Origin of the sequence: Vibrio sp. Vb2131 (assembly GCF_033338535.1) — a bacterium.
Lineage (GTDB): Bacteria > Pseudomonadota > Gammaproteobacteria > Enterobacterales > Vibrionaceae > Vibrio > Vibrio alginolyticus.
In genome coordinates, this window is the sequence record NZ_JAWOSW010000006.1 from 159843 (window position 1) to 215023 (window position 55181).

The window sequence follows — 55181 nt, forward strand, 5'->3', positions numbered from 1 at the left end:
TGGTCGCGTCAACGCTGGGAAGTGACTTTGTATCCTCAAGCTTCTGGTGATTTTGTGATTCCACCTGTCGCAGTGGGCGTTCAGGTGTCGGCGCCGGACGGCGAGAAGGTGTCAGGCACACTTTACACGCAGCCGATTAAGTTCAAAACCGTATTGCCATCGGGCCTGCTGAGTGGTGAGACACCTTGGTTTTCTGCAACAGATGTAGAGGTAAAGCAAGAGTGGGATACCTCCACTGAGTCACTCAAAGTTGGGGATGCAATCACGCGTAAAATCACCATTTCGGCTCAAGATTCACTATCTGTATTGCTACCAGACTTGTTGAAAGGAGAATCAACAACCCGTTATCAAGCGTATCCTCAACCCCACCGTTTGACAGATACGCAAACACGTGGTGATTACCAGTCAACACGCACAGAAGAGAGCGTGTACGTGATTCAACAAGGTGGTGAATTAACCCTGCCGGATTATGAGTTCCGTTGGTGGAACAGTAAGACTCAGCAAGTGGAAACGGTGATGTTAGAGGGCAAAACTTTTGCCGCGAAGCACACGTTGAAGTCCTTCATCAGAACGTACTTTGAATGGATTGTTTCCACGCTTGTGTTGCTGGGTTTTGTGATTATTTCATTGGTAGCCATTAAACGTTACTACCGCAACAGACCGACACCAGCATGGCTGACGTTCCACCGTTTGTTAAAGGCTAAACGTTGGTCTGAAGCAAGGACCATATTGTACAAACAATTGCGTTTAAATACGGCCGAGCTAGAAATGACCAAAGCCGATACGAGTGAATCGTGGCAAAAAAGTGCGTCGCGAATGCAAAATGGTGAAAATAGCGCTCATTTACTGAAGTCGATGTGGCGCAAAGTCCAGACCAAACAAAAACGCTTTAAATTCCGTATTCCGCGAGCGTTACCAGAACTGGACAAAGTCATTGGAAGAGATGACAATGAATAAAACGGGGCGCTAATATAGCGCCTCGTTTTTATTAGAGAATAGAGTTCAAATGAGCCAAGAGTTTATGCGCCGCGCATTGGAAGTGTCCAAAAATGCGCTTCCTGAATGTCAACCCAACCCGCCGGTTGGCTGCGTGTTAGTGAAAGACAATCAAATCGTTTCTGAAGGTCATACTCAAGCGATTGGTGGCAATCACGCGGAAGTGGAAGCGCTGAATGCGTATCAAGGCTCGTTAGAATCGGTGACGGCATACGTTACGCTGGAACCGTGTTCGTTTGTTGGTCGCACGCCAGCTTGCGCGGTGACATTAGTCAAATCCGGCATAAGCAAAGTCGTCGTAGCCATATTGGACCCCGACCCGCGCAACAGTGGTCGAGGTATCGAGATTCTAAAACAAGCAGGTATAGAGGTAGAAACGGGTTTGTGCGGCGAGGAAGTCAGCGAGTTTCTTACCCCTTACCTAGGCAAAGCCTAAGTCAAGCTTTACGTTGCACTATGGTGCCAGTTTATGTGGTGAATGAAGTGCGTCAAAATTGAGTTAAAACTCATTAAAACAAGCGATACCGCCCATTTATTGCACTTGGCTACGTGAAGGATCATGCTGTTAGATTAAAATAGAGAAAGTGACTTTTGAAAAATTTAATAGCATGAAACCGACCGACCTTAATCTTATTCCCATTTTCACTGCCATCTATGAAGAGCGTAACTTGTCTCGGGCGGCGGCGCGTTTAAACATCACCCAGCCTGCGGTGAGTAAAGCGCTAGCAAGGCTACGTGATATCTACGATGATCCATTGTTTCATCGTTGCGTTAAAGGTGTCGAGCCTACCTCGTTTGCGATGGATATTTATCCTGCTCTTCTAGCTTCAGTACAAAATTTCACTTCGACATTATCGGCCTCTAGTGAGTTTGACCCTAAAGTGTCGAATAGAGTGTTTTCTATTGCCTGTGTGTCCGTTGCGAGCTTTGAGTTGCTACCTCAAGTCATGAAACAAATCCGTGTGTCGGCGCCAAATGTTGCATTAGAAGTACATCCGCTTTTTACGGAAGATTTTGAAAGTGATCTGCGGTTACAACGATACGATTTGATCATTGATATCACACCAAGAGCAAGAACGGTGCTAAAACTGGAAACTGTACTTACGGAGCGTTTGGTGGTGGTATGTAGCGAAACGCATCCACGCCTGAATGACGAGATTACGGCTGAACAATTTTTTGAAGAAGAACACGTAGTGGTTTCGCAGTGGCAGAGTCGTAAGAGCTTGTTAAACGCCGATGACATTGTCGACTTGGATAAGAGAAAGATTAAGTATCGAGCCTCAGGCGTACTAGAAATGCTCCCAATTATTTGTGGTAGTGAATACATTGGTTTAATGCCAGAGTCGATGATCAACTTGTTCAATAACACCTATCATGTTAAATCTTTATCAATGCCATTTGATGAACAAATGTATGAGCTTTGCACAATCTGGCATCCTAGTCGCACAAACGACAGCGCCCATCAATGGTTGCGTTCACAGATTAAGCAAGCAGGAAAAGTCATCAACCAATAGGAAGTGCAATGAAAAAGACAATACGTGCCATCCTTAACGGAAAAAAAGCTGGGAATCCAGAGTTAAGAGATGCAATCATGAAAATGAGAGAAAAAGGCATCGACGTACAGGTGCGTGTGACGTGGGAATCTCAAGACATGCCGCGGCTAGTGAAAGAAGCGGTTGATGAAGGCATTGAACGTATTGTTGTCGCTGGAGGCGATGGAACCGTCAATGAGGCGGCTTCTGCGGTTATTCAAATTGACGAAGAAAAACGCCCTGAGTTAGCCATTATTCCCCTTGGTACCGCCAATGACTTTGCTACCGCTATTCAAGTACCTAATTCCATTAAGGCGTCTTTATCTCTTGCTGTTGAGGGGCAGTCCGCTTTGGTCGATTGCGTCAAAGCGAACGATCGCTGCTTTATTAACGTGGCAACAGCAGGGTTTGGCGCAGAAGTTACAGCAGAAACGCCTGTTGAACTCAAAAACTTTCTTGGCGGTGGAGCTTACACGCTAACTGGTGTTGTAAAAGCACTTGGCTTTAAACCATATGACGGAACAATAACGATTGAAGGTGGTGCGTATCAGGGAGAAATGTTGCTCGGTGCGTTTTGTAATGGGCGCCTTGCTGGAGGTGGGCAAGAGTTAGCTCCAAAAGCGATGATTAATGATGGGCTGATGGATCTAACATTGGTGCGCCCATTTTTACCTCATGAGCTGCCTAAAGTAATCGACGAGATCAATAACCCGAGTGAGAAAGGAGAGTTTGTGAAGTACACTAAAGCAAGCTGGTTGGAGATAGACTTCCCGAATCCATTACCTCTTAATTTAGATGGAGAACCTTATCATTCGAGAACCATTAGATTTGATGTTCAGCCTAAGAGTATACGATTAGTCGTACCGCAAGATTGTCCTTGCTTGACTAGCTAAACGAGCGTTCTCCATGATTATTGCTTAACACAGCCACTAAAATGTGGCTGTGTTGCTTGTGTTGAGGTATCGTCAACTTCTTAACGTTTTTGAATGGTCTCAACGTCTATCTGCGTAGTTGTCCAATCTGAGTCAACCTCTCCTCGAATCATTACGGTATCTTTTGGTGTCACTTCTTGACCCATCCAATCTTCGTTGTCGATCTCTACTTCGATTTCACCAGTGTTGTCTTTGAACAAGTAAGTCTCGTTACCAAATGATTGAACAATATGCCCGGTTAGCACTACAGCGCTGTCGTCGGTTGCGTTGCGCGCCTCTTTCACCGTATTGATTGCACTGACTTCTGGACCATTAAACGCGGCGAAAGCCGAGCTTGAAAGTAGAGCAAGCATGGATGTTAACAATACTCTTTTCATTATCATCTCCTTATATTAGAAGTAATAAGTTGTGCCTACGTTAAAGGATGCAGTGTTTGCGTAGCTGTCTAGTTGGTATTTTGCGTTTACACCTATGGTGAGCTGCGGGAAAATTCTGTATTCCGCACCCACTGAGAACATTGCGCCTAGCTCGTTGTTTTTCTCCGCGCTATGGAAAAGCGTGTTGGTCATTTCCACATCGTCGTTCGTGACAAGTTCGTATTCTTGATGTTTAGAAACCTTGGCATCGTATTGCGTGTAAGTTAAACCCGCTTTGAATTTTGTTGTCCATTTATCATTTAATGCATAGTTAAACACAGGAGCCAACGACACTTGCTTGGCTTTGATTGACGCATCCCAATCCATTTCATGATGGTAATCTTTGCCATCGATTGACTTGATACCTAGGTTTTTTGAACGACTATCATCAAGGTCAAACTGGCTGTAACCCAGTTCCAATGCCCAGTTGTCATTAAATGCGTAACCGACAAAGCCTGAGAAAATACCGTCTTCAAGCTCAGGGTTGAGTGTTACGTTGTCAGTTGAAAAGTGAGGTTCCAAATCATGGTCAGTGGTGCCTAGTCCATATTCCAGACCTACATAAGGAGCCGCAGATACCGAAACTGAGCAGGTAACAAGTAACGCAAGAAGTGTTTTGTTCATTTTATTTTGCCTCTTCAAATCAACTTAGTGAGTAGAAGCGCATTTTGTGTGAAGAAGCGTGAAGCGATCGTGAAGAAACGAAAAAATGTTTAGAAAAAAGAGCAAGGGGCGATAACCGAGGGGCGGTTTGAGTGAACAAACACCAAGCTCTTTATATAGAGTAAGTTAAGTTGCTGCGACGTAACACACCGCAAACGGGACATTAAGGCGAGTAAACTCTTTAATCCAACGCCATTGGTTGTCTTGGAGTTTATCGCCCGGCCCTTTTACTTCAATCCATTCGAACTCGTTTCCTTTAAAAGCAATCAGATCAGGCATCCCATTGCGGTAAAGCTTTAGGTCACTCAATTGTATTTTAAATAGCGCCATCAACATGTTAGTTGGGATAGTGTTGAGTGCTGTTTCGAGTAGCTCTTTACTTATTAAGTTCCAATGTACAAATGGATTACTGATGCCAAACTTCTCATCGTATTTTGTCAATAACATCTGGGTGTTGCCCGCTTCTAGTTCGGCAAAAGCGGTGTCTATCAAAGCTTGGCGCTTGGTAACAAAATCCGAGTGATATAAATCTAAAGGACGGTGTTGATAAGCGTTAATGAATGCCCCTTCAATAGGAGCAAAAATCGCATCCCAAAAAGTGAGACCAAGTAATGCATTAAGCAGTGCATTTTCGGCGTAAAATACAGTCCAGCCTAAGGACTCAAAATACGCTTTGCTGGCGAGTTCGACTCTCTGTTGAGATAAATCCAGTTCAAGGCGGTATTCCGTACAGGTTGGCTTCGTCACTCTTGGCACTTTCTCGCCTTGTTTTCGTTTTAACCGTTGCTCAAGTTTTTGTGCAACTTCGAGCTCAGACACATCGATCGGTGAGTTAAGCATATCTGTGACAATGTCACAAAATAAATCATCATGGTTTAATTTGTCATAGATACGTGCGCGTCGTTCTCGGCTCGGTGTGAGTTGAGTTTGGCCAAATAGAGATAGGGCGGTCTCTAGATCATTAAGCCGTTCGTAATCACGTGCTATGTCATTCAACATGTGCTCGCGTTTACGATCTACGTAACGGTGTTTAACGGGCTGAGGCATTGCCTCAATTAATAAGTCGAGATTGGCTTTGTCTTTTCGGTCAAATTGCCAGTACAGGTTGGCCAACTGGCTCAGTTCAATTAAGCGGTCTATTTGCTCACGTGAATCAAAGAAACGGCGCACTTTACTCAATTGATATTGCTCGAACTGATGCAAACCTAAGTCATCAAGCACAAACTGACTTAAGTCTTGATGGGTGTTGGCAAAAAACAGAGTGAGCAACACGTCGATCATATGAGCTGAATTGAGTTTGACGATCGTAAACTCAAGCTTCTCTATACGATCAAATTCCGCATTACTCAAACGTTCGACAAGGGCGTCTTTCTTGAGTGATTTCGGCAGTTCGGGATAAAGCGTGGAGATTTCTGGCTTGGTCAGTAAATTGGCCGCTAACTCTTGATGAGAAAGGGGTGGGGAAAGGGCTACAAACTCATGTTGACTCAATTCTGCCAGTGCTTCATTGATAGAAGGTATTTCTGGATAACTCAGCTTATCACTTCGAAACCAACATCCCTTTCGGCTGTATAAACGTACCAAAAGGCACTGGGCGTGTTTGCTCAAAGAATCAAACGAGCAAAGCCATGCGTGTTCTTCCTTGGTCAGTAAATTGCTGTACCAAGTTACTGCGTGATGAGTCAGCTTAAAGAAGTTCTCTAGATAGTAGTCTGGTGCAAGTTCGATAGGGCTTTCCATAAACGACCGATAACAAAAAAGGCTTAACCCATAGGTTAAGCCTTTTTGCTATCAAATCAATTCGCAATTATGCGTTTTTTAGCTGTGCTACTTTCGCTTCAGACAATGGCTTAGTGATGAACGCAAGTACGATACATACTGCCATCATTGCTGAAGAAATTGTGTAAGCCAAGGTGTAGCCGTCGCCATTTGTCATCGAGAAACCAACAACCGCTGCGCCGATTGCACCACCGATACCCCATGCTGTGTAAAGCACGCCGTAGTTAGTGCCGTAGTTTTTCAGACCGTAGAACTCAGCCGTTAGAGTAGGGAATACCGCTAGAAGTGTACCGTAACCTACCGCTGCGATTGCTGTACCGATGATCAGTGTAAACTCAGAGTCGAACGTCGCGAACAGCACCATGTTTACGCCTTGTAGAACGAACGCGAGTAGAAGCGTACGAACACCGCCGATTTTATCTGCAAGCATACCCGCGGCAACACGACCGCCAGAGTTAAATACAGCAAGAATAGACGCTAGGTAAACCGCGTTTGGCAAGTTTGCTTGAACGCTTGCGATTGTCGTGATGTTACCGATGATCATTAGACCAACAGAAGCTGCAAACGCGTACATGATCCATAGAGAGTAGAACTGTGGCGTTTTCAACATTGCTTTCCAAGTTAAGTCATCTGACTTTTTCACCGCTTTAGGTGCTTGGCCTTCTTTTACTTTAGGCTCCGCAGGTGTGTAGTCTGCTGGTGGGTTGTTGATGGTTGCTGCAAGAGGAACCGCAATCGCTAGGATACCAACACCAAGAACCATAAAGCTAGTTTGAATGCCCATGCTGTCTATTAGCGCAGAAGTTACTGGCGCAAGGTAAATAGCCGCTAGACCAAAACCTGCCGCAATAATGCCGTTAACCATACCTTTCTTCGAAGCGTGGAACCACTTCATCGCAGAAGGTGATAGGCATGCGTAACCAAAACCGATACCTGCACCTGTGATCACACCGAAGGTAATGTTCAGCATGAGTGGAGTGTCAACAAAGCCAGACGCGATCATGCCCAGACCTGTAAGAACAGTACCTAGGATAAGGATCATTCGAGGGCCCATGCGGTCTTGGAGAATACCTGCAATAAGAAGACAGATAGAGAAAGTGATGGTTGCAGTTGCGTAAGGTGCAGAAGCTTCTGCAGCACTCCAGCCTGATTCAGTTACCAGTGCCTTGTTGAATACACTCCAAGCATACAGGATGCCAAGACAAAGGTTGATACAGAACCCTGCTAACAGGATGCGCATAGCTTTATCAATCTTGCTCATTTTTATTCTCAGTTTTTCCTCTTATTGGCAATGCCGCAAAGAAGGTTGGTTTAAAGATGTTTTTCTCAAAATTAGTTTGCGTTTTTCAACGTTTAACGCAATGAGCGCGGATTATAACCAATAAATATGTGATTGGAATCTCTTTTTACGGTTACTGATAAAATAATTTGCAACATTAAAAGTGGATGTGAATTCATGGTTTTGTATGTAGTAAGAACGTTGTAAAAAAGTGATATTTTTTGTTCGCTAATAACGAATGATGAGTCAAGACAGAGAGGTTTTACGCTGTTGAGTGCACAGTTCACATTTCAAATAAAAAATTTCAAAATGTTTCCATGTTAACCATCTGTAACAAAAATGGCGAATTTATCATCTGACGGTCGTAAGTATCAGATGCAAAGGGTTTCTTAATTTTTAATTGTTAACCTTTTGTAATAATTGAAGCTGATTAGCTTTTGTGTTCATTAAGTGAGCAAAAAAGTAACTTGTAATTGCTGATTTTAGGCGCAAAATATAGTGAAAAATGAGTTTTCATTTATGAAGGGATGCTTTTTAGATTTGTTGTGAGGTGACTTATGAAACTGTTCCTATTACTCATGGCTTCGGTATCCGCTGGTATCGCATCAGCAGACCACATCCATTCATTTATGTTGGGCTTATCCATTGCTTCTTTAGCGGTAGGGAGCTGTTATTTCTTCGCATTTCGCAGCTCGCGCTTTCCACAGCTTGCTTTATTCCTACTCATTTGCGGTATGCTTTCTAAGTTGACGATAACCGTAGTCGGTGTGATGTGGGGAATGTCCGCGGAATTAATCACGTCTCCAATCGTATTCGCACTTTCATATTTATTCTTTTCGCTTGCCGTTACCTACTTATGGTTTAGCTACAGAGAGAGCATCACTAAGATTCCTGACCGATTTAAGTCAGCGTAAATCATCACATTAGAATAAAAAAACGCCAGCACATTTGCTGGCGTTTTTAATTAAACGTAATTTTGTTCGGATATTGCTTTTAGTTTGATCGTGGCAATACCGTTAGGCACTCATTGGAACAAGCACCATAGTCCCAATAATCACCGTGATAAGGCCTGCTAGAACTGGAACGGATGTGCGTTTTACAACCTCAAACGGGCTGATGTTTGCCATACCTGATGTCGCAACGATTACGCCAGATACTGGTGAGATAGTACGGCCTAGGTTTGATGCTTGAAGCATCGGGATAATTAGGAAAGCAGGGTTTAATCCCATTTTCGCAGCCAAAGATGGTGCTAACTCCACGAACGCATAGAAAGGCGCGTTACCCGAACCCGTTGCAATTGCTGCTGCAACTGTCAATGCAGTTAGAATAAGCATTAAAGCAACGCCGCCTGCACCAGCATTATCTGCTAGATGAAGTAGGTTATCGATAGCTCCGATAGACATCAGACCTTGTGCAAAAACCCCTGCGGCAACCAAAAGCATCACAACGCCTTTGAACGCGTCAGCCATGCCTGCGTAACAAGAATCTAAATCTTCTAGTGATTTCTTACCATCGAACTTATTTACAACATAATGGATCAGAGCTCCAAGGAAAACCGAACCAACCACAATAGTGTAGATGTCTAGACTAAGTCCTGGAATGGTACGACCGTTGAATAGGAAAACGCCGATGATAGGTAGAAATGGAAGAGCTGCATAAAACGCTGGTGCGTCAGCTTTGATCTCTGATACATCAATTTTTTCCATTGGTGTATTTTCTTTCTTATCTAAGTATTTGTTCCAGAAGAACGCTGCCGCTGCCATGACGATGATTGCGCAAATAGAAACAGGCAACACAGTTTGTACCGCAAACACATCAAGCTCTAAACCAGACTTTTCTGCTGCGATAACAACATCACCAGAAGTAGGAGAAAGGATGATTGCCGCTGGAGAGGCACACACTGCAACGGCTGCTGGACGAGAAATGCCCATCGCGACCATCATTGGGAATAGTGTCGCCATTAATAGTACGCCAAGGCCTGTTGCAGAACTTACCGCAAGAGACATTAAACACGCCACAATGTAAGCCGCTACTAAAAGGACGTAAGGAGACTTGATGACAGAAAGCGGTTTAGAGAACTGTTTCACTACCACGTTGTTCGCGCCGATATGAGTCATGTATGACGCAAAACCACAAAGCAGCATGATTTGCATACCAAGACCGCCACCGCGGTATTGAAGCATGTATTTCACGTATTCAAGCGCATCTGTCACCATGTTACCAGTTGAGGTGATTTTTGACGGCAGCACGTCGTGCCCCAAAACGCCAGTCATAAGAAGTAAAGCAATACCAGCTGTCAGTAACACGCCCGCAGCTTTATAGCCTTTGACAATAAAGTAACCCACCGCAATGGTAACCACTAAGCCAATTAAGAGCTCTAACATAGGGATCTCCGAATGTTATGTAAAAAAGAAAGAAACTGTTTCAGTTTATGACAAGGAATTTACAGAATTCTTAGCTGTGGCACGAGACAAATATGGGGCTTGCATGATCTGAGACAAATAATAATTTAATAAATAATTTCGTTAGATTGTATTGTTGGAATTTGGTTTTCTAAGTGTTATGTGCTGGTTTGAAGCTATTTATAGGAAGGAAAATATGACTAGGAAAGTGAATGAATAATGAGTGAATTGATTCACAATAGGAAAAAGACTTTACTCAATAAGCAATTATTGGAAAACACTCTTCACAACAAAAAAGCTTCGCCGAAGCGAAGCTAAGTAATCGTAAGAATGAGGATAAACTATGCGTATCGACGAACCATAAGGTTCCAACTACGCTGCTGCCGTTCGAACTCTGCTTTAATTTGCTGATACTTCATTTTTGTTACAGAACATTCGTATTTTTTTACCACACTGGCAGTTTTGGCACCGAGTACTTCTTTGCGCATCTCGTAGTATTCCTGCATGTGATGAACTAAAGTATCAAACTCTTGCTGTAGCTGATCGAGGATCGTTTGCGTGTTCGGTTTCGATTCTAGCTTTTCTCTTGCTTTCTTCAAAAGTTGACTCGCACGGGCTTTTTCAATTCTAAATGTAGGCGTTGTGCGCAACTTAGATGTGAGTCCTAGCCAAGAACATGACTTTATCAACCACTTCGTTGGGTCGTAATGCCACCAATACACGCCATTGCGATAGTCATTCTCGAAAATATGATGGAAATTATGGTAACCCTCTCCAAATGTGAAAAAGGCGAGTACACCATTATCGCGAGCAGTGTTTTTGTCTGTGAAAGTTTGCTTACCCCAAATATGTGCGAGGGAGTTAATGAAAAAAGTTGTATGGTGACTCATAAAGAGTCGAGCTGCACCAACGACCAATAACATCCCCCAGATATCACCGTAGATCAGTCCGAGCATGACTGGGAAACCAATATTAGTCAGTAGGGCAAGTGGAACATAATACTTATGCTGCCACATGACGATTTTATCGCGCTTTAGGTCACGGCAGTTTGTATATTCGTTTTCCTTTGATTTATTGTAATCACGTAACATCCACCCAATGTGAGAATACCAAAAACCCCGCTTGGCTGAGTACGGATCTTTATCGTTATTGTCGACATGTTTGTGATGCACACGATGATCAGAAGACCAATGTAATGCACTATTTTGCAAAGAAAATGCTCCTCCAATCGCAAAAATGGCGCGCAAAATAGGATGAGCTTCGTATGTTTTGTGGCTCCAGAGACGATGATAGCCTGCTGTAATAGAAAGGTTAGTAAAACTAAATGCAATCACTCCCCAAATTAGATGTTCCCAACCCAGTCCAAAATGATATGCATACCAAGGCATTACAATAAAAGTTAGAACAAAACTGGCAGAAAATATTAATGTATTCAACCAGATAACAGGTGGTTTGTTTTGAGTCACAGGTGTATCCCTAACTTTGAGCTAACAACTGTTCGCCAGAATATCAGCGTACACATGTAAGTCAAATTAAAGTTAGACAAATGTGACTATTCCTTTGGGTGTAGATTAAGGAACTTGATGGGATATTTTGCTTTTAATTGAATAATGAGTAGTATTAAAAAATGAGCTCTGGCTTAAGGTGTATAAAATCTGCCAAGAAACAAGTGTTATAAAGGTGGAATATACCGAGACTCTATAAAGAAGCAAAAATGTAAGAAAATAGGAATACGTAATGGATTTACGATTAGCGGAATATAAGGACTACGAGCGCATTGCGCATCTTCATGCGGATAGCTGGAAGCGTCATTACCGTGGCATTCTTAGTGATAACTATCTTGAGAAAGAAGCGATTGACGACAAACTACTGATTTGGCAAACCCGTTTGACCAACCCACCATTCAATCAGCACATTGTCTTGGCGGAGGAGGGAGGTTTGCTACTTGGCTTTGTTTGTGTGTTCGGCAACCATGATTTCGAGCGTGGAACCTTTATTGACGCATTGCATGTTGATGACAGTTACCGTGGTCGTGGGATTGGTAAGCAGCTATTACTTGCTGTCGCAGAATGGCAACAGCAGTACTTTAAAGACACAGGTCTTTATTTAGAAGTTGTGTCGCAAAACATTTCTGCGATTGAATTCTATCGCCACATTGGTGGTCAAGAGGATCAAGAGCGAACTTGGCGCGCACCTGATGGCAAAGAGGTGTTAGAAAAAGTATTCCGTTGGAAGAACGCCCAGTCATTAGTTAGTGGGATTGAGGAAAACGTGATTTACTCCTAACCTAGCGTTCTAAAACATTAGATAAGAGCAGTCTCAACACTGCTCTTTTTTGTTTATGCACCCTAACGTTATGTTTTATTGAAAGCTTTCTAGAAGTTAACCCCCATGGCTTTTAGTTCGAGCTCACATTGCTGAGCATTTTCAAACTGAATAGCAGCCATGCCAACTGCTCGGGCACCTTCAACATTGTAAGGCATGTCATCAAGAAATACTGTCTCTTCGGGGTTAAGCTGATACTTTGAAAGTAGAGTTTGGTAGATCTCCGCTTGTGGTTTTAGTAATTGAACTTCAGAAGAGATGATTGCTCCATCAAACAGTGGCCAAAACTCATAGGTAGTACGAAGATGTTCCACAATTTCGTTGATGTTGTCTGTGAGCGCATATACGCCATATCCGGCTCTTTTTACTCGTTTTAACAGCTCTATACTGCCGTAAAGTAATATTTGAGTGTGTTTTACATAATAAAAGAAGCGGTCCATTTCTTCCGTCGTTACTTGGTGTTCACGTTGATAACGCTGTTTTGCTTCCCTTTCGGAGATCGTCCCTTTATTTAAATCTTTCCAGATTTGTGATGAAAATAGCATCTGAGCCATTTTCTCTGATTCTACGGAACCACCAAATGTTAAGCGAACGATTTCTACTGGAGACCAGCGTACCAACACATTACCTACATCAAAAATGACATTTTTTATCTGGACAGAATTCATAACACACCCCAAGCCAATTGTTCTTCACCACGCTATATGCGGTGAGTGCTGTTTTTGAATCGTTGGAAAGTCGTGCCAAAGGCGCGACTTAAGTTTCTTACACAAAATGAGATTAACATCCAATTGGATACAGAGCGATTATCGCAAAATTGCACTAAACTATATGCAACTTTGTTTATTTGGTTGTAAATCAAGTGTAGCTGTCTTAAAAGATTGAAACTAAAGATAAGTATTGCGAGCTGTTTACGTCATTTCGCGCTGCTTATAAATGATGATTAATATATAATTAGTTAATAATAAAACGATAAAAGTGAATCAAAATCACACTATTGTGCGTCAGGCGGAGTAAGCAAAACAGATTATATGGACTCGATACGTAAGGTTTATCAATATGCAGAACCAAACCTAACTCTCGTTGGCTGGATGGGGTTTCTTGGCTTTCCGCTGTACTACTTTGTCTGGGAGTTTGCCTTTCCACAGGCTTATGAAAATTTACCTCTTAGATTGTTTTGCTCGTTATTGTTTTTCGGCATCATTTTTAGAAACCGCTTATCATCGACTTGGAGAGATTATGTTCCTATTTACTACCAAGTGACGATAACGCTGTGCTTACCGTTTTTCTTTTTTTATATGTTACTGATGAATGACTGGTCCAATGTATGGGTTATGTCGTTTATGTCTGCAATTTTCTTACACATTTTACTGGTTCATGTTACTAGAGTCATGTTTGCTCAAACCTTTGCTGGGATAGGTTTAGCAACATTCTTCGCTTGGGTTGCAAAAGGGTTCCATCTTGACTTGACCATGGATTGGACTCATGTGCCAATCTTTCTGTTTATTTATGTCTTCGGTAATTTGTTCTATTTTCGTAACCAAGTTGAACATGAAGCGAAAGTCTCGCTGGCAAAATCATTCGGGGCAGGGATCGCACATGAAATGCGTAACCCGTTGAGTGGGCTTTGCACTTCAATAGATGTTATCCAGTCGATCTTGCCCAACATGAAAGAGGCAGGAAAAGAGCAGTACGTCATGAGTGTAGAGGATGTCACCTTATTACGTGAAGTGAGTCAGGATGCAATGAACATTATCCAATCGGGTAATGAAACCATCGATTTATTGCTAACTTCGATTGATGAAAATCGAGTTTCTCGTTCTAGCTTCAAAAAATATTCAGTTCACTCGGTCGTTGAACAGGCAATTGAAAGCTTCAGTTATAAACGTGCCACTGATCGATTTGCCATATCGCTGGATGCGAGAAGTGAGTTTGAGTTTCTAGGTAGTGATACATTACTTAAATACGTTATGTATAACCTCTTCAAGAATGCCTTCCATCACCGTAAATCTGAAGATTTTCACATACATGTATCCATGATAAGTTCAGAACGCTTTAATCAAATTGTTGTAACCGATAATGGTGCTGGCATTGCTCCTGATGTTCTACGCAATATCTTTCAAGACTTTTACACCACTGGCAAATCAGGAAGTTATGGTTTGGGTCTACCGTTTTGTAAAAAAGTCATGCGTTCATTTGGGGGGAACATTGAGTGTCAATCTCAGTTAGGGGAGTGGTCTCAATTTACGTTAACTTTCCCACTAACGACATCTGATACCGTTACTGAAATCAAAAACGATCTGACTAAACTCAAAACCATTCTAACGGTGACTAGCCAAGATATCTTGGTGTCTAAAGTAACAGATATTAGCCGTTTTATGGGCTTTGACTCGACGATTTTAGATGCCAACCAAGTACTCAAAAAGAAAGAGTACGAGTTCGAATTCGATCTGATTTTTATCGATCTTGAGAGCTTAGATCCAAGAGCAAACCAATTGGATAGATTAGAATCTCTCTTGTCTTTCACTGAAGCACGCATAGTTTATCTTTTTGAGCATCATCCGACTCAGAGAGCACGTAAGGCTGCATATGAACCTATTTGGATCGAAACGCAAGCCTGGTTACTGAATACTAAACCAACTATTGAGCGTCTCTTATATGATTCAAGCTATGTATCGACACCAACGGCCTCGGTGACGTTAGATAATTCAAATAAGCGCACAATTATGGTCGTGGATGATAATGAATCTTTGCGTAAATTCACGGCAATGTTACTTGAAAAGCAAGGCTTTGAAGTGATTCAGAAAGAAGACGGGCAGCAGGCTCTGGATACACTAGAGCAAGAAGATGTTGATCTCATTCTGATGGATATCGAAATGCCAATTATGGATGGTGTAGAAGCGTCTAGGCGAATTCGAAGCTCGGATAAAAACTATGCGTCGGTACCTATTATTGCGCATACAGGGGATAGTTCACCTGTCACGTTGGACAAAATTGGGTCTTCGGGTATGTCTGACTTCATCGTAAAACCGGCGGATAAAAATCGTTTGTTCGATAAAATCGCAAACTGGATCTAATCATTCGCGACTTGTTTTCTTGAGGCGAGTTGCTCACAACGAATAACACGAATAAAGAGCTCAGCAAAACTGTTGAGCTCTTTAGTTTTATCTACACACTAACTTACACAAACTCTAAGTCAGGGTGTGCAAATGCTTGTTGGCAGACAGTGAGTACATGATCAACTTCAGCAGCTGTCATGTCTGCATTGACTGAAAAACGGATGATGTTTTTGTTCCTTCCAGTTGCAGGGCGGCAAAACACTGCGCCGTAAACATTTCGCTCTTCGAGAAAGTCGCGGACTCGCTCAGTGTTTCTCTCGTTACCACATTCTAATGCGATAATTTGTGATTCACTGCGAATAGTAAATCCAATGCGTTTTAAACCAACGGCTAAAGACTTGGCTCTTTCAAACAGAATATCTCGCTTATCATCTGATTTTCTTATGACGTCCAGTGTTTTCTCTAGCCGAATGATCTCTTGCGGTAATACGGTAGAACTAAATATTGCAGGGTACGCCACAAATGGAAGCGTCTTTGCCAGTTTTTCTGGGCCTAAAATCGCGCCAGCACGATAAGCAAATGTCTTGGCAAGACTAACGGTAATAAAATCTACCTTATGAGTTAAGCCAAGACCCTGCAGTATCCCCGCACCTTGTGGACCGTGTGTACCTAAAGAGTGTGATTCATCTACAACCAGGCCGCAGTCAAACTCCTGTGCTATTTCGTAGATATCACGTAGAGGAGCGATGGTCCCGATAGTGCTGTAAACCGAATCCACAACAATGATCCCTGAACCGTGACGTGAAATCTGTTTTCTTAGGTGACTGGTGTTGTTATGCATGAACGGATGAATTTGTGCTCCGGCAATACGTGCGCCTTCCCACAAAGACATATGTGCAAAGAAATCAATGTACACAGGTATGTTCGGTGCACAAATAGTCTGCAATAAACCGACATTCGCAGCCCAACCAGATTGAGAAAGTAGACAACTAGGCATACCAACGAAACTGGCTAGTTGCGTTTCAAATACAGGTTTCGATTCATCGTCTTGTAAGAAAATCGCGGACATCACGACGTTGTCATCGTGCTGGGAAATCGCATCACGATGCGCGTTTTGAATCTCCTTATTATGAGACAGTGCAAGGTAATCATTGCTTTGCAGGACAACGGCATTACACGGTGGGCGTTTACCAAGAACAAGGTGTTTTTTGTTCTCATTCGGTTCGATTAGATCTTGAATATAAAAATCTAGGCGTTCCTCGATAAAGGAGGGAAGTGGTTTGCTTTGTATAGTTTCACTCATAATAAATCTCTTCTTCATATGGAAAAACGCCAGCGCTGACACTTATTCATATTGCGGATTTTGGGGAGAGTGTCACTAACCAGGTTGCATAAGTTTGCAGACCCTTGCAAACTCGACATTTGAGGGTTGGATGGTGGCTGTAACTCTATAGGGGCCCGGGGTCTAAACTAGTTTGTGCTTAAAGTTTATACGGCGATTTTGCGGTGTTTTTTCGTGCTTCATATCTGGGATTTTGGATGAGGAATATAAAGTTTGAAAAGTGAAAAAAATGGGCGCATTAGATAACAAAAAAGGCGCGAAAATCGCGCCTTGAAACATGAGTAGATAAGAGACAAGCTTATCGCTTATTACGTAAATAGCGCTTACGACGCTCTTCTTTACGCTTCGCTTTTTCTTCTTCTTTACGGGCGGTCTCAATCTCGACTTCAATCAGCTCTTGAGTGATCATTTCTGGGCGTTCTAATGTAATTTGGCCCAAAGTGCCTTGACGAAGTTCGTGCAATAAGATCTCTGATACTTTGTGCAAGTCAACACGTCCACCTGCACGTAGTGCACCGCGGCGACGACCAATTTCTTCCATGATCTCGATATCTGATTCTGGAAGCTCTTCAATTTGATAACGCTCTTTAAGCTTGTCTGCATAATGAGCTGCTAGGTATTCAATGGTATAGAATGCGACTTCGTCATATTCCATCGCTGTATCTTTTACCGCGCCGGTAGCCGCAAGGCGGAAGCCACTGTGTGGATTTTCCACTTTTGGCCATAAAATTCCTGGAGTATCAGATAATACGATGCCATTTTGCAGGTTGATACGTTGTTGACGACGTGTAACCGCGGGTTGGTTACCTGTTACAGCGATTGTTCGACCTGCGAGGGTGTTAATGATCGTCGACTTTCCAACGTTTGGGATGCCCATGATCATGGTGCGAATGTTTTTACCAATTTCTTCTCGGTGTGGGGCAAGTTTGCGGCAAAGCTCCATGATTCGATGCACTTCTTGTGGTTCAGAAGTCGTGATCGCCATTGCTTTTACATGTTGCTCTTGCTCCAAGTGCTCAATCCACAGTTGAGTTAATTCTGGATCGGCCAAATCACGTTTGTTCAAAACTTTAACGACAGGTTTGTCACCACGGATTTGAGAAATCAAAGGGTTTTCACTACTGAAAGGAATACGAGCATCCAGTACTTCGATGATCACATCCACTTGAGGGATTGCTTCTTCGATCTCTTTACGTGCTTTGTGCATGTGGCCAGGAAACCACTGGATTGAGTTATTAACCATTTGAATTTAATACCTTAATTTTTCTAATGCTCCAGCGGTTGTAAAAGTAGCAATGTGAGTCTTGAGTAATACAATACTAGAATGCATTTTCTAAAACTGTGTTTACTTCAAGCTGCTCGAAACCGCGGAGTTGAGCTTTCTTTCATGTTAATACGTCAGTTTATCATGGAATGATGATGAATCATTCAAGATGAAAGTAAAAAGCTATGGCGTGCAAACCTAAAAGCACATATCTCTTATATATACCGACTCGCAGTGAATATCCGTCTGGGTGAGAGACCGAACGCAAACGCTGTGTAGTCAAAGGTGGATTGTGTTGTCAGATTGTTCTGACGGATTTTGGTTTTTTGATTTTATATCAAAGCTTTATTTTTATTTCGCTATTGAGCGAAGTTTGACTTTTATCTGACAAAAACTAGTCTGAGCTTCCATTCAGAGGAAGCAGTCATGCTCAGTATTCTTAGAAGTATTACGGTATCGTCCGTCGCCTTAATTTTTTTAGCGAGTTCTTTTTGCTCAACTGCCAAACAGAGTCCTAAACCGAAGGTCATCGTTGGTGTTATTGCGCAAGACGAAGCTAAAGACTCGTTTGACGGTAGCGTTGGTCCTTCGTACGGAATTAGTCTTGAGTATTTGTCTAACATTACTAAAGCTTTGGATTATGAGTTAGAACTTCGGACTTACAAGCATATTCCGTCTTTACTTGCGGATGTCGAAAGCAAGAAGATTGATGGTGCGGTTGGATTTAGTAAAACAGCAGCAAGAGAAAAGCGTTTCTTGTTTTCGATGCCTTTCTTTTCGAGCACTATCGCTGTTTGGTATCGGAATGCCACTTACCGAGATAGTGATGCGCGTGATCTTAAATGGGTGTGTGTTGAGGGCAGTGTGTATTGTGACAACCTCACTGAACGTGGTATCGATAAGATACATTATGTTAAAACACGTTTAGAGGCGTTTAATGAAGTTAAGCGAGGTAAAGCGAACGCGCTGATTTACACTTATGTTGGTATTACCCAATATTTGGATTTGAATGACATTGTAAAAGGGGTTGTCGATATTCCCAGTTGGTTGAAAGACGAAGAGGTGAGTTTTATCGCTTCGTTGGACAAACAGAGTCTGATCGATGACATCAACAAAATCCTTCACTGGGAGCAAAATGGAAAAAACATTCGCTCCGTCGCCTCGAAAAATCCTTACCATATCAGTGATAAGTTATTGGTAGATTACCGACGTAATCATCAAAACAAACTAGTGATAACTTACAGCAGCAGTGACGAAGCTTATCCGTTTCTCTACCGAGATTCGCAAACGGGCGAGTTAGACGGTTTCTTTCCAGATTTTGTCGACTTATTGCAGTCTCGTACTGGCTTGAGCTTTAAGTATGTGAAGCCGACGTCGAGCCTTTCTAATGGATTAACGGCATTTGATGCCGATATAGTCCCCGTTTCTTATGTGGGTGAGCTACCTAAGTCAGATTGGTTGTTCACTAAACCATTCATGCACAGTAATTACGTGGCTATCCAAGCGGAGCAGAGCAAGCGCGATAAATCTGCACTGAAAGAAGCGGGTATTCTGCTCACTTTGAAAAAGCAAGGGTTAGTTCATTTGGGCACTTTGCAGCAAGGCCAAGTTGATCATTATAATGATTTGAAGAAGCTGCTTACCGATTTGAAATCGGGCGTTTTGGATGTGGCTTATATTCCTGACGACATCGTTCACAACATGATTGCACAAGATCAAGTCGATGGCTTGGTGATCAATGCGGAGGACGTTTTGACGTTCTCTAATGCATTTGCGGTTGCAAACCACAATACACAACTGCAACACATGTTGAACAGCATCATCGAAACCATTGATTCTAACGAGATCGAAAAACTGCTGCGTTCTCACCGAAGCTTCAAACTGACTTATGGCTATGACGCGGAGCAGATCGCTACATTTGTTGTTGCTGGTTCATTCATATTCTGTCTCATGTTGATTGCGGCGTATTTCATCTTATCTCACATGCGACTTAAAGTGAGGTTAGCCGAATTTAATGCTGACAATGAGGAAGCGGAAAAGCAATGGCTGATGGACATCATCAAAGAGATCAATAGCTTGGTTTTTATCCATAGTGAAAATAACCATATGGAGATGAGCAATTGTGCGAACTACAACAGTAAACAGTGCCAACAATGTAAGTTGAAAAGTGATTCTGCGCACGTTCCTCTGGTGAATAATTTTGATGAACTGACCACTGTTATTGCTGGAAAGCGTATTTCAGAAGAGGTTGCCTCGTCGGGCTGTGAACTTGATATTAAACATGTATATCGAGAACGCAAAGTCATCGCTTCTCCTAGCGGTAAGAACAAGTTTGTACTGACTGTGATTCAAGATATTACCCAGCAAAAAGAACGTGAACAGGCGTTAATCGATGCGCAAAAAGAAGCGCAAACCGCGGTACGTGCGCGCGAAAACTTTTTGGCAACCATGAGTCACGAATTAAGAACGCCATTGTCGGCAGCACACGGCATCCTCGATTTGCTAAATCACCAAGTGACGGCAGATTCAAATCGCGAGTTAATTGCCCAAGCCATACGCTCGCTCAATCATTTGAATACGTTAGTAGACGAAGTACTGGATTATTCAAAGTTAGAGGCAGGGCACTTAACCGTCGCCCCAGTTAAGACCGACTTGCTTAAAACCTTGTGCGATGTGTTTCGAAGCTTTGAACCACGAGCGCTCGCGAAAGGTTTGGATTACAAAGTGACAATCAAACCATTTTCGAATGCTTTCATTGAAATCGACGCGCTGCGATTGGTGCAAATTACCACCAATCTACTTTCCAATGCGGTGAAATTCACTGCCGAAGGAGAGGTTGGAATCAGTGTCATTCTTCATGAAAAGCAGCTTATTTTGAAAGTGGCGGATTCAGGTATCGGCATGACGGATGACCAACTCGAAGGCATTCTCAATCCTTTTGTTCAAGCGGATGACACTATTACGCGTAAATATGGCGGTACTGGATTGGGGCTGAGCATTGTTGACCGATTGATCGACTGCATGGGCGGCGTGCTCTGCATCGATTCACAATTTGGCTTGGGCACGACGATTACCGTCAAACTGCCAATTGAGCATTGCGACTCTGAGCCAGACGTTTGTTTGAACTGGACGTATAGCGAGAGCTTACCACTTAATATTCGCCAGTGGTGTGACGCGTGGAAAATGCGTCCAGCGACGTTAAAAACAATGGTGGCGAACCTTCACCCTATACACGACAGCGATGCCAGTTTTAATGGCCTAATGCTGCGTGACGAACAAAGAGTACTTGGCAGTCTTACGCTAAGAGAGCTTAAGTATCCAGATATATTGTTCAATTTGCTCTGCCAAACGCAGCAAGACACCAAGCTTAGTGACGTAAATCAAGAAGTGGTTTCTTGGGTTCTCGGCACGGTACTGGTCGCAGAAGATAATCCCATTAACCAAAGCGTGATAGCAATGCAGCTTCATGAACTTGGAATCGAACCTGTCATTGTGAACAACGGCCGCGAAGCATGGGAATACATCAACCAAGATGAAAACGTTGTGTTGCTGCTGACCGATTTTCATATGCCAGAAATGGATGGCTATGAGCTTGTTAGGCACGTGAAAAACTCCGAATTTAAAGCTATTCCAATCATCGGTGTGACAGCAGAAGATGCTCGTCTTGCCATTGAACGTACACAGGATATCGGCATTGATGATGTGCTCTACAAACCCTATGACCTTAATCAATTAAAAACCGTTTTGATTCCATTTATTGGCGAAAAAGAGAGGGGGAGGCTGCCCGGCTGGATTAAACGGTTCAAAGCACAGGACGCAAAAGAGATTGCGCGCGTGTTTAGTCAATCAATGTCTACAGATATAAAAAACTTAAACGCCGCATCGACTGAGCGAGACAAAAAACGGGTCATTCATGGCATCAAAGGAGCGGTTGGGGCGATAGGGGTAAGCATGCTGGCTGAGCTTTGTATTGAGGCAGAACGAGTTACTGCTGCGGAGTTTGACAGGCGAACAGCGGAGCTAATTTTACGAATCGAGCAGGAGATCGAAAACATAAACTATTGGGTAGAGACAAATGAATACACAATTTAATGTGATGGTGATTGATGACCATCCGCTACAAACCACAATACTTTCGCAAATATTGGATCGCTATTGCGCGCAAGTCATCCCCTTTAACTGTGTGGATGCTGCTATTCAGAGTGTGCAGGAACAACATTTTGACGTAATTTTTTGTGATATCCAAATGCCCGGAAAAGACGGCATCGATATGATGGAAATGCTCGATAAAGTCCAGTACCAGGGGCAAGTTGTACTGGTCAGTGCAATGGAATTGACCATTATTTCTGCGGTAAGAGCCATGTGCGAGGGATTTAGCTTTGAAGTATTAGGGAAGCTACCCAAGCCATACGATGAAAATGAAGTCGTTGATTTGTTACGTAAAATAAAAGATGAAAAAGCGAAACAAGTCAGCTTTGCTCAACCTATTGAAGTGGAAGATCAAGAATTCCTGTTTGCTCTGGCTGAAGGGCGAGTGAAAAATTATTACCAGCCTTTAGTCGACGTGCAAAGTGGGGAAGTGCTTGGGTATGAAGCGCTCGCGCGTTGGAATCATCCTATTTATGGTGTGTTACCCCCTCATTATTTTTTGCCAATTGTAGAGCGTTGCCGCCTTTCTGGAGAGTTGTTTCAAGCTGTATTGAGTAATGTTATCTATGACATGAAACACCGCGGATTGACGCAAAACGTATCCATCAATGTAGACCATGAAAATTTAGAAGATACGGCGTTCTCTCACTACTTTTTACAGCAATGTTCAGAGAGCGAGATTGACCCATCACAAATCACCATTGAAATTACAGAGCGAGATACATTTCAGACTAGCGCGTCCCTGTACAAGAATTTACTCAAGTTGAGGATGAACGGTGTCACTGTCTCAATAGATGATTTTGGCACGGGGTCATCGACGTTTGAAAAACTGGCTCAACTGCCATTCAACGAGTTAAAAATCGATCGTTCGTTTGTACAAGGTGTCGAATGCGACATCAAAAAACGCAACATCGTTGTTGCTATTTGCGCGTTAGCGAAAAGTTTGAATATACGACTGGTCGCGGAAGGTATTGAAGACGAAGTCACATTGCAAGCGATACGTGAGTATGGCATTGATCTTTGCCAAGGCTTCTACATTGATAAACCCATGCCACTAGAAGCCATAACCATACTAAATGAAAGATATGAATAAATTGAATTACTTGATCTTTGACGATCATCCTCTCGTTTGTGTTGCAATCAAGTCGTTGTTGGAAGAGTTAGGTAAAACAAATGGGGTATTGACTGCAACATCAGCGAAGATGGCATTACAAATATTGAAAAAGGAAGAAATTCAACTGTTGATCTTAGATGTGAACTTGGCAGATTGCGATGGGTTTGATTTCTACAAACGTATCAAATCCCATGGTTATGAAGGCAAAGTCATTTTCTTCTCCGCTGAAACTAGCCAAATGTACAGCCAAATGGCTTTTCGTTCTGGCGCTGATGGCTATGTGTGTAAATCGGAAAATCACGACATTCTTAAAGACGCGATAGAAGCGGTAGAGAGGGGGTATACCTTCTTCAAATTTAAGCAAGTTGTTAACAGCGTTCGAGAAATGCCACAACTTTCAAGCAGAGAAAGTGCAGTAATGAAGTATTTACTACAAGGAAAGTCCAATAGAGAAATCGCTTCAGTGCTATCAATAAGTGATAAAACAGTCAGCACATACAAACGCCGTCTATTGGATAAATTTAACGTAAAGAACATTGTTGAGCTAACAAGAGTGGCGGGGGCGTAAGACCGCATCATGACACTTAAAAGTATCGCGTTGTCTCTTTTCATCGCAACATTACTATTCGTCACTTCTGTCACAATGATTGGTGCGGTGTTAATTTCTTATGAAGTAAAGCAGTTCAACACTTACGCGAATAATTTAGCTAAGATAAAACAAAAAGTAATTCTCATGGGGCTATTGACGGAAGCGCAGCTCGAGCAATACAAAGGCATGAGCGTGAGTGAAGTAGAAGCGCAAACAGAGCTAAGCTTTCAAGATGCGATTTACTCCCTGTCACCTTATGAAAAACTTAATTACGTTGAAGCTGTTGCACGGAAATCGCTTCATCAGGCTGAAGCGTATTTATCAAATGCGTTCAATCGACAAAATGCCGTTATGTATTTTCGTTCTTATACTGGAAACAAACTCATCTTAGAGAGACCGATTGAAGCGTTAGAGGGAGTGAAAGCCACATTTGATGTTGATTGGTGTAAAAGTAATTATTCTTGTGTGTTAGCCGCGTGGAAAGAGCAACTAACGGACCGGGTATTGTTTTCCCTACCATTTAAAACGACATACTCCGATGACATGGCGATAAGCATCATGAGTCCGGTTTACTTTCAAGGTGAGTTAGTGGGAGAGTTCTCGGAACAATTGTACCTCTCGCCGCTTTATAATGATGGGAAAGCGGTGGATGTTCAAATAGCGAATGGGAACAAGCAAATGGTGATTTACTTCGCTGGCTACCCCTTTCCATCATTCGCGTACACCCAATCATATGTCGCAGACAACAACAATCTCATTGTTTACATGTACCCATTCAGTAAAATTGTACTGGATTACGTGTTCTTGTTTATCATCTTCTTTTTCGTAACTTTAGCGTATTACAACAAAGCTTATGAATCTAAAGAGAGCAAACTTCGCCTCGCTAAGGCACTGACGAACGTGACGAAAGATGATTTAACGGGATTGTTTAACCGCAGAGTCTTTCAAGATAGCGAATTCAAACGTCGTTTGGAAACCGCGCCATATTCCGTCATTGCAATAGATGGCGATAGGATCAAGCGAATCAATGACCATTACGGTCACCATGTAGGGGACGAAGTTATTGGGATTATTGCTGATGCTATGTCTAAAGTGTTTCGAAATAGTGATTATCTAGTTCGAACTGGTGGTGATGAGTTTGTTGCGATTCTGCCGGGTTGCAGTATCAGTCAATCTTCAATATTGGCGAAGAAGCTTCGTAGTGTCGTTAAAGATAACCGACTAAAGACCTTGGATATCGAAGTTAGTGTGAGTACTGGTATCGCGGCGAATGAATTACACGAAACGCTTCAGGACGTTATTGTACGTGCAGATGAAGATCTCTATGAGATGAAAAAACACAGACAAAAGTCCCATTAAGCAGCGCTAGTATTGACTCAATGTTAAGTTACGGAACATAACCATGACATAACTGTTTGATTAATTTGACCAAACAGAATGAGTGGTCTTTTATATTAGAGCAGTCAACAAATAGTGATTGCTCTATTTATTCTCGACCTTACATTTGGTGTCGCACGTGAACAAAGATCTCGACTTAAACTTACTTAAAATACTTGTCTTACTGGATAAGCACCGTCAGCTCAAGCCCGTTGCGAAAGCGATGGGGAAGAGCGAAGCGTCAATTAGCAAATACCTTGCCCGATTGCGACTCCAGCTAAACGATGAATTGTTTATTCGGCATCCTCACCACATGGAACCGACGGACTATTTAAAACGTCAATTACCTAAAATTTCCGATGCACTCGAGAAGCTTGAAACTTGTCTAATTAGAGATGAGTTTGAACCGGAAAATTACGAAAAAGACATCACCATTTGTTTGCCGCAAACCGCTCAATACTCATTTGGGCATTTACTTGCAATGGATTTAATGGCGCTGTTTCCCAAGGCGCACATTTCGATAGCAACGATTACAGAGTATACGATAGAAGAGATAATCCTAGGCAAAGTGGATGCGCAGTTACATTACTTCAACGAGGATGTTCCGAAATCTGTTTATCAGAAGTTCATCGGCTATGCGCCTGCTGTGTTAGTTGTCCCTGAAGAGCTGGGAATTACCACCCTAGAAGAAGCAGCCAAACTTCCCTTTATCATGTTAGAGATTATCGGTTGGAAAGAGAAAGAGCAGCTCGTTAAGCGTGCAATGGAAAGCCACGGTATGGTCATCAACCGTATTGCGGCTCTAGACAACGTAAGCAGCGTATTGAAGCTAATTAAGCAAAAAAGCGCCGCAACCGTGCTACTTGAATATCAGGCGCCAATTGATGGATATAAATTTATAAGAGTGCCAGAGCATTTTTACCCAGATGGCTGGCCAAAAGTGGTTGTACAGGTGAAGCAAAGCTTAAGACATGATGCAATGCACCAGCTGTTAATCGGTGCTATTGCAAAATACATGAGCGCTTAGCGGCAAAACTCAATGTTTTCTGACTGAGGAATAGTATGCAGAAGTTCAATCAACGTGTCCGCATGGTACTTTTTCAGAATACGCGTTTTGTAGGTGCTGATTGTTTTAGCGCTGAGTGAAAGTTGTTCAGAAATCTTCTTATTAGAGTAGCCTTGTACAAGATAATGGAACACCATGGCTTCGCGATTTGAAAGTGTTACGTTACCCGACGATGGTGTGTGAGTCGACTTAAACATTGAGTAACCGCGTGAAACACTCACAATTGCGTCGATAATGGTCTCTCTTGTTTCATGCTTGCTTAAGAAGCCGTTTGCGCCCATTTCGTACGCTGCTTTAGAAAGACTCGAGTAGTCGCGTGAAGAAACAAATAACAGTCGGCCACGATATCCCGTCGCTAAAATGTTTTTGGCTAAACGCATACCATCGCGGTCGCCAAGCACTACGTCTAGAATAATCAAATCAATCTTTTGGCCTCGAACAAGATCCATCACTTCCGCACTGTCAGTGGTTTGAATCACTTCAGCTGCGTTGATTACGGATTCAACTAGAGAAGCAAGAGCTTCGCTATACAATGGTTGAGCGTCGATAATAAGAACATTATTCAAAGTTAACCTCACCTAATACATCAACTAGTGTGCTGTCAGGCGACAGCGCAATTGGATGAATAGGATTGTAGGAAAAACCTTGCTAAGAGGAAGGAAAATGACTCTTTCCAAAAGTGAAAATCAGTGTCTTGATTATGGGAATAGCGATGTCAGGTATTGAAATACCTAGTGATAGGATGATTGCTTAAAACTTACGCTGACAGAAAACTAACAAACTGAAAGTGTTCTTTCAGTGTTCTATGCCTTCAGATTTTCTTGCGATGCCTCTAGCGCTTCGATTTAAACCCGTGTGTTCACAAGCGCAGTTTTATACCAAGCCACTTGAAGAGAGCTTGTTCTAAACCAGGCATGAGCATGGTAGCCAACTTTGTGATGATATCTGTTAGATAGGTTTGGCTATTGACGCTGAACATCACTTCAAATTATTTCTAAACTTTTCATTGACTCGGCCGCTAAAAGTGGAGGTGTTAATTCGCACTTTGGCCACTCATAATGTCGTGTTCAAAAATGAGACAATTTTACATGGTTTGGTATGGAAATGTGCGTTAGCCGTCCTTTTGATGGTTTACAAATTTTGTTGTAACGACTAAAAAGGACTTTTGGATTTTTAGCCAGAGAATGGCTTCTCATGGCGTTTGCATCAAACTTTTCTGATGCGTATTTTTGGTTGGATAATTGGCTTTATGAGTAACGTAACCAGCACCATTTTGACAGAAAGTGGTACCAATGAGCTTGAAATCATCGAGTTTCATTTAGAAAAAACATTGCCAGATGGCAGCACAAAAACTTGTTATTACGGCATTAACGTTGCGAAAGTACGAGAAGTGATTCGCGTGCCAGAAACAACCGATTATCCAAACGCACAACCTCATATGATTGGTGTGTTCTCATCCAGAGATGTACTGACGCCTTTAGTGGATTTAGCTGGTTGGTTAGGTGTGCCAACACGACAAGATCTGGAGCACAAGTTTGTAATCGTTACGGATTTCAACAAAATGACCAATGGCTTCTTAATTGACAGCATTTCGCGTATTCATCGTATCTCTTGGAATGATGTGGAATCACCAAGTCAGTTTTTGGAAGCGGGCGAACAAGATTGTGTAGTAGCCGTTGTCCGTAAAGAAGGCAACCTGATCATGATTCTCGACTTTGAAAAAATCATCGCAGACATCAACCCAGAACTGAGTATGGAAAAATACGATGTGAAAGGGGACAAGTCGGTGGATCTCAACCAGAGAATGGTCGGTAAGCGTAATGCTAAAACGATCATGGTGGTGGATGACTCAGCATTTATTCGCTCTTTGATCCAAGATACATTAGCTTCTTCAGGTTACAATGTGATCACATGTAAAGACGGTGGTGAGGCGCATGAGAAGTTGATGAGCTTGATCGAGGTCGCGAAAGAAGAAAACTTGCCAGTTAAAGAGCTATTAGATGCGGTGGTTACGGACGTAGAAATGCCTCGAATGGATGGTATGCACTTAGTGAAGAGACTACGAGATACCGAAGCGTTTCATGAAATGCCGATCATTATGTTCTCGTCATTGATGAGTGAGGATAACCGAGCGAAAGCACTATCTCTTGGCGCAAATGATACGATTACCAAGCCAGAGATTGGCCGCATGGTGAATATGATGGATAAATACGTGTTTAACTTTGCGTAAAAAACCGATCAGATGAAACAAATAAGGCTGCCGATTGGCAGCCTTATTTTTATTGAGGGCAGGGAAGAATATCTAAGGTGTAACTCTCGTTTGGAGTCTGCGGTGGCCCATATAAAATTCCGCATTGTGTAAGGCTAGCTCTTTTTTCGTCGGCTGCAGCAATGACCATTTCGCGAGTTGTTGAACCAGCCGGGTGATGAAATGTTTTCCAATCCGAGTCTTCTTCGTTCAGTCCTTGCACGAGTAACTTCATCGATTCGCTATCAGAATCAGGATATCCATATAAAAAAACACAGCGCTTTGAACCACCAATATTACAGCCGTCAAATGGTAAATCTGCCATTAAAGCACTGTCTACGAAGTTTGAAACGTAAGGCTTGCTTTCCAATCCCGCAATCGCCATTTTCCCATAACCGACGCCTAATGCTGACGCAATAGCGCCTTTCATTCCTTCCAAACGAGCTTCACGTGCATCACTTTGAAGGTTTAAAAAGCGTGGCGCGGCAGTGACAGCAAGAATACCGAGCACGACAATAACTACGACCAACTCTATTAGAGTAAATCCCGTTTGTTTCTTCATATTATTTTCACAGCAAGTTAAAGGTAGAAAAACACTGACCGTACACTTGTTTATTGTGTAAATAAGTACGGTAATGATAAATCGATCAGTAGTATAAAGAGGTGAATTGTAAAGTGCTATACCGACGCCGCACTAATTGACTGAATCCATTAAATGCAATGGAGAATTCACGGGTCTAATTCTGCTAGATTTTAAGAGGTCATTAATTCCGCTGAAGAAATGCTGCGTGAACAGGCGAGCATGAATCCTCTTCGATGTAAGCAAACATGTACATCAGTGGAATGAAATACAAAATGCAAATGAGGGCGAACCGCACAAATGGATTGTCTTTTTATTCACTTTGATGAATGCTACGCGGAATTCATATCGCAGTGTGCCTGAGGTATTCGGCATGCGAATGTGCTTTGGTTTTGTGTTTATTTTTCAAATATAAGAATAATCTAAATGGAATTCGATTCGATAAACTTCCTTGCAATAGGTTTGATATTTCTTGGCTCTTATGTCCAGACCGCAATCGGTTTTGGCTTGGCTATTGTTGCCGCACCTTTACTGATTCTTTGGGCGCCAGAATATGTTCCTGCGCCAATCTGTTTAGTCGCGTTATTTATTTCGTTGATGAATGCGATGAAGCACCGCAGTAGTGTTGAAATCGGCGGCTTAAAGATGGCGTTGATTGGGCGAGTGCCGGGATCAATTGCTGGTGGCTTGCTACTCTTTTTTGTATCTACACAAACTCTCACGCTTTGGATTGGTTTGTTGGTGCTGTTTGCAGTCGTGGTGAGTGTTTTACCGTTTCGGGTTGAGCCTACGCCTTCGCGTATGACATGTGCTGGTTTCTTTTCTGGGTTGTTTGGTACCAGTTCTGCGATTGGAGGCCCTCCGATGGCGTTATTGTTGCAGCATCAAGAAGCGAATCAGTTACGCGGCAACTTATCGGCTTTTTTTGTTTTCAGTTCGATTATTTCACTAATAGTACAAATCCCAGTGGGCTTCTTCACATTGCATCATTTGGTCATTACTATTCCTCTATTACCTGCTGCGGCGCTTGGTTACTGGCTAGCAATGAAAACTACCCAGTCGTTACCAAAAGAAAAGATTCGGTTTGGGGCACTTATGTTGTGTTTTGTGAGTGGCTTTACCGCCGTCGTACAAGCGTTGAGCCAATAATGCCATCTGCATCATAAAGTCACTGCGGGATTGCATTCCTTTTTATGTATGGCGGACTTGTTTACTTACGCCAAATTTGGTCGTTTAGATGGGCGATAGTTTTATGAATAACACTCGTTATGGCACTTTTATGGCAGCATTCTCCTTTGTGATCTGGGGATTGCTACCAATTTATTATCGTTATTTACCAAATGCTTCTATGGATGAGTTGCTAGCATGGCGAATCATTGGGTCTGTACCTGTCGGGTTTCTAATTGTACTTGGGATAACCCGTCGAGGGCTGAATTGGAAAGAAATCTGGCTTGATAAAAAGTCCTTGTGGTACACGTTTGTGGCGAGCAGTTTGATGTGTATTTCTTGGAGTGCGTTCACTTGGGCTTTGACCCATCATCGGGTCATTGATGCCAGCTTAGGCTTCTTTATTGGACCATTAGTATCTGTTGCACTAGGCGTATTTATTCTTGGGGATAAGCTCTCAAAAGGCAAACTTATTGCAATCGTGCTGGCAACAATTGGTGTTATGTATCAAGTGATTCACTATGGTCAGCTGCCCGTTATCGCACTAACGATGGGGTTGTTCTTTGCTTTGTATGGGCTTTACAAGAAGAAGATAAATTATGACTGGAGTACAACCTTGTTTGTTGAGGCGTTGTTACTGACTCCAGTTGCACTCGCATATTTGCTCTATAAACAATGGGCAACTGGTGAACTGGCTTCGGGCACAGATACCAAAACATTGCTTTTGTATTTTGGCAGTGCACCTATCACACTTTTACCACTTGTATTTTATTCTATCGCAATACGTATAACTAATTTATCAACCGTCGGTCTAATGCAATACATCGAGCCAAGCTTGCAGTTTGTGTTGGCAGTTATGTTTTTTGGCGAGTTGTTTGACGAAGTGAAAGCGGTGACCTTTGCATTTATTTGGGTAGGGCTGTTGTTCACCATTTTTGAAAGTATTATCAAAGGGCATCGGCGCAAAAAGCTGGTCAAACACCCCTTATAGTGGTTTCAATATTCTCACATATTAGCTTCTTTATTCTTATGCCCTCCATTCGAGGGCATTTTTAATGTCATGAAGCATTGGCTTTCGTTTTTTGCCTGAATAGAAATCATAACTTGAGATTATTTTACGCATTATCATAATGATACCGCTATAGTTATAGCCAAGTGACACGCTTATATAAGTGAAAACCAGATCAAGAAGGACGACATATGATCACTGCTCTGTATGCCAACATTCTCGCAATACTCATTATTTGGTTGGCTGTTCAAGTAATTAAGCAACGTCGCTTAAATCAAATTGCTTATGCCGATGGTGGGGTAGAGGCTCTACAAATTGCTCGTAGTGCCCAGAGTAATGCGACAGAATATATCCCCATCACCCTGATTTTAATGGCACTTTTAGAATTCAATAGTGCTTACCCAACATGGATACATCTCATCGGTGTTATTTTTGTAATTGGTCGAGTTATTCATGCTAAAGGCATATTGAAAAAAGACTTGAAAAAGCGCATTAGAGGGATGCAGGTGACATTTCTGGTGATACTTTCATTGGTTGTGTTAAATATGATTTACCTGCCATACGATAAGTTATGGTAAGTCTGCGACGTTATATTCCATCGCCTTGGGTACTCGTTCTGATTGGATTAGTACTGAATATTGGCGCGATCATCGTTACTAGCTTAGTCCTTGATAAGTTGGGTAAACAGCACTCGCAGCTCGCAGAGCAAACAGCAGAAAACTTGTATTCCATCCAACTCGCATGGAACAGTGTGGAAACCCTAGAAAGAAAAAGAGAAGCTTTACTGCTGCATGTGCACATAAGTCAGAGCGTAGCGATACCTTTAGAGCTAGAAGAGGTATTAGCAGGGCATTTATCTTCCTGGGTTCTCAACGAGTCGGATGAAATAAAAATTGATCAACTTCCTCAACTGATGTCAAAGATAAATCAGGCACAAGCTTCGTATAGAGACCGCATCGATAATTACTACATTGAGAATGTAGAGCTCAATGAGGTAATGGCAAAGCAGGATGAAAAGATCGCTTGGTACAAGAATATCGGACTCTTCTTGCAAGTATTCGGACTTGCGTTAATCCTTGCACGCGACTTAGCTAGGAAGCAATAAAAGCAAGAGCTAAAGATCAGGTTTATTGCGAAATGCCAATGGTAGTTTGCAAATTGCAATTTATTCTGTGAGCAAACAGTAGCTATTGGTTAAGTTTTAATGAAAGTGATTAAATAACAACCTGTTTTTGTGCACTGAAAAGTTGGCACGCCTCATGCTTTAGTATGAGTGACCCTTTCTAAGCCGAGGATCACCTAGCCAACTGACGTTGTTAGTGAACCATCTTGTTCACAAATATATACAGCCAATCACGACTCCTTGTGGTTGGCTTTTTTTTATGCAGTCTAGAACTGTGCTTTAATCCAGATCATGCGATGGTCGGAAGATACATCCTTACCATCACCATACTTACCGATACGTGCATCGTTAAATAGTTTACGGCCTTCTTCATAAGACGCTGACCAGTACACACCAGAGTCTATTACATTCAAATTTGCTGAAGGCAAGGCATAGTCTACCCCTAAGCCAAACGTTGAAGTGATGCGATTCGGATATGGGTGAGTTGAACTGCGGTCAACAGCGTGTTCAGCTGCACCAAAGCTTGTTGGGTAAAGCTCACCATTCATCACGGTTTGATTAACCAATGGATCGTTGTGCAGCTCTTGCATTACAGAGCTAATACCGTCACCAGCCACTGGATCAAGGTTTTGATCACCCATCATTACGAATTTAGTGCCGTTCGTTAAGCCACCTGTTTTACCCGCATCGTCGTAAAAATAGTCTTTGCCTTGAATGTAATGATGCCAAAACTCCACTTCTGCTGCGTTTTGCGCTTTGTTTTTACCGGTGTCGAATACTGGTGGAGTAGGATGAGACATCAACAAGTGTACAACTTCTTCGCCATTGCGAGTTGGAATGATGATTGGCGCGTCGACGTGATTTTTCGAAGATAGACGCACTTGATCCCATTCTTCCGCTGAGTACCATTCATCACCACACTTCATGCTGTCTGGAATCTTTTGCGAACCGTCACAGATAGTAATGGTTGGAATTTTCGCACCTTCCATATCTTTCCATTTAAATGCTTGGAATGTACGTGTGTTTGCCGTGTCAATTTTATACTTAGACATAAGGGCAAATGCATATTGACCATGGTACATGCCAAAGCCCCATGCATCACCTGGCATTTGACCTGCGGTTCCGTTGTTGTCGAGATCAAACTCACTCAACAACCCTGTATTAGTTGAATAAGATTCAGCATAAGGGTATTTAATAGGCTCAAGGTTTGCTTCACCGCCCGCGCCATTGATGCTTTGCGCGACAGACAGGTAGTTCTTCTGGAATCCTTCAATGGCTGCTTTGTTTTCGCCTGTTCCGTCGTTGTTGTATTCCGCCATCATAAGAACATCAGGACGATTCTTTTGAATGATTGCTGCAACGTTACGAATTTGAATGACTTTTTCCGCAGTGGTTTTGTCTTCGGCTGCGATTGAACCGTCTAAATAAGAGGTGACCAACGCAGTTTGCTGCGTTGGTTCAATTTGCATTTCACCTACCAAAGTTTCGAAGGTAGCGCGGTCAAAAGAGAGGTTGTAAGTCGCTATTTTTACTTCTTTAGGCTGAACATTGACGTATTCAGTGTCGTCATTACATCCAGATAGTAGAGCGGCGCCAACAAGGACAGCGATAGAGGTTTTGATTGCTTTCATGGGTACGTCATACCTTATAATTAATTCGGCTGAATATTAAAGTCATCAGTCATTGTTTTAAGCGATATTAGTCACACAAACGTTTTCATATTTACATGTTCAATTAGTTTTTGTGTGATTTGTGCAATAAATGCAACACTTTCAACACCATAAGGTTATATGTAAATTGTTAAAAAACGGTGTCGTTATTGATGCGAACATAGAGAGCCCGCCACCGTTAAAAAGAAAAGCGTAGAATTTAAGCGTGCATGAGATGTTTGAGTTGTATGCTTATCGCCGTGTTTTATTTTTTATGTTTAAATTTCTGTATATAATAAGCAGTCAATCAGAAGTGAGGACGACCTCACCGCTCTATCTTTTCTCGGGGACGACCCCATCTCGTTGGGAAATGTGACATGGCTTGGGGAATTCTCTTCATTGCGGGCCTGTGTGAAATCGCATGGGCTGTCGGTCTTAAATATTCACAAGGCTTTACCAAATTCGGCGCTTCGGCATTCACTATTGTCTTTATGTTATTGAGCTTTTGGTTGCTTGGCATTGCGTTAAGAACCTTGCCTTTAGGCATTGCTTATGGCGTATGGGTAGGGATTGGCGCAATAGGCACGGCAGTCGTGAGTATTTATCTGTTCAATGAGCCAGCAACACTTATCAAAGCCTTAAGCTTTCTAATGATTGTCGCTGGTATCGCAGGGTTAAAAATATCAGCTTAACGTTAGGCTAAACACAAAACAGCCAGAGTCACTCTGGCTGTTTTTCTAAATGTCGTGTTTACGGTTCTAGGTAGGTATATCAAGCGTTGCGCTTAACAAAAGGTAACCGTAAGTGATGACCAAACGCATTAATTAATGCGCCTGTAACAATCAGACCGCCACCGACGTACGTCCAAATGATCGGAACCTCGCCAAAGAAAATGATGCCTAACAACACAGAAAATACGATCTGGATATACGAATAAGCGGAGGCTTTACCCGCTTGTTGAGTTTGCATCGCTTTGGTTAACCCCAATTGCCCAATTTGGGTAAAGACACCAACTAGAACCAACATGAAAGTCAGATATAGATCGGGCATTACAAAATCGTCGCCAATCAGTAAGAGTGAAGCGGGGAGAGCAACCAACGGGAAATAGAAAATGATCACTGAGCTGTCTTCTGTCTGACTCAGTTTTCTGACAATGACGTAGGCAATTGAGCTACCAAATGCGCCTAAGATCGCAATCATGACGCTAAACATTGGTAAAGCGCTATCTGAGCCTTGCCCAGTTTCTGGGCTTACCATGATATAGATGCCGAGTAAGCACAACGCAATACAAAGGAAAGTTGACGGCTGGATGCGCTCTTTCAAGAAAAATACGGCGAGTAGTGCAGTAAATACCGGATGAATATACTGGAATATCGTCGCTTCTGCCAAAGGTAAGGTGGTCACTGAATAATATACACACATCAGAGCCATCGTGCCCACAGCACCGCGTGCAAATAGTAATGGCTTATTATTGCCCCATACAGAAATTCGTTTTCGCTTTACATCGAAATAACTAATGATAAGTGAAACGAGCGCTCTTGCTGCAACGATTTCAAAAACGGGGATACCGTAGTTGCCGACGTGCTTTACTGTAGCCGACATCAGAGCAAAGCCGAACGCGGAAAGCACCATAAAGCGCACACCGATGGGAATCATAGTGTTGAATGAATTGGACATTTTACTGCTCATTTGTTGCGACAGATCTCACTTTAGCATACTTAGTTAGTGATTAAATCCTCTCAACTCAAACACTTCTGTCGACAAGATGAATAAACAGTAGAATACGTAGCAATTAATCTGCCTCTCTTCAGCGTAACAATAAAAACTCGATATTTAAGGAGCTTACATGATCCCGATAAAAGCAACGCATGTTTCAGGCGTTGTCATTTCAAAAATTGATGGCATAGAAAAAATGCTGTTACTCAAACGCGTAAAAGGTGGCTATTGGTGCCACGTTGCAGGTGGTATCGAAGCGGGTGAAGCCGGGTGGCAAACCATTTTAAGAGAGTTAAAAGAAGAGACACTAATTGACCAAGTTGAGTTACATACAGCAGACTTTCTAGAGCAGTTCTACGAAGCAAAAAATAACCGTATCATGGTTATCCCATGTTTTGTGCTATTTTGTCCGCCTAACCAATCAGTTGTTTTTAACGAAGAGCATACAGAGTATCGCTGGTGTACGCTTGAAGAAGCTAAGCAGCTGGCTCCGTTTGCCAATCAGCATCACCTCTATGAACATGTATGGAAACATTATGTAGATGTGGCATCACTAACGCCATTTACGCTGATCGATCAAAAGGGCTAAATGAGCGGCAACGGCTTTGATTAGTTTTTATAGAGAGGTTTGTTCTCATAAAATGAAGCGTTAGGATTTGCGCTGAGCGTTCACAATAAAAAGGAATAACATCTATGGATGAAGTCACATGCCAAGAGACGTATCAAGGAAATCACTTACAGAAGCGTTTTTCCGTCTCGCAAAGGGTCTCAATTGAGCCCCTCAACACGAAACACGCGTCCGCTTTACTAGAGGTTGTGAACACTCACCGAGAGAGCCTTGAGGGCTATCTACCTTGGACGGATTCTGTCACGAATCATAGAGAGGCCGTTAACTACATTTCCCAGCGAGTGAACAGTAACGCGCTGGATTCCCACTGGTGCGCAATTTATTTTGATGAGCAACTTACGGGTGTTATTGGCATTAAAGGTGTGGATTCACATACACGTGTTACTGAAATTGGCTACTGGCTTGCCAACAATGGGCGAGGCCATCGTGTGATTGATCAAGTACTCGCAGTATTGATCCCTTTCTTGAAGAAGAAAGGGCACGCACAATTCATTCAGTTCCATTGTATGGAAGATAACATCGCTAGCATCAATATTGCTGAGCGTGCAGGCGCCACATTAAAAGAATACGTTGATCATGAGTTCGATATGCTTGACCGCTCTCAACGACTAGGCATTTATGAACTACGTTTGATGTAGTATCCACCCCAGAAATATTTTAATCAGAGTTCGAACTCTAACTTCACGAGCGCTACAATAGTAACATTGTTGCGCTCGTGTTAACTTGGGGCGTCATTGGCAGAAACTAGGCTAGGAGAAGCATCATGAACGCAATCACAGAGGTTGAAGTAGATAACTTGTTACAGCAAAGCCTCGAACGCTTAAAAGCGGCATATGCAGCCGAGCCTTATCCTAGTTTGGATGAACGTAAACAGCGCCTCGTTTTGTTAAAAAAATCGCTGCTTGAGAACAAACAAGCGCTGGTTGAAGCGTTAAGTGACGATTTTGGCTATCGCTCAGAATTTGATACCGCCATGACCGACGTTTTGCCAACGGTCTCGCATATTAATTATACCCTCAAACGACTAAAAAAATGGTGCAAACCCAGCAAGCGCGAATCCGGCTTATTGCTCGCACCTTCTAAAGTCACCGTTCAGTATCAACCGTTAGGTGTCGTCGGGATCATTTCACCGTGGAACTTTCCTGTGATTTTGAGCCTTGCGCCTTTAGTGACAGCATTGGCTGCTGGCAACCGCGTGATGATGAAGCTCAGCGAATTTACGCCAAAAACCAATAAAGTCATCGTCGATATTTGCCGTGGGTTGTCTGAGTATGTCGAAGTTTTTGAGGGTGAAGCAGACGTCGCACAAGCATTCAGCCAACTGCCATTCGATCACCTTTTGTTCACGGGTTCTACGAGTGTTGGCCGCGCAGTAGCAAAAGCGGCAGCGGAAAACCTTACCCCGGTGACGTTAGAGTTGGGTGGAAAGTCCCCGGTGATCATTGCAAAAGATGCAGACATGAAGAAAGCCGTTGATGCTATCTTGTTTGGTAAATGCATTAATGCAGGCCAGATTTGTGTCGCGCCTGACTACGCATTTGTACCGCAAGAACGTGTCGAAGAGTTCATTTCGCTATTCTTAAAACGTTTTGAAAAGCTCTATTTAAAATCCAACAAGAATCAAAAGCTGACCCATATTGTCAACCAACGACAATATGATCGTTTGACTGCGCTACTTGAGGATGCAAAAGCGCAAGGTGCTAACCTTCACACTGTTGAAGCGTCGCCCCAAGAGGAACGACTTCTGTATCCTCATTTGGTCACGGATGTGTCGCCGAATATGCGAATCATGCAAGAGGAGATCTTCGGGCCATTTCTACCTGTTAAGCCCTACAATGCGGTTGATGAAGCGATTGATTACATTAATCAGCGCCAAAGACCACTTGCGCTGTATGTTATGTCGGACGACAAATCGACCATCAAACATATTGTACTCAACACCCACAGTGGTGGCGTCGGCGTTAATGATACGGTTTTACATGTTGGCGCTGAAGATGCGCCTTTTGGTGGCGTTGGTGAATCGGGTATTGGGCATTATCACGGAGAGGAAGGATTCAGAACTTTTAGTCATGCGAAAACCATTCTTCACACACCGAAATGGTTGCCAAGAACGAGCGTATTAATGCGCCGTAGGGCTATGGCGATAAAAGCGATCCAAAAGATCTTTGTTCGATAATAATTATGATTTGATTGATAAAAAACCGCCCGAATAGGCGGTTTTTTGTTTCTATATGCTCTGAAACGCTGGGCACCAAAGTCCGAGAAACTTCCATCGCGTGCTACCAACAAAACAAAGAAAGGCTCTTGTTGAAAGAGCCTTGTTCAGGAAGTGTCGAGAGATCTTGGCAAGTTTAATGCAGAACTTCACTGCTGAATCTTAGATATCTACAGTCGTTCATCAGTTCTTTAAACGCCTTTCGGTCCAGCTTAATCAGAGTTTCATGATCGCCAGCTTCAAGGTAGACATGTTCCAAGTTTGCTAGTCTTTCATCGCAAACTGTCGACATGTGGTAAGGGCTACCAATCGGTGGAATAGCGCCGTGTTCACAATCGGTGAAGAGTCGGTAAACCATACGCTCTTTCACCAAGTGGAAGGTGGCATTAAATTCGTCGTTTAATCTCGACAAACTGATTTTGTTGTTGGCAGGTAAGACCGCCATCATATGACGCCCTTCATGATCCTCTAGGATCACACCTTTTGCGATATTCATTAAAGGCACACCTGCTGCAACACCACTTTGTAGCGAGCTATGACTGTGGCTGTGATTCACGGTTTGAAAGTGAATGTTATGCTCAGTCAAATATTCATCTAATCGGGTTGCAATCGTCATATAGCCTCCACGTGTATGAGACCCATAAAAAGTATAGGTTAGTCGGGCGACAATCGCGCATTTTACTCGGCGACACTGACGCTCTTTACGCTCCTGTTCTACGCTTATTGCAAGCCAGCGAGAAAGCATGGTTAACAATAATAAATAGGGGGCAACATGAGCAAGCCAATCATCGCTGATAACAAGCCGATCAAAGTAGAGTTGAAAGCTGGGCAAGAATATTACTTCTGCCGATGTGGGCGTTCTAAAAATCAACCTTACTGCGATGGGTCTCATTCGGGAACCGGCTTAAAGCCAATGAGCTTTAGTGCGGAAAAAGACGAAGATGCCTATCTCTGCCAATGTAAGCATACCGCCAATGCTCCTTTTTGTGATGGTACACACAAGCGATTTACCGCAGAGCAAGTCGGTAAAGAGGGACCGGAACAAAAGCGAGAGAAAAGAGACAAACCAACGGCGTCTGCTACTCAAGAAGAACCAACCCTCGAGTTTATCCACCAATTAGCGAGAGAGGGACTCTCTAAACTCGGTCATCATGGTCCGATGGCTGCAATGGGGGTTCCTAGGCATTTGCTACCACATTGGGATGCTATACAAATCATGGTGGCGCAAATGGCGACACAACCGTTGTTGGAAGACGTTCCTGTGTCTACCGAGTTGATTGTGGGACCAAACGCGCGTAAGCCGCTCAGACTCGCCATTCCTTTGTTGGTGTCGGACATGAGTTTTGGCGCACTTTCTGAAGAGGCGAAAATTGCACTAGCAAAAGGTGCAGAGTTGGCAGGGACTGGGATTTGCTCTGGTGAGGGTGGCATGTTACCGGAAGAGCAAGCCGCCAATTCACGGTATTTCTATGAGCTTGCTAGTGCTCAATTTGGCTACGACGAATCTAAGCTTCTTAATGTTCAGGCGTTTCACTTCAAAGGCGGGCAAGGAGCAAAAACGGGCACGGGTGGTCATCTGCCTGCAAATAAAAATGTAGGTAAGATCTCTCAGGTGAGAGGCATCCCCGAGGGACAACCAGCGATATCACCACCAACGTTCAAAGATCTTCACACTACTCACGATTTCAGAAAGTTTGCTGACAGAGTTCGTGGCATCACAGGCGGTATTCCAATTGGATTTAAACTCAGTGCCAACCATATTGAGCAAGACATTCAGTTTGCGCTTGATGCTGGGGCTGATTACATCATCTTAGACGGTCGCGGTGGTGGCACGGGTGCGGCGCCAACTATGTTCCGTGATCATATTAGTGTGCCCACCATCCCTGCATTAGCTCGTGCACGTAAGTACTTAGATGAAAAAGGTGTAAGTGACAGCGTCACATTAATCATCACTGGTGGGTTGCGAGTTCCTACGGATTTTGTCAAAGCGTTGGCACTTGGAGCAGACGGAGTAGCGATAGCAAACAGTGCGATGCAATCGATCGGTTGTGTCGCGGCTCGCATCTGCAACACCAATAATTGCCCTGCAGGCATTGCGACACAAAATGCCGATTTGAGGCAGCGTCTCGACGTTGAAAAGTCATCCCAGCAACTGAAAAATTTCTTCGAATCTTCGGTTGAGCTCATGAAAGTCATGGCGAGGGCGTGTGGTCGCCACGCTCTGAATGAATTTAGTCATCATGATTTAGCGACCTGGGATCACAACATGGCGAGGCTGTCTGGGATTAAGTATTCAGGTATGGACTTAAACTGATCTCTATCCATATTTTCTGCATATAGGTACATGTTTGATAACAATTATTTATTCGCTGAAATGTTTGAAATTTTGACTTGGCGTTAACTAAAAAAACAGTGTATGAACTACGCTGTTTGAGGTGGATATTCGATTTATTGAATAACAAAGAGTGGTTACCACAACCACGACACGAAGGAGCATTATATGAGCAAAGCAAACGGCGGTTCGGTAGGTAAATGTCCAGTTATGCATGGTGGGCAAACATCTACAGATAAGTCGGTGATGGATTGGTGGCCGAATGCCTTGAACTTAGACATCCTGCATCAACACGACTCCAAAACCAACCCATTTGGTCAGGACTTTAATTACAAAGAAGAACTGAAAAAGCTAGATGTCGAAGCACTTAAAAAAGATTTAAAAGATTTAATGACTGATAGCCAAGACTGGTGGCCTGCCGACTGGGGACACTACGGTGGTTTAATGATCCGAATGGCATGGCATGCAGCGGGCAGTTATCGTATTGCGGATGGTCGTGGCGGTGCTGCTACAGGCAACCAACGCTTTGCTCCTCTCAACTCTTGGCCAGATAACGCCAACCTCGATAAGGCTCGACGCCTTTTATGGCCAATCAAGAAAAAATATGGCAACAAACTAAGTTGGGCAGACCTGATTGTCCTTGCCGGTAACATGGCGTACGAATCCATGGGTTTTAAGACCTTTGGCTTTGCGTTTGGACGAGAGGACATATGGCACCCAGAAAAAGACACTTACTGGGGTTCTGAGCAAGAATGGTTAGCCACAAGTGACGCTGATAACAGCCGCTACTCTGGTGAGCGAGATTTAGAAAACCCGCTTGCTGCGGTAATGATGGGTCTTATCTATGTGAACCCTGAAGGGGTAGACGGTAACCCAGATCCTCTCAAAACAGCACATGACATGCGAGTGACCTTTGCGCGAATGGCAATGAACGATGAAGAAACCGTCGCGCTCACAGCTGGTGGTCACACGGTGGGTAAGTGTCATGGTAATGGTGATGCCGCAAACCTTGGCCCAGAGCCCGAAGCAGCAGACGTTCATGAGCAAGGTCTTGGCTGGATTAATCACAAAACACGTGGTATTGGCCGTGACGCGGTAACGAGTGGTATTGAAGGTGCTTGGACAACACACCCTACACAATGGGATTACGGATACTTCCACCTACTATTTAAGTATGACTGGGAACTGAAAAAGAGCCCAGCCGGCGCATGGCAATGGGAGCCAATCGACATTGAAGAACAAGACAAGCCTGTCGATGTTGAAGACGGTTCTAAGCGCTACAATCCAATCATGACCGACGCCGATATGGCGCTCAAAATGGACCCTGAATATCGTAAGATTGCAGAAAAGTTCCAAAATGACCCTGCGTACTTTGATGACGTTTTTGCTCGTGCCTGGTTTAAGTTGACACACCGCGATCTAGGACCAAAATCATGTTATTTCGGCCCAGATGTGCCAAGCGAAGATCTTATTTGGCAAGACCCAACGCCCGCAGGTAAGACAGACTACGATGTCGATTTAGTGAAAACAAAAATTGAAGCAAGTGGCCTATCCATTAGTGAGTTAGTCAGTACGGCGTGGGATAGCGCGCGTACTTACCGTGGCTCTGACCGTCGAGGAGGTGCAAATGGCGCGAGAATTCGCTTGGCTCCGCAAAAAGATTGGCAAGGGAACGAACCTGAACGTCTAAGCCGTGTTCTTGCTGTGCTAGAAAAAATAGCAGCAGAAGAGGGCTGTAGTGTTGCAGACGCTATCGTGCTTGCTGGGAACGTAGGTATTGAACTGGCTGCGCGTGCCGCAGGTCATGATGTTTCCGTGCCATTCGCGCCAGGCCGAGGTGATGCCACCCAAGAGATGACGGATGTGGAATCGTTCGAAGTACTTGAGCCTGTTGCTGACGGTTTCCGAAATTGGTTGAAGAAAGACTACGCGGTTAAGCCAGAAGAGCTTTTATTAGATCGTGCTCAGCTTATGGGGCTAACGGCGCCAGAAATGACGGTACTTATCGGTGGTATGCGCGTTCTAGGCAGTAACTACGGCGGTGGAAAAGAGGGCGTATTTACTGAGCGAGTCGGCACTTTGTCGAATGATTTCTTCGTGAACCTTACTGACATGGCATATACGTGGAAACCAGTGAGTGCTAATCAATATGAAATCCGTGATCGTAAAACCGACGCTGTGAAGTGGACGGCTACTCGAGTGGATCTTGTCTTTGGTTCAAACTCGATCCTGCGTTCGTATGCGGAAGTGTATGCGCAAGATGATAATCAGGAAAAATTCATCCATGACTTCATCGCCGCATGGACGAAAGTCATGAACGCGGATCGTTTTGACTTGCAATAAGTGAAACGATGTTCATCGATAGATGCGTAAACAAAGTTGATGAATAAGTAAGAGAGGCGGGCGAAAAGCTCGCCTTTTTCTTTACCTATCTTTTTACTTTGATTGTTACTTTGATTGAAAATTAAGCTCATTTGAACCATAATAACTGGACCATATGAACCACAGGAGCTTGATATGGCAACTGCAGCATTAAAAAGCTTCAAACCGAAACAACCTCATAAAGCCAATTTCTGGTTTATGTTGGGTATTGAAGACGCTGAAACAGGTCGCACTGATGCGGTTCACAAAGGCTTTGAGCCAAAGGTGTATCGCAATATTGTTGAGCGTGTGAAGCTTTCTCAGAGTGAGTTTCAAAACGTCACATTGATACCTGTCAGCACGGTCAAGCGTCGTCTAAAAAACGATGAACGCTTCAATACGCAAGAAAGTGATGCAATCTATCGATTAGCGATGTTATTGAAACTCGCGACAGAACTGTTTGACGACGAAGAGCGCGCGTTAAAATGGATGAGAGAGAATGTGTATGGCTTAGGTGGAAAACGTCCACTTGATATGGTCTCGACCACGGTGGATTTTGAAATCGTAAAAGATTTGATCGGCCGTTTAGAGCACGGGGTATTCTCGTAATATGAAGCTCTATCGTCTCACACAAAAGAAATTTGCTGACACGCCATTCAGCCCCGTTGGCGCAAAGTTATTTGGAGGGCGATGGAACTCAAAAGGAACCGAAGCCCTCTACTTCTCTGAATCGGAATCCCTTTGCTCGTTGGAAGTGTTTGTTCACGTAAACAACGATCCTGCTATCACCAAACTTTACGATTTATATCGTATTGAAATGCCAGAATACCTCATCGCCACCTTAGATGAAGAAGATCTCCCTGTGACGTGGCGAGCAATACCGGCGAGCGAGTCTACGCAGTACATTGGTGATCAGTTTCTCAATGATCCTCATCCAGAGTTTGCCGCGCTGCAAGTGCCTTCAACGATTTCACCTCGTGATAAAAACTACGTGGTGAATCCAAATCATCCCAAAATGAAAGAGATCATCAAGAAAGCCGAAAAGCTCGATTTCGCGTTTGATCCGCGCATTTTCAAATAGACGCCTAGCTTTGTCTTGCTTTAAAGCATTCAGCGCTTACCTGAGATAAACGCTGAAGCATAAAAGTTTATTTCCTTGGTTATTGTCGGTCGTAAGTGAACTGTTGCGCTTCATTTGTAGTGTTGAGGTAATGCCCAAGCACCAACTCAGCACCTTTGTAAGATAAATGGCTGTCATCCGTATACATCGCATTGTTTGCTCCAACTCTCATTCGACATACGCCATTTCTGCAAATGGCATCGGTCAAGTCGACAAACTCAACGTGCTCAAATTGCTCAAAGTAGCTCACTAACTTCGCCACGTTTTGAGGGTGATGTTGTTTGGGAGAAAAGTCGCAGGCAGACTCTTCTGTCTCGCCAAACAAACGCGCTTTCCAAAGGCATTCTCCTACCGCAAACGGTGCAGAAGGGGTTGGACCGAAAACGACCACTTCCTTTCCTTTCAGTTCATTCAATAATTTGGTTAATGATGCTTCATAATCGGCTTGTGAAAGCTCTTTATTGAAATTAGAAGAGATAACAACGCGACGAATGGAAGGGGTACTTAGAATTGTATCGACAGCCTCATTGAAGAACTGTCGGCAAGAAATTGAGCCAGCAGCTTCTAGGATGTCGACATAACCGACCGCACAGGAATCTTGAGTAAGTTGCACCACGCCAGTTGGTGTTACTTCGGATAGACGCTTCACGTAAACCATGCTGTGACTATTGCCTAACACAGCGATGGCGGGCTGCGGCGCAGACGAGCACACATCGTTAACGTTGGTGTTGCCGTTGCAATCTAAACCATAACCGTTGTTAACGCGCATGGCCTCGAAAAATGCGCTTCTTTCTGGAAAACCACCGTTTTGATGACCGATAACGCCGAGCGTTAGCAAGGGCAACGTCAACAACACAATAACCGCGGACACAGTGCGCATGCTCATGGCTTTTCGGCTACGGAACGGCTTTTCAATAAAGCGCCAAGTGAAGTAAGAAAGTACAAAAAGAGTGACAACGTAAAGTGGGATATTGATGTCTTGTGTTGTGTCCAACACGTAGCGGTAAAAGACAAATAATGGAATGTGCCACAAGTATAAGCTGTAGCTGATTAAGCCGACGAACACGACCCACTTTAGGCTCAGTAATCTACCGCAGACATTGTCTTTAGAGGCAAACAAAATCACCAACGCGCTACCGATGACCGGCACCAGCAGCGTAATGCCCGCGCCATCTTGCGATTTTTCAAACAAAAGCGAGGAAGCCAATATCAAAACGATACCAATGGTTGCTAGAGTATCGTTAGATTGAACTTGGACTTTTCTCATCACTAATGCGAGTAATGAACCGGTTGCCAGCTCCCAAGCGCGAGAGAAGATCATGTAAAAAGCGAAATCAGGATCGTTGCTCGCGTAGACAATAGTCATCAAACTCAGCACAAATACCGTGATAAAAAAAGTCAGGTAAAACGCGTTTTTGCCACGAGCGAGTAGCATGAGTAGCAAAGGAATGACAATGTAGTATTGTTCTTCAACGCCCAAGCTCCATGTGTGGAACAGCGGGTTGGCTTGATCTTCTAAACCGAAGTAATTGTGGCCTTTCAAATACAGAAGAATGTTGGATGAAGAGAGAATGGAAGACACTGCAAATTGACCAACGTCTTTGTGTGCTTGCGGCAAAAATAGCCACCAAGACATCAAATAGCTGACGGCGATCACCACCAGTAAGAGGGGGAGTATGCGACGAATGCGTCGCTCATAAAAATCACCAAGGCTGAACTTCTGGTTTTCTAAGTCGTTAATCACGATGGTGGTGATCAAATAGCCGCTGATCACAAAAAACACGTCGACGCCAATAAAGCCACCAGCGAATTGCTCAACTCCTGCATGAAACAAAATCACCAACGTGACAGCAATCGCCCTTAATCCGTCTACTTCTGCTCTGTAAGTCATATCGTGTTGCTCCAACATTCCGTTTAATGAAGTAGAGCAAAATATGAACCAGAAATAATGTTTATTTAAATCAGTGCCTTAAAGTGATTGTCAAAATGAAAATGCTAGGTGGGTTAACGAATTCCCAAATTGAATTTCAATATGGAAACCCCATAAAGAATGATCTTAAGAAGCGCTAAATCAAAGAACGTAAAGCGCGAGGCACTTAGACTTCATTGAAAATGATTACGCTAAAGAAACGATGACAGAGAATACGATTCAGGAAAAAATTGCCAGCTTTACTTGTATCGAAGAGGCTTTGAATTACTTCGACATCGAGTTTGATAGCCGATTTATCGAAAACAATCGAACCGAGTTGGTTAAGAGGTTTCACGGCTACTTAATCCTCACTAAACCGGATGATTGGTTTTCAGGTCGTCGTGCTTTAAAGAATGCTTACTGTAAAGTACAACGCAGTTTGCTCAGTAAAACGACGCGCTCTGCGTGTCGAGGTTGTACATCTTGTCAAAGACGTTAATTCTGGTGGCTTGCCTAAAAAGAACCCTGCATCTTGGTGTCACAGGGGGAAGAGCAAGGTTCTTTTGGTTTCGCTATTGGTTTGTCGCGAGTTACGAATCAGCTTTACGTAGATGAATTAACCCGCGTAATACGCAGGGTAGTCCACCAAGCCTTTTTCACCGCCGCCGAACAATGTGGCAGGGTCATGTTCTGCCAGCGGATAGCCATGCTTGATGCGGCTTGGTAAGTCTGGGTTTGCAACAAACGGACGGCCAAAGCCAATCATGTCGGCTAAACCACTTTCAATCGCGTGTTGCGCCTTTTCTGCGTTGTAACGACCGGCATAGATCAGTGTGCCTTTATACGCCTCACGAACTGCGGTTTTAAAGTCGTGCGGAGTGTCTGGCGCGTCGTCCCAATCCACTTCTGCAATGTGAATGTAAACCACATTGAGTTTATCAAGCAGCGCTGCAGCGGCGGTGTAGGTTTCGACTGGCGTACTATCAACGGTGCCATTTAACGAAGTGAATGGTGCAAGACGAACACCAACACGCTCTGCGCCAATAGCTTGCGTCATCGCCTCTACCACTTCACTAAGAAAACGCAGACGGTTTTCAATGGAGCCACCGTATTCATCGGTGCGGTTATTCGCTTCAGAATCGATAAACTGGTTAACCAAGTAGCCATTCGCTGCATGAAGCTCGATACCATCGAATCCGGCTTCTATCGCGTTTAGTGCGGCTTGGCGGTACTCTTCAATAACGTTCTTGATGTCTTGTTTGGTCATTTCACGTGGCTCAACCACGTCGACAAAACCCGGTTCGTCTGTGCCGTTATCGACAAATACTTTCACGTTTTCTGCTTTTAGCGCAGAAGAAGAAATAGGTTGCTCACCGCCAATGTTATCAGGGTGAGTCACACGTCCAACGTGCCACAATTGCGCGAAGATAACGCCGCCTTTCTCGTGCACCGCATTAGTTACCTTTTTCCAACCAGCAATTTGCTCTGGGCTGTAAATGCCTGGTGTCCATGCATAGCCTTGACCCATTGGCGAAATTTGTGTGCCTTCAGCAACGATTAGGCCCGCTTCAGCACGTTGAGCATAGTATGTCGCCATCATGTAGTTAGCGATATTACCTGGTTGAGAAGCACGAGAGCGCGTCATCGGAGGCATAACGATACGGTTTTTTAATGAGAGAGAGCCAAGTTGAATGGGTTGAAATAATGCGTCTGTCATAGGAAACCTCGTTATTTGTGAGTTTGGATGAGTTCGATTTGGTAACCATCGGGATCTTTAATGAACGCGATGTGAGTTTCTCCGCCTTTCATTGGACCTGGCTCGCGAGTAACGTTGCCACCAAGCGCTTTAATTTTTTCGCAAGCGGCGTAAATATCTTCAGACCCCAGTGCCATGTGTCCGAATGCGTTACCCAAGTCGTAACTGTCGGTATCCCAGTTATAAGTTAGCTCGATGGTCGCGCCATCTGGTTGATCAGGGTTACCAACAAACACCAGTGAGTAACGGTATTCTTGGTTTTCAAAACGATCCAAAACACTCATTCCCAGAACTTTTGTATAAAATTCGATAGATTTGTCTAGGTCAGCTACACGGATCATCGTGTGGAGAAGCTTCATAAGTCGCCTTTTCATAACGTTGCGTAATCACTATGCAAACCATATCGCCACTCTAAATAAACTGGAAATTATCGTTAATTATTAAAATGATTATTTAGTGTTATGAAAAGCGAGGTTGCTGGCCCTGCAACATGCAAACAAAGATTACTCGCCGTTTCTTTTTAATTGTTGGCATATGCTAATTACTCTTTTGAGAAACCGAGTAACTATCATGTCCACAAACAGCTACTGTCATTACACTCACGAGTCTCATCATCAATGTGCGGTTTGTTCTTCAATTAATGTGAATCCGAACTCTTTGGCCGTGAACTACCAATACCTAGCCGATGGTTCTGTTGTCGGAGAGTTTCACGTTTTACCGCGTCATCAAGGTTACACAGACCTGTTGCATGGTGGTATTGCCAGTTCGCTTCTCGATGGTGCAATGACGCATTGTTTGTTATCTAGAGACATTCAAGCCCTTACGGCGCAGTTGGATGTGCGCTACCATGCACCTATTCAGTTAGATGATCGAGTCACGATTACTGCACACTGTGAAGGTGAACGACGCGGTATATATCAACTGGTGGCTCAATTGCGGGTCGAAAGCGAAGTTAGAGTGACGGCTAAAGGGAAGTTTATTCGTCCTAAAAAGGCATAAATAAAAACGTGTTCTACGGAGAGGCAATGAAGAAATTTGATGAGCTGTATGCAATTGCGACGAGAAAATCTCAATATGACCAAACCAATACTTGGTTTAAAGGCGTAGAGACTTATCTGGAGGCCATTGGCAAAGAAGTTGATGAAGTCCGCGAAGAGATTCGTGAGGATCGCCTTTGTCATTTGGAAGACGAGTTAGGCGATGTGTTGTGGAACTACCTTAACGTATTAAAAGCGTTGGAAAGAGAAAAGGGGATAGATCCTGAGAAAGTACTCGAAAGAGCCTGCAACAAATACGATCAGCGTGTATCTGCGATTGAGTCGGGACGCAGTTGGGATGAGATAAAACAGCAGCAGAAACAAGCCTTGAACGCAGAGCATGAAGTCGCGCAGTTAGAAGATGTAAAGAGCCAATAACTGCGCTTGGTATTGAAAGGATAGATTAATAGGGAATACCTAGTCAGCCCTTGGAGCTGTTGACCAACAGTAGGTCACAAGGTGGTTGGTCAAGTAACGTGTCTACAGTGCTGCCAGACCAAAATTGGGATGACATGCTTCGTTTACATGCACCCATAATCAAAATCGCTGCTTGTGATTGCTTAACTGCTTTTGGTAACGCCGTTTCAGGGTTTCCTTCCGGTAATAGTAATGGAACTCGCGTTAACTTTTGCGCAGTAATAAAATCTGTAATGCCTGCTTTTTGATTGCTTAATATCTCTGCACGATAGCGAGAGAGGTATGGCGCGACGTATCGGCAGTAAACGAGCGTCATTTTCCCGCTTAAGGTTTGTTCTAATTTTGAGCCTCGCGAGACGATGGCTTTATCTACTATCGACTTTTCATCCCCTCGATGAAGTGGGTCGATTGCACAAAGCATGTTGGCGTGAGAAGGCCATGAACGCTCACTCAGTAGCAACAAGTCGCAATCTTGTTGTGCCAGTTCTGTGAGCATCGTTTGAATCTCGTGTTTGTTAAAGTGTCCCACGAGCAGTAAGTCAGTGTGGTCAACAAGTCGTTTCGCAACTTGCTCAACCCAATGGCTCCCTTTGAAATGCTCGTAAGAGAGCGTTGGTGTTTCAAGCTCTTCTTCTTCACAAAGTTCGACAATTAATGCGTTGAACTTTAAGGTCCAAGCTTCAAACTCAGCTTGTCTTTTTTCTATATGGTCAGAGTTGAAACTGAGAAAATGAGCGAATGCGTGATCTTCACTTCGGCGATGGTCTTCCACTAAAACTACAATAGGCTGAGCCAGCGCTGTCGAAAATTGAATCACTTTACGAAGCACCTTACGACTTGGTAAGGCGGCCTGCTGAGTCAGAAAAAATACAGGTGCCATTGATTACTCCATTATCAAACAAGGCGAATGAGCCTGACACACATTCAAGTCTATACCATGAACTGATGCAGAGGCGTTTTGTTTCTGCGAGCGAAATATAAATTCCGCAATTAAGTCAACTATCGCCTAGAATTTTAACATCAAGAATTCATGCCTTCGGATAGCACATATCGTCAATGCGGCGAATGTGGTAGTGAAAGCTATAGGTAAAAGTAATGATAGATTCCAACCAATTGCAAATTAACCGCAAAGTGCCACATTTGCTTGCTGAGATCATTAAAGCGATAGAATCGACCGAAGACTTGAGCTTTTTGAAAGACTATCAAGAAGCACAGATTGCGAACATTTTGGAATCGGTCAACATTGCTTACCGTAAGCGTGTCATAGAAGCAGTGCCGCCTGAGAAGTATTGGACGGTATTAAATTTGCTCCGATACGACACCGCCAAGCACATTCATCAATCACTCAATAAAGACTTACAACATGAACGCTTGGCGTACATAACGGATTCAGAACTGATCATCTTTGCGGACTTTCTACCGACCGAATTTGTAGATGAATACCTTATTGATCAAAGTGAAGAGTCTGTCGCGCATATCCAACAAGCATTGTCGTATGAAGACAACAAAGTTGGACGTTATGCCGAGCCTCACTTTCTGGTCGCAAACCCTAAAAACAGCGTAGGAGGCATCAAAACCGAGCTGCTAAAACGTGGGCAAAGTCCAGTGCGGTTGATTATTGTGCGTGATGCAAGTGGTGTGATTGGTACGATAGAGCCGCAAACCCTGTTGCTGCACGAAAATCATATCAAACTTACCGACTTGACCGTAGTTACGCCAATTCTAGAAGATATTCAAACGATTCAAAGCGTCAGCAAACAAGTCTCGATTGATGGTGGAGCACATTGGTTTCCTATCATGGCTGGTGGCAAAATTATGGGCGTCTTGTCGATGGCGACCATCGCGATTACGTTGCGCGAACTCAGCCTACAAGCTGTAGTGGCAGAAACGTACGAAGCGAAGAAGATTTGTTCACACCATTAAGCGTGGCGACAAGGCTAAGAGCACTTTGGTTGGTGATTAACTTGCTGACCGCTTTCGTAGCCTCCGCCATCATTGGGCTTTTTGATAATGTGGTCGAGCAAGTCGTTGCGCTTGCTATCTTAATGCCCGTTGTGGCGAGTATGGGCGGCATCGCAGGTAGCCAAACCTTAGCGGTGGCCATTCGGGGTATCGCATTGAACCACTTGCACCAAAGTAACTTGAAGCTATTGGTGAATAAGGAATTAAAAATCGCCACCATTAATGGCTTGATCATGGGATTAGTCATCGCGGGTGTCGTCTACATGGTGTTTGACTCTTGGCCATTGGCGCTTATTATCTGTTGTGCCATTTTCCTCAATAGTTTGGCGGCCGCGGCATCGGGTACGTTGATACCATTCACGTTGAAGAAGTTTAACATTGATCCCGCCGTGGCTGGCTCGGTAGTATTGACGACCGTTACCGATGTCGTCGGTTTCTTTGCGTTCTTAGGCTTAGGTGCCATTTTCTTGATATAGATATCCAATTGACGCGTTAACCAGCAGAACCAATCGCACCATTTCCCAACCCAGTATTTTGGGCGAGCTTGCTTCGCTCAGCATTCCTCCGTTTTCCATAACCGATGAACACGTCGTTTCGGTTCTTACTTTGTAAATCTCTTCACTGCTCAGTTCTATTCCCCAAATTTCCCACTACCGATCCTCGCTTAACGTTAGCGTGCCAAATTCCAATTTCAAACGCCAGATGATGCCCATTTTCTTGACTGTACACGCATTACTTCACTCAAACAAAAAAATAAGGAAAAGATTTTGAACAAACTCATTGTATTCACTGGTGGTCCCGGTGCAGGAAAAACCTCGGTTATCGAACAACTAAAAACACAAGGCTTTATCTGCGCGCCAGAAACCGGCCGTCAAGTAATACAAACGCAGGTTGCCAATCACGGTTCAGCATTACCTTGGAATGACAAACAAGCTTTTCGAGACGAAATGATGAAGGCAGAAGTGAGCAATTACCGAGCTTTCAATGCCCACCAAGGGGACGTGTTTTTTGATCGCAGTATTGTGGACGTATATGGCTACAGTAAGTTGGAACAACTTCCAATCTCGCATGAGCTCATCACGCATTGCCAGATGCTTCGTTATCATTCTCAAGTATTCATTTTTCCACCTTGGGCATCGATATTCAGCAACGACGAAGAGCGAAAGCAAGATTTTTCTGAAGCGGTGGCTACGTATCAACAGATGGCCAGCGCTTATCACAAATTTGGTTATCAATTGATCGAAGTGCCCAAAATGTCAGTCGAAGACAGAGTAGCGTTTATTCGCGGCTCAATCATCGAATAAGGCTGAAAGATGATTGATGCAAACAAATGCGTAAGGCGATTGTGACCACGACGACAATATGCGTAAAGGGAGTTATTTATACTGGATAAAGTTCAATAACTTAATTGAGTGTTATGTCTTTTAAATATCTTACCTTATTGCTCGCAACGACGAGCATGAGCAGCTTTGCTGATGTAGGCCTGCCTTCGGGGGATGATTGGTTAAACCATGTGACGAATGGCCTAGCCCCATATTGGATGATGGAAAGCGCGCATGGACAACCTGCGGGGAATTTTCCGACTTTTCGTTGTGATAACGGTGTCATTCTCGACCCACAAAAGCCGTGTGAAGAATTAAACAAAGGGTGGATTAGCCTGCACTTCGATCGCGAATACACCCGCATGAAATCGCGCCAAACTTACGCTTATGGCGTACTTTTTCATCTTACGGGTGACAAGCAAGCATTAGAGCTGGCAAAGAAAGGGGCTTATTACCTGATTGATCATCTACAAGATGAGAAAAACGGCGGCTTCGTGAGCTTTACGCGTAGTGGAAAACCGGGGATGGAGTGGCAACAGCGAACTTCTCAAGACCAAGCTTACGCCTTGGTGGGGTTGGCGATGTACTACTACTTAACGCAAGATCCAAAGGTTGAACAAGCACTTATCGACCAGCAAGCGTTTATATTTAAACAATACCGACGAAGCGATGATCGCGGTCTGGCGTGGGTTTTGAAAGATGGTGATGGGGAAAGTGAGAAGCAGCAAGAGTTAGTCGCTCAACTTGACCAAATTAATGGCTACCTGTTGTTAACGGCGCCACTTTTACCAGAACCAGCGCAAGCCAAGTGGAAGCAAGATCTGCAATGGCTGATGCAAGTGATGCTAGATAACTACCATTCCGTCAAAGAGCAGCGTTTTTATGGCGCGATACACCACAAAGCGGTAATGATGCCAGATGCGAAACACAATGATTTTGGACACACCATCAAAGCGTATTGGATGACGTATCTCACTGGTCAGTTGTTGGAGAATTCCAATTGGACAGAGTTTGGTTTCAAAGGAATGAAACACACGCTTAAACAAGCGCAATACCAGCAAAACTTTGAGCAAGTCAAAGCGCTTTTCTCACCAGAATGGCAGAGTAAATGGACGCAAGAGAGCATTCCTGCTTGGCAATCAAGACCATACAAGCACTATAGCTCGTCTTGGGAATGGGCAGAGCTCGATCAAGCGGCAATGACAGTTTCCCTTGTTGATGGTTCGATGAAAGAAACGCTTCAATACACGTTACCCACTTTTATGGATGCATGGGTGGATCATCAATATGGAGGCGTCGGTCTAAGCCCTAAATCAACCAAAGCGTTCCATTGGGGAAATGGTTACCACCAGTTTGAACATGCGTTGGTCGGGTATTTGTACGCGCAACAAATGGCAAAACAGCCTGCCAAGCTTTACTACGCGCGACCAGCAGAGAATAAAATGCCACTTAATCCATATTACTTTAGCGCAGACGTAAAATCGTTGTCGTCACAAAGTGATGGAGTCACCACCGCGACATTCACCAATATTCGACCTTAGGTTGGTCGATGGTGATGTGTTAATTAAAGTCCGCGTAAAAGCCAAAGCAAAATTGTAGCAGTAATATCAATAAAGGCTAACCAACTGGTTAGCCTTTATTTTTAATAATCTTACATGTAATGGTGACAACACATATAGTTAACGAATGTTTATTTGTAATGACCGCTGAGTGTTTCTAACAAATATCTAACTATAAATTAACTTTCATTGATTAGGGTATATCTCACAACTAGGACAACTTAGAGCTTGGAACTTTATGCAATCCTGTTCATAATAATGGTTTTGAGAGAATCATTATGTACATTTCTATACTAACGCACGAGAGAGATACGCCGTCATCAATCAACTACATTAATTACATGTATCCAGCTGACAAACTATTTAGCTCTTGTGTCGAACTAAGAAGCAAATTAGATAATGAGAAAATTCCCGTTAATACCATAAAAGATACTTCTCTTGCGGGACCATTACGTAAGCTTCCAAATGATATTACAGGTGAGAAAAGGTTACAAAAGCTTAAGGAACAGATAGATCGCAACATGGCGGTTAAGTCTGGTATGTTAACCGATCGAATGCACTGGAAAAACAAAGCTGTTATTCCTTCACGTAAATTTTCGTCTCTAGCTCCAATACAGTCGTCAACTCTAGCTTCTACTGCAATGAAAGCAAATAGTGGAAGGGCCATGGCCTTAGGGATGGTATTACAGAAAGGCAGAGCTATGCTTCTCTTTTATTTTCAGCCCTAAACCACCTACTTCAGTAGGTGGTTATCATCCGTTTCGGCTTTGCCTGTAAAACTACTCAT

General features: G+C 43.4%; 51 protein-coding genes (1 of these 51 only partly in view). 33 read left to right on the forward strand and 18 right to left on the reverse strand.

Translation table 11 applies throughout. The annotated features are described in order from the left end of the window. The 4 genes from R7E38_RS09445 to yegS form a co-directional block, all read left to right on the forward strand. Nucleotides 1-957, forward strand: partial view of a BatD family protein gene (locus R7E38_RS09445; RefSeq protein ID WP_226083125.1) — the 3' portion only. It extends 345 nt beyond the left edge of the window; only the last 957 of its 1302 coding nucleotides appear in the window; the start codon falls outside the window, past its left edge; it ends in the stop codon at nucleotides 955-957. Between the two features lie 49 nt (nucleotides 958-1006). Next, complete coding sequence (locus R7E38_RS09450) at nucleotides 1007-1432, forward strand: bifunctional diaminohydroxyphosphoribosylaminopyrimidine deaminase/5-amino-6-(5-phosphoribosylamino)uracil reductase RibD (protein ID WP_005376542.1); 426 nt, start codon at nucleotides 1007-1009, stop codon at nucleotides 1430-1432. Nucleotides 1433-1604: 172 nt separating this feature from the next. Further along, nucleotides 1605-2510, forward strand: a complete 906-nt coding sequence (locus tag R7E38_RS09455) for a LysR family transcriptional regulator (RefSeq protein ID WP_053349403.1) — start codon at nucleotides 1605-1607, stop codon at nucleotides 2508-2510. Nucleotides 2511-2518: 8 nt separating this feature from the next. After that, on the forward strand, nucleotides 2519-3421 hold the full coding sequence (yegS, locus tag R7E38_RS09460; protein ID WP_226083123.1) for a lipid kinase YegS: 903 nt from the start codon (nucleotides 2519-2521) through the stop codon (nucleotides 3419-3421). Between the two features lie 80 nt (nucleotides 3422-3501). On the opposite strand, the gene R7E38_RS09465 is transcribed toward yegS, so the two are convergent. The 4 genes from R7E38_RS09465 to R7E38_RS09480 form a co-directional block, all read right to left on the reverse strand. Then, a complete protein-coding gene (locus R7E38_RS09465) occupies nucleotides 3502-3837 on the reverse strand; it encodes a YgiW/YdeI family stress tolerance OB fold protein (protein WP_017635355.1) in 336 nt (111 codons plus the stop codon). Between the two features lie 15 nt (nucleotides 3838-3852). Then, nucleotides 3853-4500, reverse strand: a complete 648-nt coding sequence (locus R7E38_RS09470; RefSeq protein WP_053303510.1) for an AcfA family outer membrane beta-barrel protein — start codon at nucleotides 4498-4500, stop codon at nucleotides 3853-3855. 165 nt (nucleotides 4501-4665) lie between these two features. Beyond that, the gene (locus R7E38_RS09475; RefSeq protein ID WP_054576037.1) at nucleotides 4666-6279 is read right to left on the reverse strand and encodes a VRR-NUC domain-containing protein; all 1614 of its coding nucleotides are present in this window, start codon (nucleotides 6277-6279) and stop codon (nucleotides 4666-4668) included. Between the two features lie 67 nt (nucleotides 6280-6346). Continuing rightward, nucleotides 6347-7579: an OFA family MFS transporter gene (locus tag R7E38_RS09480; RefSeq protein ID WP_017635352.1), complete on the reverse strand. Its 1233-nt coding sequence runs from the start codon at nucleotides 7577-7579 to the stop codon at nucleotides 6347-6349. A gap of 575 nt (nucleotides 7580-8154) precedes the next feature. On the opposite strand from R7E38_RS09480, the gene R7E38_RS09485 reads away from it, so the two are divergent. Then, nucleotides 8155-8511, forward strand: coding sequence for a hypothetical protein (locus tag R7E38_RS09485; RefSeq protein ID WP_005376535.1), 357 nt, complete (start codon nucleotides 8155-8157; stop codon nucleotides 8509-8511). Nucleotides 8512-8613: 102 nt separating this feature from the next. On the opposite strand, the gene dcuC is transcribed toward R7E38_RS09485, so the two are convergent. Together dcuC and R7E38_RS09495 are read right to left on the reverse strand one after the other, a co-directional pair. After that, nucleotides 8614-9981 (reverse strand): anaerobic C4-dicarboxylate transporter DcuC, encoded by a 1368-nt coding sequence (dcuC, locus tag R7E38_RS09490; RefSeq protein ID WP_318081758.1) that lies wholly within the window; start codon nucleotides 9979-9981, stop codon nucleotides 8614-8616. Nucleotides 9982-10340: 359 nt separating this feature from the next. Continuing rightward, nucleotides 10341-11465: an acyl-CoA desaturase gene (locus R7E38_RS09495; RefSeq protein ID WP_053307627.1), complete on the reverse strand. Its 1125-nt coding sequence runs from the start codon at nucleotides 11463-11465 to the stop codon at nucleotides 10341-10343. A 271-nt stretch (nucleotides 11466-11736) separates the two neighbouring features. Here R7E38_RS09495 and R7E38_RS09500 point away from each other — a divergent pair, with 271 nt between their 5' ends. Continuing rightward, complete coding sequence (locus R7E38_RS09500) at nucleotides 11737-12285, forward strand: GNAT family N-acetyltransferase (protein ID WP_005376525.1); 549 nt, start codon at nucleotides 11737-11739, stop codon at nucleotides 12283-12285. A gap of 89 nt (nucleotides 12286-12374) precedes the next feature. Here R7E38_RS09500 and R7E38_RS09505 read toward each other — a convergent pair whose 3' ends face one another. Next, nucleotides 12375-12992, reverse strand: coding sequence for an HAD family hydrolase (locus tag R7E38_RS09505; RefSeq protein ID WP_017635351.1), 618 nt, complete (start codon nucleotides 12990-12992; stop codon nucleotides 12375-12377). Between the two features lie 363 nt (nucleotides 12993-13355). Here R7E38_RS09505 and R7E38_RS09510 point away from each other — a divergent pair, with 363 nt between their 5' ends. Next, complete coding sequence (locus R7E38_RS09510; protein WP_033906489.1) at nucleotides 13356-15401, forward strand: response regulator; 2046 nt, start codon at nucleotides 13356-13358, stop codon at nucleotides 15399-15401. 103 nt (nucleotides 15402-15504) lie between these two features. Here the strand turns inward: R7E38_RS09510 and cqsA are convergent, their stop codons facing one another. Continuing rightward, on the reverse strand, nucleotides 15505-16686 hold the full coding sequence (gene cqsA / locus R7E38_RS09515; protein ID WP_017635350.1) for an alpha-hydroxyketone-type quorum-sensing autoinducer synthase: 1182 nt from the start codon (nucleotides 16684-16686) through the stop codon (nucleotides 15505-15507). 337 nt (nucleotides 16687-17023) lie between these two features. Beyond that, entirely contained in the window at nucleotides 17024-17968 is a 945-nt protein-coding gene (gene ylqF / locus R7E38_RS09520; RefSeq protein WP_005376521.1) for a ribosome biogenesis GTPase YlqF, read from the reverse strand. 447 nt (nucleotides 17969-18415) lie between these two features. Here ylqF and R7E38_RS09525 point away from each other — a divergent pair, with 447 nt between their 5' ends. From R7E38_RS09525 to R7E38_RS09545, 5 genes are all read left to right on the forward strand, one after another. Then, complete coding sequence (locus R7E38_RS09525) at nucleotides 18416-22081, forward strand: ATP-binding protein (RefSeq protein ID WP_226084122.1); 3666 nt, start codon at nucleotides 18416-18418, stop codon at nucleotides 22079-22081. Further along, nucleotides 22065-23231 (forward strand): EAL domain-containing response regulator, encoded by a 1167-nt coding sequence (locus R7E38_RS09530; RefSeq protein ID WP_226084123.1) that lies wholly within the window; start codon nucleotides 22065-22067, stop codon nucleotides 23229-23231. Before R7E38_RS09525 ends, R7E38_RS09530 begins: the two co-directional genes overlap by 17 nt. After that, entirely contained in the window at nucleotides 23224-23820 is a 597-nt protein-coding gene (locus R7E38_RS09535) for a response regulator transcription factor (RefSeq protein WP_206957731.1), read from the forward strand. The genes R7E38_RS09530 and R7E38_RS09535 overlap by 8 nt, the downstream gene beginning before the upstream one ends. A 9-nt stretch (nucleotides 23821-23829) precedes the next feature. Next, nucleotides 23830-25200: a GGDEF domain-containing protein gene (locus R7E38_RS09540; RefSeq protein WP_005376517.1), complete on the forward strand. Its 1371-nt coding sequence runs from the start codon at nucleotides 23830-23832 to the stop codon at nucleotides 25198-25200. A gap of 157 nt (nucleotides 25201-25357) precedes the next feature. Next, nucleotides 25358-26245, forward strand: coding sequence for a LysR family transcriptional regulator (locus R7E38_RS09545; protein WP_025767842.1), 888 nt, complete (start codon nucleotides 25358-25360; stop codon nucleotides 26243-26245). Here R7E38_RS09545 and R7E38_RS09550 read toward each other — a convergent pair. Beyond that, nucleotides 26242-26850: a response regulator transcription factor gene (locus R7E38_RS09550; protein WP_017821556.1), complete on the reverse strand. Its 609-nt coding sequence runs from the start codon at nucleotides 26848-26850 to the stop codon at nucleotides 26242-26244. The genes R7E38_RS09545 and R7E38_RS09550 overlap by 4 nt on opposite strands. 683 nt (nucleotides 26851-27533) lie before the next feature. On the opposite strand from R7E38_RS09550, the gene R7E38_RS09555 reads away from it, so the two are divergent. Further along, nucleotides 27534-28514 carry a chemotaxis protein gene (locus R7E38_RS09555; protein WP_226084124.1) on the forward strand — a complete coding sequence of 327 codons (981 nt, stop codon included), beginning with the start codon at nucleotides 27534-27536 and terminating at the stop codon, nucleotides 28512-28514. A gap of 49 nt (nucleotides 28515-28563) precedes the next feature. On the opposite strand, the gene R7E38_RS09560 is transcribed toward R7E38_RS09555, so the two are convergent. Further along, a complete protein-coding gene (locus R7E38_RS09560) occupies nucleotides 28564-29094 on the reverse strand; it encodes a prepilin-type N-terminal cleavage/methylation domain-containing protein (RefSeq protein ID WP_005376513.1) in 531 nt (176 codons plus the stop codon). A 444-nt stretch (nucleotides 29095-29538) separates the two neighbouring features. Here R7E38_RS09560 and R7E38_RS09565 point away from each other — a divergent pair, with 444 nt between their 5' ends. From R7E38_RS09565 to R7E38_RS09580, 4 genes are all read left to right on the forward strand, one after another. Next, nucleotides 29539-30261 (forward strand): sulfite exporter TauE/SafE family protein, encoded by a 723-nt coding sequence (locus R7E38_RS09565; protein WP_042520743.1) that lies wholly within the window; start codon nucleotides 29539-29541, stop codon nucleotides 30259-30261. 103 nt (nucleotides 30262-30364) lie between these two features. After that, nucleotides 30365-31270 carry an EamA family transporter RarD gene (rarD, locus tag R7E38_RS09570; protein ID WP_025767839.1) on the forward strand — a complete coding sequence of 302 codons (906 nt, stop codon included), beginning with the start codon at nucleotides 30365-30367 and terminating at the stop codon, nucleotides 31268-31270. A gap of 209 nt (nucleotides 31271-31479) precedes the next feature. Next, a complete protein-coding gene (locus R7E38_RS09575) occupies nucleotides 31480-31866 on the forward strand; it encodes an MAPEG family protein (protein ID WP_047101434.1) in 387 nt (128 codons plus the stop codon). Next, nucleotides 31860-32393, forward strand: a complete 534-nt coding sequence (locus R7E38_RS09580) for a hypothetical protein (RefSeq protein ID WP_047101435.1) — start codon at nucleotides 31860-31862, stop codon at nucleotides 32391-32393. Before R7E38_RS09575 ends, R7E38_RS09580 begins: the two co-directional genes overlap by 7 nt. A 284-nt stretch (nucleotides 32394-32677) precedes the next feature. Here R7E38_RS09580 and R7E38_RS09585 read toward each other — a convergent pair whose 3' ends face one another. Then, entirely contained in the window at nucleotides 32678-34042 is a 1365-nt protein-coding gene (locus R7E38_RS09585; RefSeq protein ID WP_226084125.1) for an endonuclease/exonuclease/phosphatase family protein, read from the reverse strand. A gap of 395 nt (nucleotides 34043-34437) precedes the next feature. Here R7E38_RS09585 and R7E38_RS09590 point away from each other — a divergent pair, with 395 nt between their 5' ends. Next, nucleotides 34438-34752, forward strand: coding sequence for a multidrug efflux SMR transporter (locus tag R7E38_RS09590; RefSeq protein WP_318081760.1), 315 nt, complete (start codon nucleotides 34438-34440; stop codon nucleotides 34750-34752). Nucleotides 34753-34831: 79 nt separating this feature from the next. On the opposite strand, the gene R7E38_RS09595 is transcribed toward R7E38_RS09590, so the two are convergent. Then, nucleotides 34832-35737: a DMT family transporter gene (locus R7E38_RS09595; RefSeq protein ID WP_033906499.1), complete on the reverse strand. Its 906-nt coding sequence runs from the start codon at nucleotides 35735-35737 to the stop codon at nucleotides 34832-34834. A gap of 169 nt (nucleotides 35738-35906) precedes the next feature. On the opposite strand from R7E38_RS09595, the gene R7E38_RS09600 reads away from it, so the two are divergent. From R7E38_RS09600 to R7E38_RS09610, 3 genes are all read left to right on the forward strand, one after another. Further along, on the forward strand, nucleotides 35907-36365 hold the full coding sequence (locus tag R7E38_RS09600) for an NUDIX hydrolase (RefSeq protein WP_226084127.1): 459 nt from the start codon (nucleotides 35907-35909) through the stop codon (nucleotides 36363-36365). Nucleotides 36366-36469: 104 nt separating this feature from the next. Next, nucleotides 36470-37042 (forward strand): GNAT family N-acetyltransferase, encoded by a 573-nt coding sequence (locus tag R7E38_RS09605; RefSeq protein ID WP_031781379.1) that lies wholly within the window; start codon nucleotides 36470-36472, stop codon nucleotides 37040-37042. Between the two features lie 125 nt (nucleotides 37043-37167). Continuing rightward, entirely contained in the window at nucleotides 37168-38580 is a 1413-nt protein-coding gene (locus R7E38_RS09610; protein ID WP_203345399.1) for a coniferyl aldehyde dehydrogenase, read from the forward strand. Nucleotides 38581-38755: 175 nt separating this feature from the next. On the opposite strand, the gene R7E38_RS09615 is transcribed toward R7E38_RS09610, so the two are convergent. Beyond that, the gene (locus R7E38_RS09615) at nucleotides 38756-39235 is read right to left on the reverse strand and encodes an aminoacyl-tRNA deacylase (RefSeq protein ID WP_005376501.1); all 480 of its coding nucleotides are present in this window, start codon (nucleotides 39233-39235) and stop codon (nucleotides 38756-38758) included. A 156-nt stretch (nucleotides 39236-39391) separates the two neighbouring features. On the opposite strand from R7E38_RS09615, the gene R7E38_RS09620 reads away from it, so the two are divergent. From R7E38_RS09620 to R7E38_RS09635, 4 genes are all read left to right on the forward strand, one after another. Continuing rightward, entirely contained in the window at nucleotides 39392-40933 is a 1542-nt protein-coding gene (locus tag R7E38_RS09620; RefSeq protein WP_226084136.1) for a glutamate synthase-related protein, read from the forward strand. Between the two features lie 186 nt (nucleotides 40934-41119). Continuing rightward, nucleotides 41120-43294, forward strand: coding sequence for a catalase/peroxidase HPI (katG, locus tag R7E38_RS09625; protein ID WP_132937214.1), 2175 nt, complete (start codon nucleotides 41120-41122; stop codon nucleotides 43292-43294). 174 nt (nucleotides 43295-43468) lie between these two features. Beyond that, entirely contained in the window at nucleotides 43469-43921 is a 453-nt protein-coding gene (locus tag R7E38_RS09630) for an antitoxin Xre/MbcA/ParS toxin-binding domain-containing protein (RefSeq protein ID WP_005376498.1), read from the forward strand. 1 nt (nucleotide 43922) lies between these two features. After that, nucleotides 43923-44393: an RES family NAD+ phosphorylase gene (locus tag R7E38_RS09635; RefSeq protein ID WP_005376497.1), complete on the forward strand. Its 471-nt coding sequence runs from the start codon at nucleotides 43923-43925 to the stop codon at nucleotides 44391-44393. A gap of 79 nt (nucleotides 44394-44472) precedes the next feature. Here the strand turns inward: R7E38_RS09635 and R7E38_RS09640 are convergent, their stop codons facing one another. Then, nucleotides 44473-46323 (reverse strand): acyltransferase family protein, encoded by a 1851-nt coding sequence (locus tag R7E38_RS09640; RefSeq protein ID WP_226084137.1) that lies wholly within the window; start codon nucleotides 46321-46323, stop codon nucleotides 44473-44475. A gap of 241 nt (nucleotides 46324-46564) precedes the next feature. Between R7E38_RS09640 and R7E38_RS09645 the strand changes: the two genes are divergently transcribed. Beyond that, a complete protein-coding gene (locus R7E38_RS09645) occupies nucleotides 46565-46840 on the forward strand; it encodes a nitrogenase-stabilizing/protective protein NifW (RefSeq protein ID WP_017820985.1) in 276 nt (91 codons plus the stop codon). A gap of 117 nt (nucleotides 46841-46957) precedes the next feature. Here the strand turns inward: R7E38_RS09645 and R7E38_RS09650 are convergent, their stop codons facing one another. Together R7E38_RS09650 and gloA are read right to left on the reverse strand one after the other, a co-directional pair. Further along, complete coding sequence (locus tag R7E38_RS09650) at nucleotides 46958-48058, reverse strand: alkene reductase (protein WP_054577842.1); 1101 nt, start codon at nucleotides 48056-48058, stop codon at nucleotides 46958-46960. A gap of 11 nt (nucleotides 48059-48069) precedes the next feature. Next, nucleotides 48070-48456 (reverse strand): lactoylglutathione lyase, encoded by a 387-nt coding sequence (gene gloA, locus R7E38_RS09655; RefSeq protein ID WP_033906507.1) that lies wholly within the window; start codon nucleotides 48454-48456, stop codon nucleotides 48070-48072. 211 nt (nucleotides 48457-48667) lie between these two features. On the opposite strand from gloA, the gene R7E38_RS09660 reads away from it, so the two are divergent. Both R7E38_RS09660 and R7E38_RS09665 read left to right on the forward strand, forming a co-directional pair. Next, nucleotides 48668-49096 carry a PaaI family thioesterase gene (locus tag R7E38_RS09660; protein ID WP_031781242.1) on the forward strand — a complete coding sequence of 143 codons (429 nt, stop codon included), beginning with the start codon at nucleotides 48668-48670 and terminating at the stop codon, nucleotides 49094-49096. Nucleotides 49097-49122: 26 nt separating this feature from the next. Continuing rightward, the gene (locus R7E38_RS09665; RefSeq protein ID WP_054574607.1) at nucleotides 49123-49512 is read left to right on the forward strand and encodes a MazG nucleotide pyrophosphohydrolase domain-containing protein; all 390 of its coding nucleotides are present in this window, start codon (nucleotides 49123-49125) and stop codon (nucleotides 49510-49512) included. Between the two features lie 43 nt (nucleotides 49513-49555). Here R7E38_RS09665 and R7E38_RS09670 read toward each other — a convergent pair whose 3' ends face one another. Then, nucleotides 49556-50431 carry a universal stress protein gene (locus R7E38_RS09670; protein ID WP_005376485.1) on the reverse strand — a complete coding sequence of 292 codons (876 nt, stop codon included), beginning with the start codon at nucleotides 50429-50431 and terminating at the stop codon, nucleotides 49556-49558. 215 nt (nucleotides 50432-50646) lie between these two features. On the opposite strand from R7E38_RS09670, the gene R7E38_RS09675 reads away from it, so the two are divergent. The 5 genes from R7E38_RS09675 (at nucleotide 50647) to R7E38_RS09695 (ending at nucleotide 55122) form a co-directional block, all read left to right on the forward strand. Beyond that, a complete protein-coding gene (locus R7E38_RS09675) occupies nucleotides 50647-51474 on the forward strand; it encodes a magnesium transporter MgtE N-terminal domain-containing protein (RefSeq protein ID WP_226084145.1) in 828 nt (275 codons plus the stop codon). Beyond that, the gene (locus tag R7E38_RS09680; RefSeq protein WP_226084147.1) at nucleotides 51459-51989 is read left to right on the forward strand and encodes a magnesium transporter; all 531 of its coding nucleotides are present in this window, start codon (nucleotides 51459-51461) and stop codon (nucleotides 51987-51989) included. Before R7E38_RS09675 ends, R7E38_RS09680 begins: the two co-directional genes overlap by 16 nt. A gap of 291 nt (nucleotides 51990-52280) precedes the next feature. After that, nucleotides 52281-52817 carry an AAA family ATPase gene (locus tag R7E38_RS09685; RefSeq protein ID WP_149192057.1) on the forward strand — a complete coding sequence of 179 codons (537 nt, stop codon included), beginning with the start codon at nucleotides 52281-52283 and terminating at the stop codon, nucleotides 52815-52817. A gap of 113 nt (nucleotides 52818-52930) precedes the next feature. Further along, complete coding sequence (locus tag R7E38_RS09690; RefSeq protein WP_318081763.1) at nucleotides 52931-54376, forward strand: N-acylglucosamine 2-epimerase; 1446 nt, start codon at nucleotides 52931-52933, stop codon at nucleotides 54374-54376. Between the two features lie 296 nt (nucleotides 54377-54672). Then, nucleotides 54673-55122, forward strand: a complete 450-nt coding sequence (locus R7E38_RS09695; RefSeq protein ID WP_226084149.1) for a hypothetical protein — start codon at nucleotides 54673-54675, stop codon at nucleotides 55120-55122. The last annotated feature ends 59 nt before the right edge of the window (nucleotides 55123-55181 follow it).

Coding starts and splice junctions, on each gene's coding strand:
- R7E38_RS09665 (WP_054574607.1), top strand. CDS start 49,123: ATGAAGAAATTTGATGAGCTGTATGCAATTGCGACGAGAAAATCTCAA.
- ylqF (WP_005376521.1), bottom strand. CDS start 17,968: ATGGTTAATAACTCAATCCAGTGGTTTCCTGGCCACATGCACAAAGCA.
- R7E38_RS09500 (WP_005376525.1), top strand. CDS start 11,737: ATGGATTTACGATTAGCGGAATATAAGGACTACGAGCGCATTGCGCAT.
- R7E38_RS09620 (WP_226084136.1), top strand. CDS start 39,392: ATGAGCAAGCCAATCATCGCTGATAACAAGCCGATCAAAGTAGAGTTG.
- R7E38_RS09530 (WP_226084123.1), top strand. CDS start 22,065: ATGAATACACAATTTAATGTGATGGTGATTGATGACCATCCGCTACAA.
- R7E38_RS09525 (WP_226084122.1), top strand. CDS start 18,416: ATGCTCAGTATTCTTAGAAGTATTACGGTATCGTCCGTCGCCTTAATT.
- R7E38_RS09605 (WP_031781379.1), top strand. CDS start 36,470: ATGGATGAAGTCACATGCCAAGAGACGTATCAAGGAAATCACTTACAG.
- R7E38_RS09580 (WP_047101435.1), top strand. CDS start 31,860: ATGGTAAGTCTGCGACGTTATATTCCATCGCCTTGGGTACTCGTTCTG.
- R7E38_RS09540 (WP_005376517.1), top strand. CDS start 23,830: ATGACACTTAAAAGTATCGCGTTGTCTCTTTTCATCGCAACATTACTA.
- R7E38_RS09600 (WP_226084127.1), top strand. CDS start 35,907: ATGATCCCGATAAAAGCAACGCATGTTTCAGGCGTTGTCATTTCAAAA.
- R7E38_RS09465 (WP_017635355.1), bottom strand. CDS start 3,837: ATGAAAAGAGTATTGTTAACATCCATGCTTGCTCTACTTTCAAGCTCG.
- R7E38_RS09480 (WP_017635352.1), bottom strand. CDS start 7,579: ATGAGCAAGATTGATAAAGCTATGCGCATCCTGTTAGCAGGGTTCTGT.
- R7E38_RS09630 (WP_005376498.1), top strand. CDS start 43,469: ATGGCAACTGCAGCATTAAAAAGCTTCAAACCGAAACAACCTCATAAA.
- cqsA (WP_017635350.1), bottom strand. CDS start 16,686: ATGAGTGAAACTATACAAAGCAAACCACTTCCCTCCTTTATCGAGGAA.
- R7E38_RS09560 (WP_005376513.1), bottom strand. CDS start 29,094: ATGAAGAAACAAACGGGATTTACTCTAATAGAGTTGGTCGTAGTTATT.
- R7E38_RS09535 (WP_206957731.1), top strand. CDS start 23,224: ATGAATAAATTGAATTACTTGATCTTTGACGATCATCCTCTCGTTTGT.
- R7E38_RS09675 (WP_226084145.1), top strand. CDS start 50,647: ATGATAGATTCCAACCAATTGCAAATTAACCGCAAAGTGCCACATTTG.
- rarD (WP_025767839.1), top strand. CDS start 30,365: ATGAATAACACTCGTTATGGCACTTTTATGGCAGCATTCTCCTTTGTG.
- katG (WP_132937214.1), top strand. CDS start 41,120: ATGAGCAAAGCAAACGGCGGTTCGGTAGGTAAATGTCCAGTTATGCAT.
- gloA (WP_033906507.1), bottom strand. CDS start 48,456: ATGAAGCTTCTCCACACGATGATCCGTGTAGCTGACCTAGACAAATCT.
- R7E38_RS09670 (WP_005376485.1), bottom strand. CDS start 50,431: ATGGCACCTGTATTTTTTCTGACTCAGCAGGCCGCCTTACCAAGTCGT.
- R7E38_RS09650 (WP_054577842.1), bottom strand. CDS start 48,058: ATGACAGACGCATTATTTCAACCCATTCAACTTGGCTCTCTCTCATTA.
- R7E38_RS09565 (WP_042520743.1), top strand. CDS start 29,539: ATGGAATTCGATTCGATAAACTTCCTTGCAATAGGTTTGATATTTCTT.
- R7E38_RS09470 (WP_053303510.1), bottom strand. CDS start 4,500: ATGAACAAAACACTTCTTGCGTTACTTGTTACCTGCTCAGTTTCGGTA.
- R7E38_RS09640 (WP_226084137.1), bottom strand. CDS start 46,323: ATGACTTACAGAGCAGAAGTAGACGGATTAAGGGCGATTGCTGTCACG.
- dcuC (WP_318081758.1), bottom strand. CDS start 9,981: ATGTTAGAGCTCTTAATTGGCTTAGTGGTTACCATTGCGGTGGGTTAC.
- R7E38_RS09555 (WP_226084124.1), top strand. CDS start 27,534: ATGAGTAACGTAACCAGCACCATTTTGACAGAAAGTGGTACCAATGAG.
- R7E38_RS09575 (WP_047101434.1), top strand. CDS start 31,480: ATGATCACTGCTCTGTATGCCAACATTCTCGCAATACTCATTATTTGG.
- R7E38_RS09450 (WP_005376542.1), top strand. CDS start 1,007: ATGAGCCAAGAGTTTATGCGCCGCGCATTGGAAGTGTCCAAAAATGCG.
- R7E38_RS09645 (WP_017820985.1), top strand. CDS start 46,565: ATGACAGAGAATACGATTCAGGAAAAAATTGCCAGCTTTACTTGTATC.
- R7E38_RS09505 (WP_017635351.1), bottom strand. CDS start 12,992: ATGAATTCTGTCCAGATAAAAAATGTCATTTTTGATGTAGGTAATGTG.
- R7E38_RS09510 (WP_033906489.1), top strand. CDS start 13,356: ATGGACTCGATACGTAAGGTTTATCAATATGCAGAACCAAACCTAACT.
- R7E38_RS09615 (WP_005376501.1), bottom strand. CDS start 39,235: ATGACGATTGCAACCCGATTAGATGAATATTTGACTGAGCATAACATT.
- R7E38_RS09635 (WP_005376497.1), top strand. CDS start 43,923: ATGAAGCTCTATCGTCTCACACAAAAGAAATTTGCTGACACGCCATTC.
- R7E38_RS09610 (WP_203345399.1), top strand. CDS start 37,168: ATGAACGCAATCACAGAGGTTGAAGTAGATAACTTGTTACAGCAAAGC.
- R7E38_RS09595 (WP_033906499.1), bottom strand. CDS start 35,737: ATGTCCAATTCATTCAACACTATGATTCCCATCGGTGTGCGCTTTATG.
- R7E38_RS09585 (WP_226084125.1), bottom strand. CDS start 34,042: ATGAAAGCAATCAAAACCTCTATCGCTGTCCTTGTTGGCGCCGCTCTA.
- R7E38_RS09690 (WP_318081763.1), top strand. CDS start 52,931: ATGTCTTTTAAATATCTTACCTTATTGCTCGCAACGACGAGCATGAGC.
- R7E38_RS09485 (WP_005376535.1), top strand. CDS start 8,155: ATGAAACTGTTCCTATTACTCATGGCTTCGGTATCCGCTGGTATCGCA.
- R7E38_RS09660 (WP_031781242.1), top strand. CDS start 48,668: ATGTCCACAAACAGCTACTGTCATTACACTCACGAGTCTCATCATCAA.
- R7E38_RS09590 (WP_318081760.1), top strand. CDS start 34,438: ATGGCTTGGGGAATTCTCTTCATTGCGGGCCTGTGTGAAATCGCATGG.
- R7E38_RS09695 (WP_226084149.1), top strand. CDS start 54,673: ATGTACATTTCTATACTAACGCACGAGAGAGATACGCCGTCATCAATC.
- R7E38_RS09475 (WP_054576037.1), bottom strand. CDS start 6,279: ATGGAAAGCCCTATCGAACTTGCACCAGACTACTATCTAGAGAACTTC.
- R7E38_RS09455 (WP_053349403.1), top strand. CDS start 1,605: ATGAAACCGACCGACCTTAATCTTATTCCCATTTTCACTGCCATCTAT.
- yegS (WP_226083123.1), top strand. CDS start 2,519: ATGAAAAAGACAATACGTGCCATCCTTAACGGAAAAAAAGCTGGGAAT.